The organism is Pedobacter sp. CFBP9032 (genome assembly GCF_034045265.1).
In the GTDB taxonomy this organism is placed as follows: Bacteria; Bacteroidota; Bacteroidia; order Sphingobacteriales; family Sphingobacteriaceae; genus Pedobacter.
This window is the reverse complement of record NZ_JAXCWE010000019.1, coordinates 1-48807: the sequence shown is the minus strand read 5'-3', so window position 1 is coordinate 48807 and position 48807 is coordinate 1. Positions and strand designations below refer to the sequence as shown.

At 38.9% G+C, this 48807-nt stretch carries 32 protein-coding genes and 1 pseudogene; 21 read left to right on the top strand and 12 right to left on the bottom strand.

All coding sequences use genetic code 11. From position 1 onward, the window contains the following. The first annotated feature begins 253 nt into the window (after window positions 1-253). From SOM16_RS22285 to SOM16_RS22275, 3 genes are all read left to right on the top strand, one after another. A complete protein-coding gene (locus tag SOM16_RS22285; protein ID WP_320466207.1) occupies window positions 254-475 on the top strand; it encodes a hypothetical protein in 222 nt (73 codons plus the stop codon). A gap of 130 nt (window positions 476-605) precedes the next feature. Further along, window positions 606-1952, top strand: coding sequence for an adenylosuccinate lyase (purB, locus tag SOM16_RS22280; RefSeq protein WP_320466206.1), 1347 nt, complete (start codon window positions 606-608; stop codon window positions 1950-1952). An 86-nt stretch (window positions 1953-2038) separates the two neighbouring features. Beyond that, entirely contained in the window at window positions 2039-2590 is a 552-nt protein-coding gene (locus SOM16_RS22275) for a NifU family protein (protein ID WP_320466205.1), read from the top strand. A gap of 179 nt (window positions 2591-2769) precedes the next feature. On the opposite strand, the gene SOM16_RS22270 is transcribed toward SOM16_RS22275, so the two are convergent. The 8 genes from SOM16_RS22270 to SOM16_RS22235 form a co-directional block, all read right to left on the bottom strand. After that, a complete protein-coding gene (locus SOM16_RS22270; protein WP_320466204.1) occupies window positions 2770-3558 on the bottom strand; it encodes an inositol monophosphatase family protein in 789 nt (262 codons plus the stop codon). Window positions 3559-3610: 52 nt separating this feature from the next. Then, a complete protein-coding gene (locus SOM16_RS22265; protein ID WP_320466203.1) occupies window positions 3611-4759 on the bottom strand; it encodes a prolipoprotein diacylglyceryl transferase in 1149 nt (382 codons plus the stop codon). 346 nt (window positions 4760-5105) lie between these two features. After that, window positions 5106-6428: a tRNA (N(6)-L-threonylcarbamoyladenosine(37)-C(2))-methylthiotransferase MtaB gene (mtaB, locus tag SOM16_RS22260; RefSeq protein WP_320466202.1), complete on the bottom strand. Its 1323-nt coding sequence runs from the start codon at window positions 6426-6428 to the stop codon at window positions 5106-5108. Between the two features lie 163 nt (window positions 6429-6591). Then, window positions 6592-7161: a UbiX family flavin prenyltransferase gene (locus SOM16_RS22255; RefSeq protein ID WP_320466201.1), complete on the bottom strand. Its 570-nt coding sequence runs from the start codon at window positions 7159-7161 to the stop codon at window positions 6592-6594. A 523-nt stretch (window positions 7162-7684) separates the two neighbouring features. Further along, complete coding sequence (locus tag SOM16_RS22250; protein ID WP_320466200.1) at window positions 7685-7882, bottom strand: hypothetical protein; 198 nt, start codon at window positions 7880-7882, stop codon at window positions 7685-7687. 232 nt (window positions 7883-8114) lie between these two features. Further along, window positions 8115-12170, bottom strand: a complete 4056-nt coding sequence (gene treY, locus SOM16_RS22245; protein WP_320466199.1) for a malto-oligosyltrehalose synthase — start codon at window positions 12168-12170, stop codon at window positions 8115-8117. Further along, complete coding sequence (gene treZ, locus SOM16_RS22240; protein WP_320466198.1) at window positions 12163-14031, bottom strand: malto-oligosyltrehalose trehalohydrolase; 1869 nt, start codon at window positions 14029-14031, stop codon at window positions 12163-12165. Before treZ ends, treY begins: the two co-directional genes overlap by 8 nt. Before the next feature lie 56 nt (window positions 14032-14087). Beyond that, window positions 14088-14321: a hypothetical protein gene (locus tag SOM16_RS22235; RefSeq protein WP_320466197.1), complete on the bottom strand. Its 234-nt coding sequence runs from the start codon at window positions 14319-14321 to the stop codon at window positions 14088-14090. Between the two features lie 295 nt (window positions 14322-14616). Between SOM16_RS22235 and SOM16_RS22230 the strand changes: the two genes are divergently transcribed. After that, window positions 14617-15138 carry an RNA polymerase sigma factor gene (locus SOM16_RS22230; RefSeq protein ID WP_320466196.1) on the top strand — a complete coding sequence of 174 codons (522 nt, stop codon included), beginning with the start codon at window positions 14617-14619 and terminating at the stop codon, window positions 15136-15138. A 456-nt stretch (window positions 15139-15594) separates the two neighbouring features. Here the strand turns inward: SOM16_RS22230 and SOM16_RS22225 are convergent, their stop codons facing one another. Next, window positions 15595-16458 carry an OmpA/MotB family protein gene (locus SOM16_RS22225; RefSeq protein ID WP_320466195.1) on the bottom strand — a complete coding sequence of 288 codons (864 nt, stop codon included), beginning with the start codon at window positions 16456-16458 and terminating at the stop codon, window positions 15595-15597. 448 nt (window positions 16459-16906) lie between these two features. Between SOM16_RS22225 and SOM16_RS22220 the strand changes: the two genes are divergently transcribed. Further along, on the top strand, window positions 16907-17224 hold the full coding sequence (locus SOM16_RS22220) for an RNA recognition motif domain-containing protein (RefSeq protein WP_320466194.1): 318 nt from the start codon (window positions 16907-16909) through the stop codon (window positions 17222-17224). Between the two features lie 371 nt (window positions 17225-17595). Here SOM16_RS22220 and SOM16_RS22215 read toward each other — a convergent pair whose 3' ends face one another. From SOM16_RS22215 to SOM16_RS22205, 3 genes are read right to left on the bottom strand one after another with little or no spacing between them, the layout of a single operon-like run. Continuing rightward, window positions 17596-19272 (bottom strand): sodium/sugar symporter, encoded by a 1677-nt coding sequence (locus SOM16_RS22215; protein ID WP_320466193.1) that lies wholly within the window; start codon window positions 19270-19272, stop codon window positions 17596-17598. A 59-nt stretch (window positions 19273-19331) separates the two neighbouring features. Beyond that, window positions 19332-20483, bottom strand: a complete 1152-nt coding sequence (locus SOM16_RS22210; RefSeq protein WP_320466192.1) for a galactokinase — start codon at window positions 20481-20483, stop codon at window positions 19332-19334. Window positions 20484-20509: 26 nt separating this feature from the next. Further along, complete coding sequence (locus SOM16_RS22205) at window positions 20510-21565, bottom strand: UDP-glucose--hexose-1-phosphate uridylyltransferase (protein ID WP_320466191.1); 1056 nt, start codon at window positions 21563-21565, stop codon at window positions 20510-20512. Between the two features lie 161 nt (window positions 21566-21726). On the opposite strand from SOM16_RS22205, the gene SOM16_RS22200 reads away from it, so the two are divergent. From SOM16_RS22200 to SOM16_RS22125, 16 genes and pseudogenes are all read left to right on the top strand, one after another. Further along, entirely contained in the window at window positions 21727-22425 is a 699-nt protein-coding gene (locus tag SOM16_RS22200) for an NUDIX hydrolase (protein WP_320466190.1), read from the top strand. A gap of 120 nt (window positions 22426-22545) precedes the next feature. Then, window positions 22546-23136: an RNA polymerase sigma factor gene (locus tag SOM16_RS22195; RefSeq protein ID WP_320466189.1), complete on the top strand. Its 591-nt coding sequence runs from the start codon at window positions 22546-22548 to the stop codon at window positions 23134-23136. A 93-nt stretch (window positions 23137-23229) separates the two neighbouring features. Beyond that, the gene (locus SOM16_RS22190) at window positions 23230-24258 is read left to right on the top strand and encodes a FecR family protein (RefSeq protein ID WP_320466188.1); all 1029 of its coding nucleotides are present in this window, start codon (window positions 23230-23232) and stop codon (window positions 24256-24258) included. Window positions 24259-24423: 165 nt separating this feature from the next. Continuing rightward, the gene (locus SOM16_RS22185; RefSeq protein ID WP_320466187.1) at window positions 24424-27813 is read left to right on the top strand and encodes a TonB-dependent receptor; all 3390 of its coding nucleotides are present in this window, start codon (window positions 24424-24426) and stop codon (window positions 27811-27813) included. A gap of 10 nt (window positions 27814-27823) precedes the next feature. After that, window positions 27824-29203 carry a RagB/SusD family nutrient uptake outer membrane protein gene (locus SOM16_RS22180; RefSeq protein ID WP_320466186.1) on the top strand — a complete coding sequence of 460 codons (1380 nt, stop codon included), beginning with the start codon at window positions 27824-27826 and terminating at the stop codon, window positions 29201-29203. Between the two features lie 100 nt (window positions 29204-29303). Next, window positions 29304-30419, top strand: coding sequence for a TlpA disulfide reductase family protein (locus SOM16_RS22175; protein ID WP_320466185.1), 1116 nt, complete (start codon window positions 29304-29306; stop codon window positions 30417-30419). A 3-nt stretch (window positions 30420-30422) separates the two neighbouring features. After that, complete coding sequence (locus SOM16_RS22170) at window positions 30423-31901, top strand: redoxin domain-containing protein (protein WP_320466184.1); 1479 nt, start codon at window positions 30423-30425, stop codon at window positions 31899-31901. A gap of 2600 nt (window positions 31902-34501) precedes the next feature. Continuing rightward, on the top strand, window positions 34502-35179 hold the full coding sequence (locus tag SOM16_RS22165; protein ID WP_320466183.1) for a response regulator transcription factor: 678 nt from the start codon (window positions 34502-34504) through the stop codon (window positions 35177-35179). After that, complete coding sequence (locus SOM16_RS22160) at window positions 35179-36531, top strand: ATP-binding protein (RefSeq protein WP_320466182.1); 1353 nt, start codon at window positions 35179-35181, stop codon at window positions 36529-36531. Before SOM16_RS22165 ends, SOM16_RS22160 begins: the two co-directional genes overlap by 1 nt. A 107-nt stretch (window positions 36532-36638) precedes the next feature. After that, window positions 36639-37907: a TolC family protein gene (locus SOM16_RS22155; protein ID WP_320466181.1), complete on the top strand. Its 1269-nt coding sequence runs from the start codon at window positions 36639-36641 to the stop codon at window positions 37905-37907. Window positions 37908-37911: 4 nt separating this feature from the next. Further along, window positions 37912-39009 (top strand): efflux RND transporter periplasmic adaptor subunit, encoded by a 1098-nt coding sequence (locus SOM16_RS22150; protein ID WP_320466180.1) that lies wholly within the window; start codon window positions 37912-37914, stop codon window positions 39007-39009. Between the two features lie 30 nt (window positions 39010-39039). Beyond that, a complete protein-coding gene (locus SOM16_RS22145) occupies window positions 39040-42168 on the top strand; it encodes a CusA/CzcA family heavy metal efflux RND transporter (RefSeq protein ID WP_320466179.1) in 3129 nt (1042 codons plus the stop codon). Window positions 42169-42183: 15 nt separating this feature from the next. Beyond that, window positions 42184-42421, top strand: a pseudogene (locus SOM16_RS22140) (TSUP family transporter); the annotation flags it as partial. A 96-nt stretch (window positions 42422-42517) separates the two neighbouring features. Further along, on the top strand, window positions 42518-43090 hold the full coding sequence (locus SOM16_RS22135; RefSeq protein WP_320466178.1) for an outer membrane beta-barrel protein: 573 nt from the start codon (window positions 42518-42520) through the stop codon (window positions 43088-43090). A 3-nt stretch (window positions 43091-43093) separates the two neighbouring features. Continuing rightward, window positions 43094-43810 (top strand): AcvB/VirJ family lysyl-phosphatidylglycerol hydrolase, encoded by a 717-nt coding sequence (locus SOM16_RS22130; protein WP_320466177.1) that lies wholly within the window; start codon window positions 43094-43096, stop codon window positions 43808-43810. 1 nt (window position 43811) lies between these two features. Continuing rightward, on the top strand, window positions 43812-44486 hold the full coding sequence (locus SOM16_RS22125) for an AcvB/VirJ family lysyl-phosphatidylglycerol hydrolase (RefSeq protein WP_320466176.1): 675 nt from the start codon (window positions 43812-43814) through the stop codon (window positions 44484-44486). The last annotated feature ends 4321 nt before the right edge of the window (window positions 44487-48807 follow it).

Below are 48807 nucleotides of genomic sequence, written 5' to 3'. Positions count from 1 at the left end.
ACTGATTCTTCTACTATCGTTACTGACACTACTGGTGTTGATACTGTTGTTAAAGATTCTACAGTAAAAGATACTACTGTAAAAGCTACTACAACTACAGAAGAAGTTAAACACTAGTCTAACTTTACTTATAATAAAAAAGGTCTTTAAGATTAATTTCTTAAAGACCTTTTTTATTATATCCAATTTTGAGGGTTACCTTTTCAATCTGCAGGTATTAATAGTACTTATTAACCCTAAAACAAATATTATTATGAAAAATGCATTCAAATTAGGTTTCTTAGCTATCGCTTTATCTTTAACAGTTGCTGCTTGTGGCGGTTCAGATAAAACAGCAGATGGTACTGATACAACTGTTACTGATTCATCAACTATCGTTACTGATACAGCTGGCGTTGATACTGTTGTTAAAGATTCTACAGTTAAAGACACTACTGTAAAAGCAACTACCACTACTACAGAAGTTAAACACTAGTTTAATCTTTCTCTTAAATAAAAAAAGGTATTGATTTTGAAATCAATACCTTTTTTTATTTACAAGGAATAAAACAATTCTAATATCCGGGCAATTGTAGTAAATTTGCGGCAAAAATATAATCCGCATAATGAATTTAACATCACTACAAGCTATTTCTCCAGTTGATGGCCGATATAGAAAGACAACTGAAAGTTTAGCTGCCTACTTTTCTGAAGAAGCATTAATAAAATATCGTGTTTTTGTAGAAATTGAATATTTTATCTCTTTATGCGAAGCCAACCTTCCAGGACTAGAAAAATTTGATAAAAATCTTTATGCTGATCTTCGTAGGATACATGAAAACTTTTCAGAAACGGATGCGCTGGAAATTAAGGAAACTGAGAAGGTGACCAATCATGATGTAAAAGCTGTGGAATATTTTATTAAAAATAAATTCGATGCTTTATCTCTTCAGGATTTTAAGGAGTTTATCCATTTCGGATTAACATCACAAGATATTAATAATACAGCTATTCCCTATTCTATTAAATTAGCCCTTAATGATAGTTACTATCCTGCCATTTCTACGTTAATTACTAAAATTGAAGGCTTAGCAACGGAATGGAAAGATATCCCAATGCTTGCTCATACACATGGTCAGCCTGCTTCTCCTACTAAATTAGGTAAGGAGTTCCTCGTTTTTTCAGATCGTTTAAGCATCCAGCTTGAAAATTTAAAATCTATTCCAAACAGTGCGAAGTTTGGTGGTGCAACCGGCAATTTTAATGCACACCATATCGCTTACCCTCAAGTAAATTGGGTAGATTTTTCTAATCAGTTTGTGAATGAAACCTTAGGTTTAACCCGTGCACAGCATACTACGCAGATTGAACATTATGATCAGTTTGCTGCGCAGTGTGATGCATTGAAGCGGATCAATAACATCATCATTGATTTAGATCGTGACATTTGGACGTACATCTCTAAAAACTATTTCAAGCAGAAAATTAAAGCAGGAGAAATTGGCTCATCGGCGATGCCACATAAGGTGAATCCAATTGATTTTGAAAATGCAGAAGGTAATGCAGGTATTGCCAATGCATTATTTGAGTTTTTTGCAGCTAAACTTCCAATTTCCCGTTTACAGAGAGATCTAACAGATTCAACAGTGCTTAGAAATGTTGGTGTACCTTTCGGACATACTTTAATTGCCATTCATTCAACTTTAAGGGGTTTAAATAAAATCTTATTAAATGAAGCGGCTTTACATGCGGATTTAGACGATAACTGGGCGGTAGTGGCTGAAGCAATTCAAACCGTTTTGCGAAGAGAAAATTTTCCTAATCCATATGAGGCATTAAAAGAACTAACCAGAACCAATTCAAAAATAAACGCAGCCAGCATTGCTGAATTTATAGAAGGATTAGCGGTTACAGAGGAAGTTAAAGTACAATTAAGAACCATTACACCATTTAATTATACTGGTATTTTCTAGTAAATTAAATTGACGCTAAACAGACAGCCTGCGAAAGCTTTATTAATCAGTAATTGTTAATTTTGTTTATTCAAATTGATTAAGACATGACGATTAACGTATATACAGAACAGACTCCTAACCCGGCTACCATGAAATTCATGGTGAATAAGTTATTAATTAACGGCAGTGAGGATTTTGCAACAAAAGAGAGTGCAGAACATTCACCTTTTGCAAAGGAATTATTTAAGTTCAGCTTTGTTTCGGGTGTGTTTTTCGCCAGTAACTTCGTAACTGTTACTAAAACTGACGATGCTGATTGGGCTGATATCGAAGCGATTTTAAAGGAATTTGTTAAAGGTGCTGTAGAATCTGAGTTGAAGATAAAAGAAGATACATCTGAAGAGGCTCCGTCTTTTGAAGGAACTGAAACCGAAATTAAAATCCAACAGATCTTACATGATTACGTTCGTCCGGCAGTTGAGCAGGATGGCGGCGCAATTACCTACAAATCTTTTGATGAAGGTGTAGTAACGGTAGAATTACGCGGATCATGCAGCGGTTGTCCTTCATCTACCATCACACTTAAATCAGGTATCCAGAATTTATTGCAAAGAATGGTCCCTGAGGTTACTGAAGTAGTTTCAGAAGCTTTATAAAATTAATTTTTCATAGTAATAGTAACAGCAATGGCTCACATTTAGTGAGCCATTGCTGTTACTACTCATTTTTACAAACTTTATTACAGGCTCTAACAACCCCATGTAAAGTCTGCAAATCAACTTAGACAAGCCTATAGGGCTTCTTCCTCAAATTATCTGTTTATTTAAAAACCGAATTAAAAGTATCTTTTGATGGCTTCCAGCATTTCTGCAGTTAGTTTCCCATTGGTGGCTAAGATTTCTCTTTTGTTAAAGTAATCGTTACCGCCAGAAAAATCAAACACTTCTCCCCCAGCCTGTTGAACAATAAAACAACCTGCTGCAAAATCCCACTGTTGCAAATTATATTCAAAGAAAGCATCAAAACGTCCGCACGCGGTATAAACCAAATCAACTGCCGCAGCACCAATCCGACGAACACCGTGACTCTTTTGCATCATTTCCTCTAACAGTTTTAAGTATTGTGCCTGCTTTTCAAACTGATAATATGGAAAACCTGTAGCCAATAAACTAGATGGTAAATCAGGATTGGTAGACACTTTAATTTGTTTTTTATTCATGAAAGCATCTCCGCCTTTGAATGAATAAAACATCTCTCCTCTATTTAGTTCGTAAACGACACCTATAATTGGCAACCCATCTTCATATAAGGCAACACTAATGCCGTAGGCTGGAATTCCGTGAATGAAGTTCGTGGTACCATCTAAAGGATCAATAATCCAGGTATAAGTTTTGCCTTCTCTGCTGATTGTTTTTTCTTCAGTGATAAACCCAGCATCTGGAATCAGTTTTTCCAGGTTACGAACCAGCTTCTGCTCTGCAGTTTTATCTACATAGGAAACCATATCATTTAAACCTTTATACTCAATTTTACTGGCATCAAACTGTAAAGATTCTTTTCGGATAAAATTTCCGGTAAGTTTAACAATAGAGATGACCTTGTTGCATAATAATTCGTAATCCATAGTTTTTTAACAAAGAGTTTATTGTTATGTGTTGAGATTTCTGAAATAAAGATTAACTCAATGTATTTTTATTTCTGAGCGCATAAGCACTCAAAGCAATACCGCCGATAACCAGAAATGTAGAAATCATTTCAGCTTGTGTAAAAGACAGGCCAAATACATGGTATTTTGAATTTACACGGATTAACTCAATACAGAAACGCTCAATTCCATTCAGGATCATATAAATACCAAACATTAATCCTGGTGCTTTAATTTTATCCCGGATGCTCCACAAAAAAGCGAAAAGGATTAAACAAACGATCACCTCGTAGATCGGTGTTGGATAGACACCCTGAGCCAACTGATTGCAAAACTTACCTGGACAGCCAGAAATTGGAATCCCTTCGCCAACTACGTTATTTGGATAAGTGTATGACCATAACCAATCTGGTAACCAATTAAAAGGTTTTGGATTTGGATTTACAATTCCCCAGTCACCATCGCCAGATAAATGGCAACCAATTCTTCCTACCGCATAGGCTAACATCATTCCTGGCCCGCCAACATCTAACATGTGTAAAGGTTTTATACCGTTTCGTTTAGCAATAATCAATACAGCTGCACCACCACAGATTAATCCCCCATAAAAGGTTAAACCACTAAAAGATAGTAAACGTTCAATTGGATGTTGTACAAAATCATCCCAATATTCTAAGTTATCGAAAAATTTAGCTCCTAAAAAGCCCCATACTGCTGCCCATACAATGAGGTTACTCATTAGCTGGTAAGGATGAATGGTTACTTTTGTTTCCTTAGGTTTATCTAATTTATATTTGTCTTTTTCTTTAAAATCCCAGTATGCAAATAGGGCTGCAAATAATAAACCTCCAATTACGTTTCCCTTAGCCGACATTAAAATGGATTGTGCATCACTTACGAACAATGAATAATTTAATAATGCATAAACCAGTTTATAGCCAATTAAAAAACCGAATAAACCATTCATTATTAATTCGGATGTAGTTGCCGGCTTTCCAACAATAACGGTTTTAGTAATTGGATGAAGGATTCCCAGTGCTTCTTTTCTTTGTAATTCTTTAGTAAAAGCCCAATAACCTGCCACAAAAGCAAGTGCCACAAAAACGCCAAAAGTATTAAAAGGCAATGGCAGATTGATGCCAAATAGGTATTCTAAAAAATGCGAGACAGTAGGAAACATACAAATAATTTGTTGCGAAGATAGGAAAGAAAGGGGAAAGACGAAAGGTCAAAGATGAAAGAGCAAGGAGTAAAGATGAAAGAGCAAAGAGCAAAGATGAAATAGCAAAGAGTAAGGATGAAAGAGTAAAGATGAAAGAGCAAAGAGTAAAGATGAAAGAGCAAGGAGTAAAGAGTAAAGAGTAAAGAGTAAAGATCAAAGACAAGAGTAAAGAGCAAGGACTAAAATGAAAAAAGGATCAATTTAGAGCATAGCATAATAACAATGTTCGTCATATACTCAGGCTTGTGCAACAACGATAAACGATCTTAAATTAATTCACTACTGGAAATCCTCAACTACAAGACTAATGATGTGCGTAAGCGGTTTCCAATTCAGCCACTTCCACTTCGCCTTCGGCGGTAATTTCCAAAAGTTTGACCGCTTTTAGTTCATTTACCATAATGGGATCATATTTCGCACGAACTTTAACGTAGTTTTTAGTAAAACCATGCATGTAGCCCATTTTTTGATCGGCTTCGAAAAGCACTTCAGCATCAGTTCCAATTTGCGATTCGTAGAAAGCCCTGCGTTTTTTATCCGATAAGATATGTAACATCTTACTTCGTTCATTACGCTCGCTGCCTGCAACCACACCTTTCATTTCTGCAGCAGCGGTCAATTCACGCTCAGAATAGGTAAATACATGCAGATATGAAATATCCAATTGATTTAAAAACTGGTAAGTATCTAAGAAATCTTCTTTAGTTTCACCGGGAAAACCTACAATAACATCTACACCAATACAACAGTGCGGCATTACGGCTTTAATTTTTGCCACCCGCTCTACATATAGATCTGTGCGGTAACGACGGCGCATTAATCCTAAAATCTTGTCAGATCCAGATTGTAAAGGAATGTGGAAATGAGGAACAAAACGTTTAGATGTTGCCACGAACTCAATGATCTCATTGCTTAAAAGATTTGGTTCTATAGATGAAATGCGGATTCTTTCAATTCCCTCTACTTCATCCAAAGCTTTTACCAAATCGAAAAATTTATCTTCACGCGCTCCATTACGAATGCCGAAATCGCCCAGGTTAACCCCGGTTAATACGATTTCTTTTACCCCACCTTCAGCGATCATCCTGGCACGGTTCACCACATTTTCTATGGTATCGCTCCGGCTGGCGCCACGAGCCAACGGTATAGTGCAATAAGTGCAGGGATAATCACATCCATCCTGAACTTTCAGGAAAGTACGTGTTCTATCGCCTATGGAATAAGATGCAATAAAATTATGATTTACTTTTTCTATGCTTTGCTGATGAATTACTGCTTTTGGTTGCTTCGTTAAATCAGTAATATATTCTACAATTCTGAACTTCTCCGCAGCACCAAGAACCATATCTACACCTTCAATTTCGGCGATTTCTTGTGGCTTTAATTGAGCATAGCACCCAACAATAGTAACAAAGGCATTTGGAGAATATTTTAAAGCTTCCTTAACAACCTTGCGGCATTTCTTATCTGCATGCTCCGTAACCGAACAGGTGTTAATCACATATACATCAGCCTGATCTTGAAATTCTACCACAGTATAACCTGCATCGGTGAATAAACGACCAATAGTAGAGGTTTCTGAGAAATTTAATTTACAACCTAATGTATAAAATGCTACCTTTTTCATTGAGCCTGCAAAGATAAGAAATAAGTTCGGAGTTGCCAGATTGGAGTTTCGAGAACTGACAAATTACAGTGAGATAACATTTCAGTTTGCAATTTTCAGTTTTCAGTTTTCAGTTAGCAGTTTAAAATTTGAGATACATACCACAGGAAATTAAAACTGCAAATTATTTTTCTTGCCATCGGTAACTTTGCTGTTCAAATCCAGCTAAATCCAACATCCTGCTGATCACCGTTCCCGCCACTTCTTCAATCGTCTTAGGCAGACTATAAAATGATGGATTTGCCGGACAGATGATCCCTCCTGCTTCGGTAACGGTTTTCATATTGTTAATGTGAATTAAACTAAATGGTGTATCTCTAACTACGGCAATCAGTTTTCTGCGTTCTTTCAAAATCACGTCTGCAGCTCTTGAGATCAGATCGTTTGAAATGCCATGCGCTATCCTACCGAGTGTACCCATGGAACATGGTACAATAATCATGGTATCGTATTTGGCAGAACCAGAAGCAAAGGGTGCATTAAAGTCATTTTTGCCAAAAAAAGTAAAATCGCTGAAGTCGGCATAGTGCTGATTTCCTAATTCGAATTTCCAAACTTCTTTTGCATTATCGCTCATTACTACGCCAACCGCCTCAATCTGATCTTGAAGTTCGATTAGTTTATCAAACAGAACTTTAGCATAAATTGACCCACTGGCACCTGTAACGGCTACAACAACTTTCTTTTTTATCATATTCCAAAAATACGTTATTAAAACAACTGAAAACAAAAAAGGGCCGAATACAAGTATTCGACCCTACATCTACCTATGAAAAACATACCCTCGAAAGGGTAAGAACAAATATATATATTTTTTCAAGAAAAGATAATGGTGAACTGTTAAATTGTGTAAAAGATCAAAATAACTGACAAACACAAATCAACTGACTGATTTTCAGATAAATAATTTTCAATATTATAAATTCAAAGCTTTAAAAACGAACAAAACATCACTACTTTTAATTAAATGGTAATATAAATACGACAAAAATTCAGATACTATTGATACTTCTGATACTATTATTTCATCGCTTTAAACGTAAAGCAGTGTATCAAACCATACACCTACATTAATTTCGTGTTTTAAAATCATTATCTTTTTATTAATAAAAACTACATTCTAACTGGTTTAGTTATCTGAATAAATATTGCAGATGTTCACAAAAGATCCCCTAATGGCATCATATTCGAAAGATGATGGAGGCTGAAATGATTGGTCAGATCAAACTTACCTTTGTTGCGATTAGGCCATCTTCACCTAAATCAATTTCAAAAGAAACCTGATCGTTTACTTTGATGCTCTCAGTTAAGTTAATCAAAATGAAATGAATGTCCTGACAATTATTGTCCAGGATTACCCCATATTTTTCACTATTGTCCATTCGAACGATTTTGCCAAATCTTAATTCATCCATTATTTAATCTTAAATCTTAAAAATTTTGCAAAAATACTGATTTTAGTAAGATAAAACTTACAAATCAGGAATAAAACAATAAGTATTAATGGTGTTAAATACCCTTCTCGAAATTCATCACTACCGTAATATATGGATGCTCATTATTAGCATATTCTGATAATAAAGGTGCTTAACAGGTTCCAATTTCTGCTGCTCCCTCCTATTATCAAATAATATAAAAACATGACCGTTATCTATGACTAATTTCTGTTTCTTTTTTAAGCCAATCCATTAGATCTGCATTTAACATTTGCTTTGTTAAACGCCATTTCCAATTACCAGAAACATCACCTGGCTTATTCATTCTGGCATCTTCATCCAGGTTTAGTATATCCTGAACAGGTACAATAGCGATTTTAGCACTGGATGTGTATGTGGCTCTTAAAACAGTTTGATTAATATTTTTTTCATCCACTTTAACTCCATAGTAAAGATCGAGTCTTTTCCTGGTGTCATCGTCTGCTTCATTTTTGAACCAACCCAGCAACGTATTGTTATCGTGTGTACCCGTGTAAACAATGCAATTTGGAGTGGTGAAATTATGTGGAATATGTATGGTTGTAGTCAACTCTCCGCCAAAAGCAAATTGGAGAACCTTCATGCCAGGCAAATCAAACTTATCCCGAAGCAACTCAACATCTGCGGTAATTTCTCCAAGATCTTCGGCAATAAATGGTAATTCACCGAGTTCTTTTTTAATTACTTCGAAGAACTCCTCTCCGGGTCCATCAATCCATTTTCCATTAACTGCGTTTTCTGCACCGGCATCTACTTCCCAAAAAGACGAAAATGCCCTGAAATGATCCAATCGCAACAAATCGAACAATTCCATATCTTTCTTCAGTCGGTTAACCCACCATGCATAGTGATCAGCTTTCATTGCTTCCCAATTGAAGATCGGCATTCCCCAAAGCTGGCCATTTTCATTAAAATAATCTGGTGGAACTCCAGCAATTTTAAGTGGTTTTAAGGATTCATTGAGTTTAAATAGATGGGGTTGAGACCATACTTCTACAGAATCAAGATCTAAATAGAAAGGCAGGTCGCCTACCATTTCAATTTCGAATTGATTGGCATAATTTTTTAAAGCGTGCCATTGTCTATAGAAAATAAACTGCTGCCATTTTATTTCTTCAATTTCTTCCTTAAATTCATCAATAAAATCTGCGAGTGCTTTTTTATTGCCTGTTCTAAACTGCTCTGGCCAATTGTACCATTCTAAATGCTGGTGATGCGCTTTGATAGCAATAAATAAAGCAAAATTATCCAGCCAGTTTTTTTCCTCTGCACAAAATATTTCGAAAGCATTTTTCATGGCCGTATTTTCAGCCTGTTTAAAATTTTTAAACGCTGTACGAAGTAACTTATACTTATTAATTTCAACCAGCTCGTAATCAACTTGCTCCGTTGCCTCTACTTTTGTTATTTCCAGATCGGCGGAAGTTAGTAAACCATCTTCCAAGAGAAAATCCGGACTGACCAGCAAAATATTTCCGGCCATAGCTGAGTTACTTGAATAGGGTGAGTGGCCGTTTTCACCTTTGGTTGGATTTACAGGTAAAATCTGCCAATATTTTTGTCCTGCGTTAGCCAGGAAATCTATAAACTTCCTACTTTCAGGTCCAATATCTCCAATCCCATATGCAGATGGTAGGGAACTGATATGCATCAAAATCCCTGCTGAACGATGGTTGTTGCTGGTTTTCAGCTTAATTACACCAATTGGAATTTCACTTAAAATCTGGCTAACCAAAAGGCCATTATATAATATATCCTTTACACCAGATGTTTTTGAAATTAAATTATCCCACTCCATTGGCGCAGTTGAGGGCAAGATAATTTGGGTGTCTTCCCAGTCGAATTTATTCGGTTTACCTACATCATCTTTAATTAGCGCCGCTAATCCTATTGGAATTACGACAATAATCCACTCATTGCTTAACTGCCTGGCAAAGGACATAATATGCTGCTTGAAAGTACCCTCTACACGAAGCGGAATATATTTTCCATCTTCAAAAACCTGATGATTATCTTTTCTGAGGGTTGCTAACTTTTCTGTTAACCATAATTTTATCTTCCCCGAATAGCGCTTTTCCCAAAGCGCATTTAAACTTTGATCCTCTTGCTCGTTCTGAAAATTTATTCGCTTTACATAATCCACTGGTCTGCGATTATCCGGATCTACTAAACTCAGATCCCATAATTCAGTGCCCTGGTAAACATCTGGAATACCTGGACAGGTGAATTTAAGCACCAGTTGTGCAAGACTATTAATTATACCAAAATCTGCAATTTTGCCTATAAATTTTTGAATAGTCTGGTTACCGGGATTATTGGCTTCAAGTAATGCGTTTGCAAAAGCCTTCACTTTTTTCTCATAATCTTCATCAGGCGATGCCCAGTCTGAACGCTTTTTAGCTTCTCTTAATGCCTTTTGTATATATTGTTCTAAACGATCGCTGATGTCATCGGAATCTTCGCCAGGCATGGCTGAAGCACCTAAAATAGTTTGAATAACCAGGTACATATCGTTTTTATGCAGGTTACTCAGCGCTTCTTCCTCTTGCACGAGTTGGTTGGTGATTTTCAACAAATCTTCCACCACATTACTCCATTGCTCTGGAACATCAGTCAACACATTTAATCTTGCCCTCACATCTTCGCCTTTTTTGGTATCATGTGTAGCGCTTCCGTTTAAAGCATTTGGCCAAAGCTTTTGCCTTTCTTCCATTTTTGAATGGAAATCTTCTGTTGTAATTCCAAATGAATGTGGAGCATCTCCAACTTCAGTATGGCCAACAAACAGATTATAGGTAAACATTACGGTGTCTTCCACTCCTTTTGCCATTAACGGTCCTGTAAATTGCATACATCGCTGGTAAAACTTCCCTACGTTCTCCAAATAAATCGGAGCTCCGGTTAATGGCTTTTCTATCAACATTTTAGCCAGGAATGTACCAGCTGGTCTTAATTCTTCTGTTTCATTTACGCCTGAAATCAGGCTTGTGAGTTGATGCAAAGACTCATTTTTTAAAGGAAATTGGTAATTATAATAACGATAAACAGGCATCTGGATCATCATTTCTCCAATCCCCTTTTTGATAACATCTGCCCCGATTTCATTTTCATCAGCATTAGAAATCAAATCAAGATCTTTGGCAAGTTGATACAAATTGTCTAGTTCACCATGCATGTGCTCGTATAAAATGGTCTCTTTTTTTTCATGGATCAGCACTTCCAGGTCCTGAGATTTGCCTGTTACTTTCTCATATAGTTTATCGAAAGATTTTTGGGCTGCATTATTGGTAAAAAGGTTATTGGTGATGGCGAGAAAATCATATCCGGTGCTGCCTTGGGTATTCCAATCTACAGGCAACTGTTCTTTGGTTTCTAAAATCTTTTCTATTACAATGTAAACCTCATTGCCTACTGCCGCCCTAAGCCTGTCAAGATACATCTTTGGATCATAAAGCCCATCTATATGATCGATTCTTAATCCCTGGAAGATACCGTCACTTACCAATTTAAAAATATATTCGTGATAGGTATCAAACACCGCTTTATCCTGGATATTCAAACAGATTAAACTATTTACAGTAAAGAACCTCCTGTAATTAATTTTGGAAAATGTTTCCTGCCAATTGCAAAGGCGATAGTTCTGCTGTTCTACTATCTTGAGCAATTCAGATTTATTACCATTAAAATCCGCTACATTTTTACCTTGAAGATTTTGATAAGTAGCATCACTTACCGGCCACAGTGTTCCACTATAGTCCAGGTAAAACTGATTATGATCTGCCGCTAACTTAAGAGAACCACTTTCAATGGCATCAGTTAAATCTTCTCCTAGAAATGGGACCATAAGTTTTTGTTCACGCTTCAGATCAATATCAAAGAAGGTTGCAAAAGTTGATTTTTCTCCATTCTTTAATACATCCATGAGCCAGGCATTGTTGGTATGAAAGGCCATGTGATTAGGCACAATATCCTGCAACCAACCAATCCCTGCATCCTTCAGCTTAGCTGAAAGTTGATACAATTCTTCCGCTGTACCTATCTCTGGATTAATCAAATGTGGATTGGTGGTATCATAGCCATGGGTACTGCCTGGCGAAGCTTCAAATATTGGCGATGCATAAATGGTATCTATTCCCAGATTTTTTAAATAGGGAATTATTTTATCGAGTGATTTAAATGGAAAATCTTTATTGAATTGAATTCGGTAGGTTGTGCTGGGCTTATACATTTTCGCAAAGGAATATTAAAATAGATTCGGATAAAATAGTTACTTTATTTTGGACAGGAACGACACCAACTTCAGTTGATCCACCCCATGTTGTTGATGATGAGTTAAAAATATTTCGATATTGATAACCGTTTTCGAGTGCTAAGGTTTGCTCCTGACCGGAAAAATTCATTAAACAAATTAAGCGTTCTTCATCATGCCAGCGCTCCAGCACTAAACAATTCTGATCCACCAATGAAGTTGCTTTTACATTTTTTCTGTTGAGCATAAAAAGTGATTGATGTTCTTTTCTCAGACTGATCAGGGCCTTGTAATACCGCAACATGTAGCTGTGGGGCTGCTCATTGAGTTTGTTCCAATCTAGTTTTGATGTTAAAAAGGTTTCATCACTTTGTGGATCTGGAGTTTCTGTTCCACTGTGGAAGGCAGCAAATTCTGCCTTTCTACCTTCTCTAACTGCTTTAATTAATTCTTTATCACTATGACTGGTAAAAAACTGGAATCGATTGGTTTCTCCATATTCTTCCCCCATAAAAACCAAAGGCAAAAAGGGACTACAAAATACGGCCGCGGCTAATAATTTACACATTTCGAAACTTACCAGCTCACTGGTTCGTTCGCCGAGCATGCGGTTGCCTACCTGATCGTGATTTTGGGAAAATACCACAAATTGCTTCCCTTCATTCTTTACTGCTTTTGCACCAAATTTCTTTTCGCGATGAGGCGAGTATTGACCATCATAAACATAGGCATCTTCATAAGATTTTGCCAGCTGTTTGATGCCATTGAAATCAGCGTAATAACCGTTTTGCTCTTGTCCGGCGGTAACCCGAAGAGCATGGTGAAATTCATCAACCCACTGCGCATCCATCCCATATCCGCCATAATGTTGTTCATTAATATATTTCGGATCATTAAGATCCAGTTCAACAATCAGCTGATGAGACCTACCGGTGTGGTCACAAAGCTGACTCACATAGGTTTTAATTTCCTGCAAAATGGGTACAGCGCTAAAATCTTTAATGGCATGTACAGCGTCCATCCTTAAGGCATCTACATGAAAATCGCGGAACCACATCAATACGTTTTCAATAAAATAATCCCGAACAGGATCGCAGTTTGCATCATCAAAGTTTATCGCCTGGCCCCAGGGGGTTTGGTATTTATTGGTAAAGTATGGGCCGAAATCGTTAAAGTAGTTTCCTTCAGGCCCCATGTGGTTGTAAACAACATCCAGAATTACGGCTAAACCCTCTGCATGACAGGCATTAATTAAGTGTTTTAAAGCTTCGGGGCCACCGTAGGAGTTTTGTGTAGCAAAGGGAAATACGCCATCGTAACCCCAGTTTCTATCACCAGAAAATTGTGCAACTGGCATTAACTCTATTGCCGTAACACCAAGATCTTTTAAATACTGTAGTTTAGTTTCGATAGCTTTGAAATCACCGTTATCAGTAAATGTTCCGGCATGTAATTCATAGATAATAAACTCCTCCAGGGGCAAACCATGCCAGTTCTGATCAGTCCACATGAAAGCGTTTAAATCAACAGCGGTAGAATTTCCGGCTACACCAGCTTTTTGCCACAGCGAAGCTGGATCTGCCCGGTATAGATGTTTGCCATCAGAGGTTTGATGAACCGCATCTTCCAATTGATATAATTTGAAACGATATTCATCGCCATCTTTTAAGGCTTTTGTTTCCAGATACCAGTAGCCCAGATCTCTTTCTAAGAGATCAAGTGATAAACCATTGGTTATCAAATCAACTTTTGATGCATAAGGTGCCCAAAGATAAATTTCTGCTACCCCTGCTTCATTAAAATTTAAACCTATTTTTCTTTTGCGGATATCTATTTCCATATTTATTATAATTGTCCTTTGGCTTTTTAAGTTGTGTAGATTCTTAATTCAAAAAATTATTGATTTAAGGAAAAGCTATCCGTAATCTCGCCAGATTGATCGACAAAGCTTATTTTAGCGATAGCATCTTCACTTACTAAAGCGATGATATGTTCTTTTAGGTGTGCTGAAAGTTGTTGTGCATTTTCCCCTTTATTAACCACCACCTCTATCTCCGCTGGTCCTTTTTTGAAAATATTTTTAGCACGGTCGCCTAAAAATGCTTTTATCTGATTCATCAATTCTTCCATCTGTAATTTTTAACATAAGAAGTGTCGAAATGCATAAAATGTTTTGAACAAGTGATGTATTCAAAATTATTCAGTTCGAAAAGGGAGCTGATTTTATAGTTGCTCAAGCTTCCGTATAAACCCTCGTATTTCTACGTTTTCTAATAGGAGTAGGTTGTGAGGCTTAACAGAGAATCATCTTTGAGGCGCCCCTAAGCCATTTTTTGATCCAATTGAATAATCAGACCAAGGTAGTAATGCGTTCTTTTGGTATAACATTTGTTCGTTGATAGGTACATCCTTAACCTAAAACATCATGACACAGTTTGAATTTAACAACATGGTTAATAGCCATTCCCTATCGTTAAAAATGCATGCTTTAAATTTCACTAAAGATATTGAAGATGCAAATGATTTGGTACAAGACACGATGTTGAAAGCCATTAGATTTTACCAAAATTTTCAGGAAGGTACAAACTTCAAAGGCTGGCTTTTTGTGATAATGAAAAATACATTCATCAACAACTACCGCAAATCTGCAAAAGCAAAAACGTTAATTACACAAGATGACGAAATTTCATCGGCAAACCTGATGTATAGTGCAGAGCGAAATGCAAGTGTTGGAAAAATGATTGTTGATGATATTCAAAAGGCATTAAATCATTTACCCGAAGTATACAGCACTCCATTTATTAAATACTTTGAGGGCTTTAAGTACCATGAAATTGCAGATGAGTTGCAGATTCCTCTTGGTACCGTGAAAACGAGAATTCACGTAGCTAGAGAAATGCTTAAAAAATATTTAAAGACCTACGCAAAGGAAGCCTATAGTGCTTAAAACATGGAAACCTCAGCTTAGAAAGCTGAGGTTTTTTTATATCTGGCTATTTGTATTCTCCTAAAGTGAAATATCTCACCAGCCAGCATAAGTTTATCATTTATATAAAGATGATATAAAATCAAATTTATTGGCATTTTTCTATTGGTAAACGTAGACGTCTACTGATGTACCTTACTACTCATATGCCTGAGAGACACTCCATCAATCTTGTCGATTCTATTTGTCAACCAAACTAAGTTTAATACTTTAAATTCGTAGTTCGGTACTTGAAGCGCCCAAAGTTCTGAACTTTCAGGAAGCTATACAAACTTTGCAGAAGGAAGAATAAAGATTGCTGCCTTGAGCTGTGGAATAATCGGCTTAGCTACCGGATGATTATATAATCGGGCGGTGTATCACCGCCCGAAATTAATACATTATTCTAAAAGGATACATCCCTTTAAATTTATGTTTTTATTTTTTTGATTGCTCTGGCGCTTTACCAATCAAATCCATAAACTGATCCAGTTTAGGTGTAATGATAATTTGGGTCCTCCTGTTTTGCGCTTTTCCTGCCGGGGTCGCATTATCTGCAATAGGATTGAACTGTCCACGACCACCCGCCGTTAATCGTTTAGGGTCTACTCCATATTTCGTTTGCAATACCTGCACTACTGAAGACGCCCTCAAAGTACTTAAATCCCAATTGTTTCTAATATTAGGCTGAGAGATTGGCACATCATCCGTATTACCCTCAATTAACACATCATAAGTACTATAATCTGTAATGATTTTCGCAATCTTACTTAAGGTTTCACCAGATTTGTCTGAAACTTCATAACTACCAGATTTATAAAGCATATTGTCTGCTAAGGAGATGTATACCACGCCTTTCAGCACTTGTACATCAACATCACTTAACTCTTCTCTACTTAACGAACGGGTTAAGTTGTTTGTTAACACCATATTAAGTGAGTCGCTTTTGTTTTTAGTGTTAACCAGTTGCTTGATATATTGATTAGAACTATTAATTTCATCTACTAACTTGGAAATATTCACATTTCCCTGGCTACTAGAGCTCAAACACTTATTTAATGCTTCCTGCAAAGCGGCAACATTAGATTTTTCTGACGCGATTTGTTCTTCCAGGCTTTTTACTCTACTGCTGGAACCTGAAAGTTCCCGTTGACTATCTTGATACTTATTACTCAACTCTTGATTTCTTTCTCGCAACTTAGCGTAAGTGTCTTGCAGTTCCGTATATTTCTTATTGCTAACACAGCCAGAAATCATTACTCCTGCTAAAAGCATTATCGGGATTGATTTGTAAAATTTCATAATCTTATCTTTTTTTTTAGCTGAGTATTTAACAAATTCCTTGCCGTAAAATTTAAAACTGCCTCTGTGCACTGTTAAAGAGTGTTAAGGTTAAATGATTTGCCATAACAACTATATTAAGTAAGAAAAATGATGAAATATTTCTAGCCTGGATATTAGAAACACTTTTTTCGCTGTTCGAAGGTTGATACATGAATCATCTGATTACAAATCGTTTTAGTAAATTATAATAACCAATATTAAGTTTATTAAGCGGAGAAAAAGAGAGAAATTTATGATGAAAATCTTGGTAAAGTCATACTATTTACGCAAATCATACGTCTTTAGGGTAAAAATTGATTTGTTTTCACAATTTTAAAGTTTTATTTTGCAACATAATTTAAAACAAAACTTTACGCTGGCGAAAATGTTATCAAAAGCGATATAAACATCATAATAACATTTTAAAATGAACAAGCTTTTCGTTGGTGGCCTGGCAGATAATATTCAGGAAATGGATTTAGCAATTTTTGTTAGCTTACATGGTAAAATAGACACTATAAAAGTTGTTCGTGATCGGGCTACCGGAAAATGTAAGGGTTACGCCTTTATCGAAGTTGCCAGCCTTGATGATGCAAAAAACATTATTTCTATGCTAAATGGCGAAACATTTAAAGGTAATGTCATTACGGTTAAGCTTTCAGAAGAAGTGGCTCCAAAAAAGCCAGCTCCAAAACCAAGACCAACTGAAGCGTTTAAATCTAAACGGCCACGTTTGCAACGCTAGAGCTTTTTAACATCTTTTCAATTATCTATCTCTGTTGTTCTCTTAATTTTAGCCTCTAAATAGGCTTTCATAATGATTCTATATAAAACATTTGCGAAGACACAAAAGTTTATCATATTAACGTGTCAGTAAATGAAATCATTAAATATATCCCATTTAATAAATTATCGGTTTCAGTCGGTGTCCTACCGACCGTTAGGTAAAAAAGAGCGTTAGCAATACTGACGTATTAGTATTTAAAATCGTTTAAACCTATCCTGTCTAATCAAGTTTATCAGTTTCTGCTGGTGTGGCACGGACCGATAGCTAAAAAAAAGGGATAACAACCAAAGCCGCTATCCCTAAACTCATAAAAAATATTTGGCAAATACCTACCAGTAAACACTGTAAAGTGCAACTAACATACCGATGATAATTAGTGTTCCAACCGCAAAACTTGTGGAGGTCTTAAACATTTTAACATCAATATCCAATCCTTTTGGATTCACACCTTTTCTATTTTCAAATAAACTGATGATGACCATACCAACGATACAGAAAACAAACACAAAACCCATTCGATCAAGGAAAGGAATTTCATAAACCCCAGCAGCGTTTCTCACTGCGAAACCTACTCCTGATAGCCAGGAAAGATCTGTTAAGTTGGGCAATGCCTTTAATAATAACGACATTCCAAAACCGCCAATTGTAGCAAACAACGCTGCATTTGAAGTTGTTCTTTTCCAGAAGAAGCCTAAAATAAACATGGCGAAAATACCTGGGGAAACAAAACCAGTATACTCCTGAATGTATTGGAAGCCACCTTTTTTATCGATACCCAGGTGAGGTGCGATTAAAACACCCAAAATCATGGCTACAATGATGGAAATTTTTCCGGTTAAAACCAGGTTCTTTTCGGTAGCGTCTGGATTAATGACTTTTTTGTAGATATCCAGTGTAAAAATAGTTGCGATACTATTTGCTTTACCAGCTAACGAAGCCACTACAGCTGCTGTTAATGCTGCAAATGATAAACCCTTTAAACCTGCCGGAAGCAAATTTAATAACACCGGATAAGCACGATCTGGATTCACAGAACCATCTTGTAGCATCTCCGTTTGGAAGGCACCATCTTTGTAAAGTACGTAAGCCGCGATCCCTGGAAGTACCACAATGATTGGCATTAATAATTTCAGGAATGCAGCAAAAAGTAAACCGCCTCTTGCCGTATTTAAATCTGCCCCTAAAGCACGTTGGGTAATGTATTGATTACAACCCCAATAATTTAAATTCACAATCCACATCCCTCCAATAAGTACACTTAAACCTGGTAAATCGATATAATTTTCGTTATCCGGTTTTAAAATCATTTGGAAATGTTCTGAAGCTTTACTCGTCATTAAGCTATAGCCTTCGAAAATACCTGTTGTACCATAGTGACTGGAAACTAAATTTAAAGCCAGGTAAGTGGTTGCTAAACCGCCTAAAATCAGGAAGAAAACCTGAATTACATCGGTATAACCAATTACTTTCATCCCGCCAAGGGTAATAATAATGGCAAATGCAGCAATGGCATACATACAAATTTCTAAGTTAAAACCAGAAATACTGCTTACCGCCAACGCGCCTAAATAAAGAATAGAAGTTAAGTTAACCACCACGTAAAGCAATAACCAGAATACGGCCATAATCATGGCAACAGTACCATTGTAGCGCTGGTGGAGAAACTGCGGCATGGTTGCAATCTTATTCTTCAGGTAAACCGGAATAAAGAATACCGCAACCACAATCAGGGTTAAACTTCCCATCCATTCGTAAGTGGCAATGGCAAGACCCATTTTAAATCCAGATCCACTCATGCCAATAAATTGCTCTGCCGAAATGTTGGATGCAATTAAAGAAGCACCAATTGCCCACCAGGTTAGCGATCCTTCGGCCAAAAAGTAATCTTTTGAGCCTGTTGATACTGATTTTTTCTTATTGTAAATGTAGAGGCCGTAAGCCGCAACGATTACAAAGTACACCGCAAATACGATGTAATCTTTTGTATCGAGAATATTATTTTTCATTCATTTATATGTTTAAGTTTATGTGATGCCCTTATAACATCAGATTCGAGTGTATTTTATTAAGCAATGAGTTCTGATCCGTTTGCTGTTTCTACGATATAGGCATCGAGAGACAGGCCAAATTCATTTGAATACAGGGTGCTGATGTCTGAGATTAACGTGTAGATTTCTTCATCTTTAACAATATTAATGGTACAGCCACCGAAACCACCACCCATCATCCGTGCACCGAGAACGTAATCGAGATTTTTAACATAATCAACCAAAAAATCGAGTTCCTTGCAACTTACCTCATATTCTTTACTCAGGCCTTCGTGTGTTTCGAGCATTAGTTTGCCTAATGCAACTAAATCACCTTGTTTAAGTGTTTCTGCAGCTTGTTGAATCCTTGCAATTTCCTCTACAACGTATTTACATTTCTGATAAACGTCTGAATCTTTTGGCTCAACATAAGTTTTAAGCATCATTAAATCAGCATCTCGTAAGCTGTTAACTTCAGCATGATGCGATTTAATCCAGGCCACACCCTGCTCACATTGTGATCTCCTTTTATTATAAGCAGAATCAGCCAGCGAGTGTTTCACATTCGTATTAAACAAGACCAGTTTGTAGCCATCCAATTTTAAAGGGATGTACTCATATTCCATAGATCTGCAATCGAGTAAAACGGCGTGATCTTTTTTACCGAATACCGAAGCAAACTGATCCATAATACCGCAGTTTACACCGGCAAATACATGTTCGGCTTTCTGCGAAATTAAGGCCAGATCCATTTGCGAAATCTGGAGATTATTCAGGTGATCGATGGCGAATGCCGTAGCACATTCCAGCGCAGCCGATGAAGAAAGACCAGCACCCAGCGGAACATTTCCATCTAAATAAACGTTAAAACCTGCAATTTTATGCCCTCTTTTTACTAACTGATCGGCCACACCCAGCACATAATTTGCCCAGCTCAGTTCCGATTTTTCAATCGCAGCAACTGATGACTGATAAGCTGCCTGGTAGCTCTCGGAGTAAAGGTGAATCTCATCATCATCTCTCTTGGAAACAGCCACATAAATTGCCTTATTAATCGCAGCAGGCATTACAAAGCCATCATTATAATCGGTATGCTCACCAATAATGTTAATTCTTCCGGGAGATTTAACCAAAATTGGCTCAGTTTGAAAAACATCTTTAAATGCTTTCTTTAAACGTTCAATATCCATTCGCTCTAATTATTGTTATTTTTTGGTTAGGGTTTTATTGTCTTATAATGTTCCGTAGCTAAGTCCTTCAGGCGATTTGCGGCAAACTCCGGTGTGATATCCCTTTGCGGATTTGCCAGCATTTCATACCCTACCATAAATTTCTTAACTGTAGCCGAACGAAGCAGTGGCGGATAAAAATGCATATGCCAGTGCCATTCCGGGTGATCGCCATCATTTACTGGTGCCTGATGCATACCAGCAGAATAAGGAAAGGAAGTTTCGAAAAGGTTATCGTATTTAGTAGTAAGTGCCTTTATAGCTTTTGCGAGCGCTTGCTTCTCTGCAATAGTAAAAAATTTAATGCTACTTACATGCCTTTTACTGATAATAATTGTTTCATAAGGCCAAACCGCCCAGAATGGAACCAAAACAGCAAAATGTTCATTTTCGAAAACAACTCTTTCATTTTTTTTTAATTCCAGTTTCAGGTAGGCAGATAACATGCTTTCCCGATGAATTGCATAGTAATTTTTCTGGCGTTCGGTTTCTTTAACAATTTCCATTGGTACTTCGCTCTGCGACCAGATTTGCCCATGAGGGTGTGGGTTACTACAACCCATAATTTCGCCCTTGTTTTCGAAAATCTGGATATATTTAATCCATTCATTTTCCGAAAGGCTATTGTATTCTTTTTGCCAGAGGTTAATAACAGCAGTAATTTCGTTTATGCTGAGCTCTGGCAAGGTTAAATTGTGTTTCGGACTAAAGCTAATCACCTTACAAATACCACGTTCATTTTTAGCTACCAGTAAGCCCTCGTCATTAAGGCTACTTGCAGGAGTGTCTTCCAGCAGGGCTGAAAAATCATTTTTAAAAACGAAACTCTCTTTATAATCAGGATTAACATCGCCATCTGCCCGATCATTGCCCGGACACAGGTAACATTTCGGGTCATACTCCGGACGATTGTCGGCTGGCAGGTCTTCAACTTTTCCTTGCCATGGCCTCTTGGTGCGGTGCGGAGATACCAGTACCCATTCGCCAGTTAAGATGTTTAATCTCCTGTGAGGATTTGAATCGAGATCAAATGTATTACTCATGTTATATTATTGATTAGAATGTAGGTATGCAAAATGGACTTTGAATTCGGCTAAATTATAAATAAATTATTATTTGTCAAAATGACATTTAATAATTTATTTATAATTTCTATTTTCGCAAAATTTTGAAGATATTCAGGCACATTTAATTTTGTTTCAGCATGATAGAATATTCAGGCCAACCGCATTACCTGGTAGCTGTAGATTGTATAGTTTTCGGTTTTGATGGAGAACGCCTAAAGTTATTACTGGTTAAAAGGGGTTTGGAACCAGAAATTAACAAATGGAGTTTAATTGGTGGTTTTGTGGGTTCGAATGAAAGTCCGGATGATGCTGCCAACAGGGTGCTGAAGAAAAATACTGGCCTGGAAGGTATTTATCTGGAGCAGTTGCAAATTTATGGGGCACCCGATCGCGATCCAATTGAGCGTACATTATCTGTAGGTTATTTTGCCCTGATCGATATTAATAAATACCAGGCACAATTAAGTGATGAATATCAGGCCGAATGGTTTCTGATTAATGAACGACCGAAACTTATCTTCGACCATGCACAAATGGTTGCCGATGCTCGGAAAAAGCTGCGTTACAAGGCTGCCCTCCACCCTATTCTTTTTGAAATGTTACCAAAAAAGTTTACGCTTCCGCAATTACAAATGCTTTTTGAGGAAGTGAACGATACCAAAATAGATACCCGGAATTTTAGCAGAAAAATTAGTTCTACTGGTTTACTAATCAAACTGGAGGAAAAGGACAAATCCGGCTCAAAGAAAGGTGCCTTTTATTTTAAATTGGATAAGAAAAAATATAAAGCAAATTTCCAGGCATTTTTAAACCTGATACCCAATTTGAAAGTGTAAAGAAATAATTTCGATAGAAATTCACATAAAATCACGAAATAGTCATTAGAAAACTACAAAAATAGATTCAAATTACAGTTATCAAACTTAAAGATTTAGTTTAATTGATATATTAGCCCTATGCAAAAGGAACTGGCGGATGAAAAGTTGATCCTGGCAAAAATTGCCAAGGGAGATCAGCAGGCTTTCGGCATTCTTTTTAACTTTTACCGGAATAAGGTTTACGGTTATGCTTTGAGCATTCTCCAGGAAGATACCGCAGCCGAAGAAATTGTGCAGGATGTTTTTATCAAACTTTGGATCAAAAGAAAAACTTTATTAACAATAGAAAATTTTGGTGGCTTTTTAAGAACTACTACCCGGAATGAAACCTTGAATGCATTAAAAAAGATAGCCAGCGAACAAAAAAACTATCAAATCGCCAATCAAAACAATTCAGATATCGATTCTGGTACTGAAAATGAAATTCAATTTAGAGAAACCAAGAAGTTATTGGATTCTGCTATCGAAAAACTTCCGCCTCAACAGAAATTAGTTTATAACCTCTGCCATATTGAAGGCTTAAAACAAAAAGATGTGGCCGAAAAATTAAACTTATCTCCACTAACGGTAAAAACACACCTTAGAGATGCGGTTAAATCAATCAAAAACTACCTAATGTTACATGATGAAATAAAGGCGGTGCCCCTTTTATTATTTTTTATTCGATAATTTAGTATTTCACTACCTCCTTTTGTTTTTAAGATTGTCATTATCTTAATAGCTATAGAAAATAAACCCTTCTTCAGCCTAAAACCAAACAAGATGGAACAGGAAAGGTCTTCCTATTTATTTAATAAGTACGTAAGTAGAACATGTTCTCCTGCAGAATTGAAGGAGTTTATGGCGATCGTTAAAAACGCAGATGACGCTACCGTTATTGATTTGGTGATGGATAATTTCTGGAATCAAAGCCCGGAGGTAGAACTTAATCCAGTTAAGGCAGATTCAATATTAACAAAAGTGCTATCATCAGATGCTAAAAAAGATGCAAAGACACCCAATCTATCCGTCCAGTGGCTGGGTTGGGCAGCAGCTCTTTTTATCATTTGCCTGGCTACCTTATATTTCAACAATAAAACTAAAACCACACCTCCCGCAGCCAATCAAACTGCTAAGAAAGTAGTGCAATCTGACAAACCTGTAGAGTTATTAACGGTTAAAACCGGAAATGAACATCAAAAGGTAAACTTGCCAGATGGAAGTACGGTAATTTTAAATAACAACAGCTCCATCAGCTATCCTAAAGTATTCGGGGTAAAAAGAGCGGTTACGCTAACGGGAGAAGGCTACTTCGACATCAGGCATGACCTTAAAAAAAGTTTCACCGTACACACAGGCAACCTAAGCACGGTTGTTTTAGGAACTGCATTTAACATCAAAGCTTATGACCGCGATCATGAAATTTCAGTTACCGTAACGAGGGGGAAAGTAAGTGTATTGGATAGTAACGCTGTTTTAGCCATTCTAACTCCAAACCAACAAATTACCTTTAACAAGAAAGACAAACTGTCTAATCTAAACAAAGTGATCGCTAAAAACACTGTACAATGGCAGGAAAGTGATATTTTCTTTGATGACATATCCCTGGAAGAAGCCGCGCAGGCATTATCCAAGCGATTCAACACCACTATTACCGTAGAAAATGATTCTTCTAAAAAATGCAGGTTTACGGCTACTTTTTTAAAGGGGGAATCATTGGATGAGATACTGAAGATTATCTGCTCTTATAACCACGCACAATACCAAACTACCGCTGGCGGCATAACCATCAAAGGCGACGGATGTGAATAATAAACAATCAACTAAACTAAACAACATGAAAAAAACTTACCAGCTGCGAATTTAAATGAATAAAAAAACTCCTTGTCGCTAAACAAGGAGCCGTTGCAGATACAGCGCTAACTGTATCTACGCGTTTAAACAATTTTCTAGGATTCATTTTAAACATTTAAAATTATGTATTTTTCTGCACAATCGGCAGAGGGCAGGAAGAAATATGCTTTCTTCACTGCATCACCCCAAACACGATATTTAATTCGTCAGCTTATGCGCATCAGCTCCATCATTGCTATCGTATTTATTACCTCTCTCCCATGCCTGTTTGCTACAGAAGTTATTGCCCAATCTACTCAGCAAGTACAAGTTACGATCGAGATGAATCAGGAGCCAATCACTTCGGCAATCAAAAAAATTGAACAAAATAGTCAGTTTCGTTTTCTGTACCGCAATAACGAACTTAAAAACCTCAAACCCGTAAGTATTCCTTTAGGCGCCAGAACGGTTAAAGAAACATTAGACCTGATTTTAAATGGCACGGGTTTAACTTATAATCAGCTAGGTGATAAAATTCTCATTTCCAAGCTTCCTGTGGCGAACACTATAACAAGTGTTAACGATACCCGTTTAACCGGAATGGTGACTGATGAGGAGGGAATTCCACTCCCTGGTGTATCTATTCGCATTAAAGGAGATAAAGAGTTTAGTACCGCATCAGATCAGTACGGACATTATAGTGTTAACATCCCTGCTGGCAAAACCATTACCATCATATTCAGTTATGTGGGTTACGTAACCAAAGAAATAGCCGTTGATGAGAAAACAAACTCATTAAAAACAGCCTTGATTCCGGAAGCAGGAAGTTTGAACGAGGTTCAGGTGATTGGTTATGGCACCACAACAAGAAAGTTGAATACGGGCGCTGTTGCTTCCATATCTGCTGATGAGATTCAGAAACAACCTGTTGGAAACCCATTAGCAGCACTTTCTGGCAGAATGCCGGGTGTGTTGATTGCTCAAAACAACGGTATTCCTGGAAGTGCGGTGCAGATACAAATCCGTGGTCAGAATTCTTTATCGCAAGGCGGTATCCCATTATATGTAATTGACGGCGTACCCTTTACCAATTTTAATGGAGGTTCTCCTCCATCAGACAACCTAAATGCTTTTGGAACATCTGGTGCAAGTGGCGGTATCAGTCCTTTTGGGATGATTAACCCATCTGACATTGAGCGGATAGACATTTTGAAGGATGCAGACGCTACAGCTATTTACGGATCGAGAGGTGCAAACGGTGTAGTATTGATCACTACAAAAAAAGGACAATCTGGAAAGGTAAGAGTAAGTGCAAATTTGAGTACAGGTTTTACAGAAGTTGGCCGCTTTATTCCAATGTTAAATCTTCAGGATTATTTGGCTATGAGAAAAGAAGCATTCCAGAATGACAATGCTACGCCAAATGCTACGAATGCTCCGGATTTGACGCTTTGGGATCAAAACAGTTCAACTGATTTTCAAAAATTATTGATTGGAAACCGCGGTCATGTAAATGAAGTACAGGCATCATTATCTGGTGGCAATGAACAAACGCGATTCTTCTTCAACTCTGGCTATCGTAAAGAAACGGGTGTATTTTTAGGTGATAATGGCAATAAGCGATTTACTTCAAGATTAAATCTTGATCATACTTCACAAAACAAAAAGTTTGGTGCATCATTCTCTGTTAGTTATAGCAACGATAATACTAAACTGCCCGCATCAGATGTATCTTCAGCATATAATTTACCTCCTAATTTGCCTTTATATGATGCTAATAACAGATTATATTGGTTTGGTAGCTTTACAAATCCAATGGCCTCCTTACTGAAAGAATATACTGGCGTAACCAATAATTTAATCGCCAATGCTAATCTTAAATACAGCATTTTACCTGGATTAACGGCCAAAACTAATTTTGGGTACACCAATACCAGGTTAGAACAAATTAACAAAGACCCATTTTCTTCTCAAAATCCAACAAGCAATCCGGTTAGTAGTGCAACATTTACAAATTTAAATGCCCAAAACTGGATTGTAGAGCCAACATTGGATTATACCAGGAATTTAGGCGGAGGCAAGTTTACAGCTCTAATTGGTAGCAGTTTCCAACAAAACACTTCAAATGGATCATCTATTTTCGGAAACAACTACAGTTCTGAAGACCTTTTGGGTACCCTTAGCGCTGCCGGAACAATAACTATACGCTATAATAACATCGTAAAATATAAATACAACGCGGTATTTGCTAAATTAAATTACGATTGGCAAGACAAATACTTGGTCAATGCAACTTTCAGAAGAGATGGTTCATCAAGATTTGGCCCAGAGAACCGTTTTGGTAATTTTGGCGCAGTTGGTGCTGCCTGGATATTTTCTAATGAAGATTTTATTAAAAATAATCTCTCCTTCCTAAGCTTTGGTAAATTGAGAGCTGGTTTCGGTACTACGGGTAATGATCAGATTCCAAATTATCTTTATTTGCCTTTGTATAATCCAACAACACCTTACCTAGGTAATGCATCTATAATACCAAACGGTCTTCCTAATCAAACTATTAAATGGGAAACAACCAAAAAACTAGATCTGGCAATTGACTTAGGCTTTTTAAAAGATCGCATTACATTTACAGCCAATTATTACAGAAACCGTTCTTCTGATCAAATTACCTCCAATGCCGTGGCTTTCCAGAGCGGTTATAATTCATACACACAAAATCTTCCTGCTGTTATTCAAAATCAGGGTCTAGAATTAGAATTGAATACTACAAACATTGCTTCTAAAGATTTTTCATGGAAATCATCCCTTAACTTAACCTTTACCAATAATAAGTTGGTAGAATTCCCTAATCTTGATAAATCATTTGTTTCTTTCAGTTATGTGGTTGGGGAATCCATTAACTTATTCCGTCCTTATCACTTTCTTGGTGTAAACCCTGCAAATGGAGCAGCAATGTATGAAGACAGAGATGGAAATGGAATAATTAATACTAACGACCGTTATGTGGTAGACCTTGGAACACCTTTCTTTGGAGGATTTAACAATACCTTTTCCTACAAAGGCTTTGATTTAGGGATATTTTTCCAGTTCAATCACCGTTTTGGGGTTACTCAAATTTTAAATACACGCCCTGGCGCATTAACAAATCAAAATGATTATTGGTTAGACCGATGGACACCATCAAATACTTCATCTAATATCCCTGGATCTTCTGCTACTGCCGGCACAGCCATCGCAGCTTCCTACAATTTTTACACACAATCAGACGCAGTTTACGGCGATGCTTCTTATCTAAAATTAAGATCGGTAAACTTATCTTATACCCTACCACAAGAATGGCTTAAACATGTAAAGATTTCAAATGCAAGCATTTTTGTTCAAGGGCAAAACCTATATACCTGGGCTAAGAATAAATATGTACTGGATACCGAAACTACTGTAGGCGGAGGTCCTCCAGGTTTAGGTACAGGAACAATCGGCCAGGTTGTACCGCCACTAAGAACGATTGTATTTGGTGTTAACTGTTCATTTTAATCAAAAAATCATGAAAAAAAATTATAAAAATTTCATTTATACCATATTGATTATTGGAGCAGTGTTTACTGTTTCATCTTGTAAAAAATTTGTAGAATTAGGTGCGCCCCCTACCCAGATTGGTTTTGATGACGCGTTCAAAACGGATGCATCAGCACAGAGCGTGGTGATGGGCATATATTCGCAATCTTCTGCGGCGGTAAATGGCTTCCTCACTTATGTTACATTTTATCCTGGAATTTCTAGCGATGATGTACAATATAATGGCACAGATGCGGGCATTCAGGAATTTTCTAAAAATGCACTGCTAAGTACCAATAGCTTTGTGAATAATACCTGGGGCAATATTTATCAGCCAATAAAAAATACTAATAATGCCATTAGTGGCATTACGGCTTCTACAACTTTAACGGCTTCTACAAAAGCACAGTTATTAGGCGAAGTTAAATTCCTAAGGGCTTATTTTTATTTCTACGCCGTTAATTTATTTGGAGATATTCCTCTCCCATTAAAAGACGATTATTCCGCATTTGAAAATGCTGCTTTACCACGTACTCCATCAGCACAGGTTTATGAACAAATTATAAAAGATTTGACTGAAGCTCAAGCTGTATTACCAACTACTTATGCCGGAACATTTAGAGGCCGTGCTAACAAGCATGCAGCTACTGCGCTTTTGGCCCGCGTGTACCTCTATCAAAAAGACTATGCAAACGCTGAAGCGCAGGCTGCACAAGTAATAAGCACTGGCACTTATAGCTTACCGGCTCCGGAATTAGCGTTTATCAATAACAGTAATGAGATTATCTGGCAGATAGGCAACACAACAGGCGTATCTGTACCAGGTAATGGATACGTATCAGCTGCAGCATCAATCCCAGTTTACTCTTTAGCCGATGGCACCTACCAGAGCTTTGAAAGTACAAGCGATTTACGCAGGGCAAACTGGACATCGGCAAAAACTTTAGGAGGCAAAATTTATTATTCGATTACTAAATATAAGATAGGTTCTGGCACCGGAAATGAATATAACGTTGCTTTAAGATTGGCTGAACAATATTTAATCAGGGCAGAAGCCAGGGCGCAACAAAACAATTTGAGCGGCGCCAAAACAGATTTAGATGCAGTGAGATTAAGAGCTGGTTTAGCGGGTGTTAGCCCCACATTAACCCAGGCTCAAATGCTTTCTGCGGTTGAACAAGAAAGAAAGATGGAACTTTTTGGCGAATGGGGGCACCGCTGGTTTGATTTAAAAAGAACAAATAGAGCCAATGCGGTAATTGGTTCCTTAAAGCCAACCACATGGAAAGCGACTTCGGTTCTATATCCGATACCAGATGCACAACGTTTAATCAATACTGCATTAACTCAGAATTTGGGTTATAATTAGTAAAATATAAAAATCCAGTTTGAGCTTGTTGATTTACCCTGGGTATTTCAACAAGCTTCAACTGGTAATTTTACAGCGGCAATTATCATCAACCTACAAAATGAAAACAAAACATATCGCTTTAGCAGCGGCACTTTTAATAGGTGCAACTGCTTTTAAGCCTCAACCTGGCTATAAAATTTCTGGAAATATCAGGGGTATAGAGAACGGTATAATCTATCTTACTCATCAGATTGGTGATCAGGAAATTAAAGATTCGACCAAAATTACTAATGGAAAATTTACATTTTCCGGAACAACACCAGAGGTGATGATGTATAGCATTCAAATGCCAAAAATTAGGGAGCAAAAATATTTTCTTCTTGAAAATAAAGCAATGACGTTTGAAGGGCATAAAGATTCTTTATTTAATGCTAAAATTATTGGATCACCAGAAACCGATGTCTATCTTGCTTTTTATAATGGCCCCTGGAAAACCATTACTTCAAAAGCGGGAATGATTTATGCTGCATTAGATAGTGCAACTCAAAAAGGCAAAGTAACGCTTACTCCAGAGCAGCGCAAGCCCTTCGATGATGAATTTAAAAATCTGGATGTACTTAATCAAAAAGCAATTAAGGATTACGTACTGGCGCATCCAGGTTCGGTAGCTGTTGCAGCCATTGTTGAAGAACGTTTAATTAATTACAACTATCCACAACAGGCGGCAGAAATGTATACACTTTTTAAGCCCGAGGTTAAAAATTCATACATCGGCAAAGCCATTAAGGCGAGTTTAGATTTACTAAATAAAACTGCCCCAGGAAAAGTTGCTCCCGATTTTACCATGAATGATGTGAACGGTAAGCCTTTAAAATTATCACAATTAAGGGGGAAATATGTATTGATTGATTTCTGGGCAAGCTGGTGTGTGCCTTGCAGGAAAGAAAACCCAAATGTTGTTGCCGCCTATCAAAAATACCATGATCAAGGATTCGAGATTTTAGGTGTTTCCCTTGACAGCAAAAAAGAAGCTTGGTTAAAAGCCATAAAAGACGATGGGCTAGGCTGGAAACATGTTTCAGAATTAAAGGGCTGGACGAATACAGCCGCAACAGCTTACGGTGTAAAATCTGTACCAGCAAGCTTTTTGATCGATAAAGAAGGCAAAGTTATTGCCAAAGATTTAAGAGGCGAAGAATTAACCAAAAAGTTATCAGAAATTTTTAAAGATTAAAATATGAAAACATTAAGCCTTTTTATTGGCACACTTGGATTGATGGCTGCATCAATTCAACTTAACGCGCAAACAAAACCACTTGATACCACAAAAATTTATCTGGACAAATTGGTCGCTTCAAAAAATCCTGCAGACCATGTGCTGCTTAATGGCCAACTTAAGCGCCTGGCTGCAGCCAATGATGAAAAGGAAATGAACATGGCCATCAATTATTATTTCCAGTTGAAAAATCAAAAGGCGACGGATTCTTTGCTGGAAGTGCAGTTAACTAAATTTCCGAATGGAATGCGTGCCAGAAACAAAGTGGCTTCAGACGAAATTTTTCCACTGAAAACGCCTGCAGAAAAGGAAATCGCTTATAAAGCATGGATTAAGAAATTTCCACCCTCCAACTTTAGTGGCGATGATTTAATTACTTACGACTACGTAACCAGCAGCATTGCAAGTGGTTATGCAGAACAAAAAAATACTGCGAAAGCAATGGAATATGCGGATAAGTTTTTAGTAGACTTTTGGAAAGGCAATGCTTATAGTAGTCTTGGTCAAGCTTTTTATAGAACCGGAGATTTAAAAAATTCAGCCCTCTTTTATAAAAAGGCAACAGAAAGTGCAAAAGCTTATTATGATGGGAAATTACCTAATGAGAACTCATCGAAATTTGCTGCATCGGGTTATCCCTATTTAACCATGAGTTATGCCAATGTACTCTATGAACAAAAAAAATACAACGAGGCACTTCAGTATGCGAAATTAGCAACGACCAATCCAAAGACTGCTTCTCCGAAAACAAATTTCCAGTACGCTAAAATTTTAATGGCATTGAACAGAAACCAGGAAGCGTATACCAAGCTGGAAGAAGCTGTAAAATCTGGTAAGGCGGATGATGAAATGAGTGCTACTTTCAAAAAGCTTTATACTAAAGTAAAAGGTAGCGAAGCCGGTTTTGACCAATATGCTGCAGAGATCAGGAAAGGCATTATCGCCAATCTACAGCAAAAATTAAGTAAAGAAATAATTAAAAAACCCGCGGCAGATTTTACGCTAACCGATCTGGACGGCAAATCAGTTACCTTAAGCAGTTTGAAAGGTAAGACTGTGATTTTAGATTTCTGGGCAACCTGGTGCGGACCGTGCAAGGCATCGTTTCCTGCAATGCAAATGGCTGTAAATAAATATAAAAACGACCCTACTGTACAGTTCTTGTTTATTCACACCTGGGAGAAAACCCCTAACCCAACTAAAGATGCTGCAGACTACATTAAATCGCAAAACTATAATTTTGAAGTATTGATGGATAATAAAGACCCTGAAACTAAAATTAACAAAGTAGTAAGTGATTATAAAGTAAATGGAATTCCATCAAAATTTGTGATTGATCCTCAAGGAAATATCAGGTTTAACCTGATGGGTTTTGATGGTGGTAACGAAGCTGCTGTAGATGAAATTTCCATGATGATCGACATGGCCAGAAAGGGATAAATACAAGTTGTTCAGTAATAAATCGCGTTTTCAACTCCACCTATGGAAGTTGAGACGCGATTTTTCTTATGGTAGAAGATCAAAGTTAAGCCAGCGCAGCGGGAAAAGTTTACGGTAAGTGATGACACCAGCCGATAGATGAATGGTACAAAAAAATGTCTTTTACACTTTGATTTAAAAGGATTCTATTTTGTCCTGGCCGGACAGGCCTTTTTTCTTTTGACAGCAAAAGAAACAAAACTGCCGGCTCGCAATTTTTTTATCCAAGTCAGTAGATAGGCTAGGTCAGTGCCATCCTAAAAAATTGACCATGCCGGTCTAAGAGCAGAACGAAGAAGCGGTGGTCTGGCCTTGTTGGGTAGTGATAGCGATCGCCATTCTTGTTATAAATCTAAGTCTGCATCCTAATTCTCATCATGCTATCGCCACCCTGCTATCCGGCCTAGGAAATGGTGGAAGGAGAAAACGTTAAAAGCTTCACCACAATCTTTCAACCTACCACAACCCAAGGCAGCGCGTCCTCTCCCGATTCTTCATCGGGTGCTTGTTCTGCCGAAGCAAAGCTTTAACGAGTTTATCCGACATCAGGTCCAAGCCTTGATTGTTTGGTTCTTTATTATCAAGAATAAAGAACAAGCCCTTCGGCGGCTAGCCGAGGCAAGCCAGCGCAGCGGGGAAAAGTTTTCAGCAGGTGATGACACCAGCCGATAGATGAATGCTACAAAAAAATGTCTTTTAGTCTTCGAGTTAAAAGGATATTATCGTGTCCTGTCCGGACGGGCTTTCTTCTTTGGGCAACCAAAGAAGAAAAGTTGCCGGCTCGCAATTTTTCTGTTAAAGTTAGTGAGTAGGCTTGGACATTGCCATCCCGAAAAATTGACCATGCCGGGTATAAGAGCAGAACGAAGAAACGGTGGTTTGGCCCTGCTGGGTAGTGATAGCGATCGCCATTCTTTATAAATCTAAGTTTGCATCCTAATTCTCATCATGTTATCGCCACCCTGCTCCTCCGGCCTAGGAAATGATGGAAGGAGAAAACGTTAAAGCTTCAACCACAATCTTTCAACCCACTACAACCCAAGGCAGCGCGTCCTCTCCCGATCCTTCATCGGGTGCTTGTGCTGCCGCCCTCAAAGCTTTAACGAATTTATCCGACATCAGGTCCAAGCCTTGATTTTTTTGTTACTTTTTTGATCAAGCAAAAAAGTAAAAGCCCTTCGGCGGCCAGCCGGGGCAAGCCAGCGCAGCGGAAAAAGTTTACTGCAAGTGATGATACCAGCCGATAGATGAATGCTACAAAAAAAACTCTTTTACGCTTCGGTTTAAAAGATTCTATCTTGTCCTGGCCGGACGGGCCTTTTTTCTTTTGACAGCAAAAGAAACAAAACTGCCGGCTCGCAATTTTTCTGTTAAAGTTAGTGGGTAGGCTTGGACATTGCCATCCCGAAAAATTGACCATGCCGGTCTAAGAGCAGAACGAAGAAACAGTACTTTGGCCTTGCTGGGTAGTGATAGCGATCGATTTTTTTAGTTATAAATCTAAGTCTGCATCCTATTTTCTCGTTTATGCTATTGCCACCCTGCTATCCGGCCTAGGAAATGATGGAAGGAGAAAACGTTAAAGCTTTAACCACTTATAAATCTAAGTCTGCATCCAATTTTCTCATCATGCTATTGCCACCCTGCTATCCGGCCTAGGAAATGATGGAAGGAGAAAACGTTAAAGCTTCAACCACAATCTTTCAACCCACCACAACATAAGGCAGCGCGTTCTCTCCCGATCCTTCATCGGGTGCTTGTGCTGCCGAAACAAAGCTTTAACGAGTTTATCCGACATCAGTTCCAAGCCTTGATTTTTTTGTTACTTTTTTGATCAAGCAAAAAAGTAAATGCCCTTCGGCGGCTAGCCGAGGCAAGGCTGTGCAGCGGGAAAAGTTTTCGGCAGGTGTTGACCATGCCGGTCTAAGAGCAGAACGAAGAAACGGTGGTTTGGCCTTGTTAGGTAGTGATAGCGATCGCCATTCTTGTTATAAATCTAAGTCCGCATCCGACTTTCTCGTCATGCTATTGCCACCCTGCTATCCGGCATAGGAAATGATGGAAGGAGAAAACGTTAAAGCTTCAACCACAATCTTTCATACCCCACAACCCAAGGCAGCGCGTCCTCTCCCGATCCTTCATCGGGTGCTTGTGCTGCCGAAATAAAGCTTTAACGAATTTATCCGACATCAGGTCCAAGCCTTGATTTTTTTGTTACTTTTTTGATCAAGCAAAAAAGTAAGAGCCCTTCGGCGGCTAGCCGAGGCAAGCCAAGCGCAGTGGGAAAAAACACCCCCATGTCCGCCTATTTGTACCTTCCCCAGGAGGAAAAGGGCGTATAATAAAGATTTTTCGCAGCCAGCGGGCTAGAAAGTTTCTGTAATAAATCGAAAAAAATTGCTTCGTACTTCGCAATTGCGAGACCTTGATGTAGCAATCGCTATAGCCAGCCTGGCGGCCACTCTCCTCAGGTAGTTACAGCACAGTATAAAGAAAACCAGTCAGCCATCAACCTCACTAATTTTAATCTCCTTTTAAGGTGAGATTACTACTTTTGCATCATGGTCAAGATAGGAATTGCAGAAGATGATGTTAAAATTGCCGCCCTCCTTAAAACAGCTTTAGAAGAAAACGGCTACGACGTAGCTAACGTTTATAACGGAACAGATGCGCTTCAAACCTTCTTAAGCCAAAAATTTGACCTCTTTATTGTTGACATCATGATGCCGGGATTAAACGGAATTCAGCTTTGCAAACACCTCCGGAATGATCATATCAGCACGCCGATTCTCATGCTCACTGCAATGGGAACTATCGACGATAAGGTAACAGGCTTAGATGCAGGTGCGGACGACTACCTGGTTAAGCCATTCCATTTGAAAGAATTACTTGCCCGGGTAAATGCTTTATTAAGGAGACAAACTGGCATTGAAAACACTAAAAACCATCAACTTTGTTTCGCCGATCTCTGTTTAGACACCTATAGTAAGGAAGTAATCCGGGCCGACATCAAAATTGAATTGAGTGCAAAGGAGTTTGATTTGCTCGAGCTATTCCTCCGGAACCCTAACCGTTTACTATCCCGCCAATTTATTGCAGAACAGGTTTGGGACATTAACTTTGAAACCGGAACCAATGTGATAGACGTTTACATCAACTTCCTTCGGAAGAAGATAGAAAAGAATTTCGACCGCAAACTCATCCATACAAAAATAAACATGGGTTATATTTTGAAGTAATGAAAATTAAAGACCGCATCGCATTATATTTCACGCTGATCAGCACCTCTATGCTGCTTGCCGTGCTATGCGTAGTCTATTTTACTTTCATGAAGTTCTTACAAGCCGATTTCTTTGAACGCTTAACCGATCGAACCATGGTTACTGCGAAGCTCTATCTGGAAGCCGATGAAATAAGTCGGGATGCCTTAAGTGATGTTCGCCATAAATACTTGCAAAAACTTAATGGTGAGGTCATTAGAATTTACGATAATCAAAACAGAGCCACATTTATTGGAGATTCTGCCCAATACTGGACTAAAGCCACCATTAACGCGGTTCGGAAGAAGAAACACCTGCAATACAAAGATGGCGAAAGGCAGGTGGTGGGGATTTATTATAAAGATAACCAGGGCGATTTTGTTATCCTAGCCGCTGCCACCGATCAGGGCACGCATAACCGTTTGGATAAGTTGCTAAAAATTATGCTTTTCACCTTTATCTCCATCTCAATAATTGTTTTATTACTGAGTAGATGGGTGGCAAAGAAAATGCTGAAGCCTTTAAAAAAGTTCATGGAAGAAGTGAAAAAGGTTGGCGCTAAAAATTTGGAATTCCGGGTGGAAGAAAGTCAGACTAAAGATGAAATCGACTTGATTGCACAAAGCTTTAACCACCTGATGGAAGATTTGGAACAAGCCTTTATATTACAGAAAACCTTTGTTGCCAATGCTTCGCATGAGTTGAGAACACCGCTTACCAGAATGATGATCACGGCAGAACTTGCCTTATCAAAAGCAAGAGATACGAAGGCTTATCAAACAGTAATTCAATCCATTGTAGATGATATTGAAAATATAGAACATATGATTACTGGCTTACTTGCCCTGGCTAAAATGGATCTCGAATTAATAGAATCGCAACTTTCGCCCATTCGTTTGGATGAACTACTTATTAAGATCCAGAAGGAATGGAAACAGCATAAAAACCTCGATCTGGAAATCATTAATCACCTCACGGATAATGTTGCAATCATCGTTTCTGCCAATTTAGTTTTGCTGCAAATTGCGCTCGATAACATCATTGCGAATGCCTTTAAATTTTCTGACAACAAAAATGTAAGTTGCCATTTAGTAGAGGAGACTGATCTGTTGCTCATCAAAATTATTGATCAGGGTCCAGGCATACGGGCTTCAGAACGAGACGATGTATTTAAACCATTCTACACCAAAGCAGCGGATGCAGGGCAAAAAGGCGAAGGTATGGGACTATATATTGCCAACAAAATACTTCATTTGTTTAACGGAAATATTAAAATTTCTGCTGAACAAAAAAGTGCTTTTATAATTAGTTTGCCAATTTTAAAGCAATAAAATCAAAAAAACCTGCTCAAGGCAATGCATCTCCCCTTCCTCTAACTTTAATCTGCTTTTAATTTCGATTTAATTTGCGTTTAATTCGGCTGGGATAGATTTGCCGCATGACAAAAATAGGCACCCTACTTTTTCTCTTCCTGAGCCTTTTATACCAAATAGCTTTTGCGCAAAATGATACAGTCAAATTAAGTTTGCCTCAGGCAGAAGCATTGTTTTTAAAACACAATTTCGAATTACTGGCCGCCAATTATCAAATCGATCAGGCAAAAGCAGAGATCATTACGGCCAAACTTTTCGATAATCCGGAGCTGGAATATGAGAATTTATTCTACAACCATGAAACCGGAAAGTTTTTCCAAACCTCACTTGCCTACGGTCAGTTTGCAGGATCGATTTCCCAACTGGTTAAACTGGCTGGCAAACGAAATAAGAACATCAAACTGGCCAAATCTGGCGCAAAAATGGCAGAGATAGAATATTTTGATTTACTGCGTACGCTAAAATTTGAGCTTCGCACTACATTTTACAAGGCATATTTCAATGCTCAATCTTTACAGGTTTACCAGGAACAACTTAAATCGACACAAAGCCTGATCTCCGCTTATGAAACACAGTTGAAAATGGGCAATGTGGCTTCGAAAGATGTGATCAGGATAAAATCACTGTTAATCGGACTCCGGACAGAACAGACCAACTTGCTCAACGAGCTAGAAGATGACTACCGGGATTTGCGCCTGCTTTGTGGTTTGCAACCAGAAGCTAACTTCCGCTTAGTACGCCCTGAATCAAATGAAACCGTCGCGTTAGATAAAATTCCTTATGCCAGTTTATTAGATTCTGCCAAAACCAACAGAAGCGACTTAAAACTGGCGAAGGTGGCTTTAGAATACAACGAACTGAATCTTAAACTGCAGAAGGCTATGGCTATTCCTGATGTGGAAATCGCTTTAACCTATGATTTGAAAGGAAATTACCCGGAAAAATATACAGGTTTAGGATTAAAAATTCCGATTCCACTCTTCAACAGAAATCAGGGGGAAATTAAAAAGGCAAAAATTGCAATCGACGCAGCAACTACAAACGTCAGCAAACAAGAACTGCTTTTAAATAACGAGGTTTTTAACAGTTACCGCACCGCGCTTCGAAATGAAAAACTGTATTCCGAAATCAATCCGGAATTCAATGCGGGTTTTGCTCAACTCATTGCAGGTCTGATTAAAAATTTCAGAGAACGAAACATCAGTTTGATGGAGTTTCTAGACCTCTACGAATCCTATAAAGAAACTGTTTTACAAATCAATAATATTCAGCGGGAAAGATGGAGCGCCAGAGAAGAATTAAATTATGTAACGGGATCAAACCTTTTCAAATAATCATATGCAAATTATCTATAAAAACATTATAAAAGCAGTTTTACTTACTTCCATTAGCTTAAGTTTAGGCTGTAGCGATCATAAAACTGAAGCCGCACCAGAGAAATTTTCCATAACAGATTCCCTGATCAATCGATTATTAATAGATACGGTGCAGCAAGCAAGTAATCAGTCAGATCTGATGTTCTCTGCAAAGATCAGCGCGAATGAAGACCGGAAATCAGAACTTTTCCCGATGGTAAGCGGCTTAGTTAACCGGGTGAATGTACGTTTAGGCGATCAGGTAACTGCCGGACAAACCCTCGCCTCCGTTACCAGCGCTGAAATGGCGGGCTTTGACAAGGAGGTAATCTCGGCAAATGCTGAACTTAAAAACGCTGAGCGTAGCCTGAAACAAGCCGACCAACTCTTTGAAAGTGGCCTATCCTCAGCGAAAGAACTCGAAGAAGCTAAAAATGATTTTCTCATTAAAAAAGCAGAGTTAAAACGTGCAAATGCAGTTTTAAAGCTTAATGGTGGAAGCAACACTGGTTTATATTCGATTAAATCGCCCATTAGTGGCTTTGTCATCGAAAAAAACGTAACTGATGATATGCAGTTGCGAAGCGATAATGATAAAAGTTTGTTTACCATCGCCGATCTTTCTCATGTTTGGGCAATGATTAATATTTATGAATCCGATATTTCGCGCATCAGAGTTGGCGATGAAGTAAATCTCTCTACCCTATCCTACCCAGAACAGGTTTTTAAAGGTAAAATAGACAAAATTTATAACCTGATCGATCAGGATAGTAAGGTAATGAACGCACGCGTGGTGATTGCCAATACCAATACTTTATTAAAACCGGGTATGCTCGGCACGGTGAAAGTTTCTGCCCATTCTGGCGTTGACCTTCCCGCGGTAAATTCACGTGCCATTATTTTCGATGATAATAAAAATTATGTACTGATCCTGAACAATGAAAATAAAGTGCGCATTCAGGAAGTTCAACTCGGCAGAAAAACAGCCAGTAAAACCTATATCAATAAGGGATTAAATGCCGGCGACCGTGTGATCGCTTCTAAACAAGTTTTCCTTTTTGAAAACCTGAAAACCCAGTAATACTCTTTTTATCCTTAAGATTTTCCCCGTATGAATACATTCATCAAAAGCATTATAGGCTTTGCGCTGAAGAACAAATATTTTATTTTCTTTGCTACGTTCATCCTCATCCTCGCTGGTTATTTAAGCTTCAAAAACACCACTATTGATGCATTTCCTGATGTAACGAATACCAACATCACCATCATTACGCAGTGGCCTGGCAGAAGTGCTGAAGAAGTGGAGAAATTTGTGAGCCGCCCGCTGGAAATTGCGATGAATCCAACTGAAAAACGAACCAGCATCCGTTCTTCTTCATTATTTGGTTTATCAATTGTGAAAGTAAGTTTTGAGGATGATGTTGATTATGCGGAGGCCCGCGTGCAAGTCAATAATCACCTGGATGAAGCTGATCTTCCGGAAGGTATCCAGCCGGAAGTGCAACCACCTTACGGACCTACCGGAGAAATTTTTCGCTATACTTTAACCAGTGATACCAAGACCGTTCGGGAACTGAAAACCCTGCAGGATTGGGTAATTCAGCGGGAACTGCTTTCCGTTTCAGGCATTGCAGATGTGGTGAGCTTCGGCGGAGAGGTTAAAACTTATCAAATTACCGTTGATCCACAAAAGTCTATACAGTACGGCGTAACCGCAACTGAACTTTTCGAAGCGGTTTCCAAAAGTAATATCAATGTTGGTGGCGATGTAATAGTGCAAAGTGGCCAGGCTTACGTAGTGCGGGGAATTGGGGTATTAAACAACATCGACGAAATCAGGAATGTGGTGGTGGATAACATCAACGGAACTCCGATCTACATCAAAACCATTGCTGATGTTGCCGAATCGGCTTTACCGAGGCTCGGTCAGGTGGGCAGAGATCAAGACCCTGATGTGGTGGAAGGAATTGTAGTGATGCGTAAAGGTGGAAATCCAAGCGAGGTCATTAGCCGATTGAAAGAAAAAATCGATGTTATTAACAGCAATATTCTGCCGGATGATGTGAAGATTAAAGCCTTTTACGATCGGGAAGATCTGGTTAATTATTCGGTTCATACCGTAATGGGTAACATGCTCGAAGGAATTTTATTCGTTACCCTTATTGTGTTCGTGTTTATGGCCGATTGGCGTACCACGCTCATTGTTTCCATCATTATTCCCTTAGCACTGCTCTTTGCATTTATCTGCCTAAAGTTGAAAGGAATGCCTGCAAACCTGCTCTCAATGGGCGCAATCGACTTCGGGATTATTATTGATGGTGCCGTAGTTATGGTAGAAGGAATTTTTGTAACGCTGGATATGAAAGCGAAAAAATTAGGCATGGAACGCTTCAATAAAATGAGCAAACTCGGCTTCATCAAAAAAGCCAGTCTGGAAAATGGTAAAGGAATTCTCTTTGCAAAGCTCATTATCATTACCGGCCTGCTACCGATTTTCACCTTCGAAAAAGTAGAAGGAAAAATGTTCTCGCCCCTCGCCTGGACATTAAGTTTTGCTTTGCTTGGTGCGTTAATTTTAACCTTCACGCTGGTACCCGCCATGGCCAGCGTGTTGCTCAAAAAGAATGTAAAGGAGAAACACAATGTTTTCCTGGAATGGATTACCAAAGCCACGCTCAAGTTCTACAACAAGTGTTTTAAACGTAAAAAATTAGTGTTTACCATATCCATGATGGTGCTTGTTGCAGGTGCCATCAGCTTCAAATTCCTGGGAACAGAGTTTTTACCAAGTTTGGATGAAGGTTCTATTTACGTCAGGGCAACAGGACCACTCAGCATTTCTCTGGATGAAACAAAGAAGCTTTCAAACGATATGAGGAAGATCTTTTTGAGTTTTGAGGAAGTAAAACAGGTAATGTCTCAAACAGGCCGTCCGAACGATGGAACAGATGCCACCGGTTTTTACAACATGGAATTTCATGTGGATATTTATCCTAGAAAAGAATGGAAACGAAAGCAAAGTAAAGAGCAACTGATTGAACGGATGCAGGAAAAACTAAATGGTTTCCCGGGCATTAGCCTGAACTTTTCTCAACCTATTTCTGATAACGTGGAAGAAGCTGTTTCCGGAGTAAAAGGTTCTATTGTGGTTAAAATGTTCGGCGAAAACTTCGAGTTTATCGAACGGGAAGAAGAAAAGATAGAAAAGATTTTAAAAACTGTAGAAGGAATTGAGGATTTGGGAATCTTGCGCAATTTAGGTCAGCCGGAATTACAGATCAACCTCGATCAAAAGAAAATGGCGCTCTATGGGGTAAGCACAGCCGATGCAAACGCGGTAATAGAAATGGCGATTGGCGGAAAGGCAGCTACCCAGATCTATGAAGGGGAACGAAAATTTGATTTGATTATCCGCTACCCGGAAGATTTCAGAAATGATGAAAGCTCGATAGGCAAACTGCGAATTCCAACATTAGCGGGCTCAAACGTTCAACTGGCAGAAATTTCCAGCATCAAAAAAATAACCGGGCCAAGCATGATTTACCGCGATAAACACAAGCGTTATGGTGCCATTAAATTCTCCATCAGGGGAAGAGATATGGGAAGTGTAATTGCAGAAGCGCAACAAAAAGTGAATGCCACGATCAAACTTCCTAAAGAATACAAATTAGAGTGGGCCGGAGATTTTGAGAATCAACAAAGAGCTATTTCACGTCTTTCGCAAGCTGTTCCGGTGAGTCTGCTCCTAATCTTTTTAATCTTGTTTGTGCTATTTGGCAATATCCGCGATGCGTTATTGGTATTGAATAATGTACCTTTTGCCATGATCGGAGGAATATTAGCCCTTTTAGCAGCCGGCGTAAACTTCAATATTTCTGCCGGGATCGGTTTCATTGCTCTTTTCGGAATCTGTGTGCAAAACGGTGTGATTTTGATTACCAAATTTAAGTCGAATATCGCAGAGCTGAAACATCATGAAAGCTGGACCTTTACCGATGCGATGCGGGATGGAATCGCCAGCAGATTCAGGCCTGTATTAATGACGGCTTTAATGGCGGCAATTGGATTAATGCCTGCCGCTCTATCTACCGGAATTGGCTCGGAAGCATCAAAACCTCTCGCGATTGTGGTAATAGGAGGTTTGATCACAAACACCTTATTTAACCTTTTCGTTTATCCGATTGTATTTTATTGGTCGTATAAGAAAAAAGTTCAGAAAATTAATCCGGCGCAGGCGTAAATTCACCACGTAAACATGACTATTCTCTTATTTAGTATTATCTTATTCATCGGGGCTTATTTCGCAGGGTTACTGGGTTCATTAACCGGACTTGGGGGAGGCGTTATTGTTCCCATTATTAACATTGGTATTACATGTTGATATACGCTATGCTATCGGGGCCGCATTGCTGGCCTTGATAGCAACCTCCTCCGGTGCCGCAAGCGCCTTAATTATACGCAGCATTATCATTTTTAACATTAAATATGGTTTAACAAGTTAGGTTTTAGTAAAAAGATGTTAAAGTTGCCAAGGCTTTTAACACATGACTGGCTTTTTTAGTAGTTTTACTCTTAGTTAATCTAAAACGATGATCGCTAAAAGAACATTTCTCTATTTTTTTTTCAGTATCCTTCCTTTTTACAGCTTCTCACAGCAAGCAGGAAATATAGCAGGTGGCTTTTCTGTTTCGCCAGCGTTTGAACTTCTAAGATCTACACATACCAATTATTTCTATGCACCATCACTAAAATTTAATTATCGTTTTGCCAACGGTTTAGAACCCGGCGTAGGCTTAGAATATGCGACAACACCTGTTCATCATGATAATGGCTTCATCCTTCATCGACTCAGATTTATCCCGGTTTACGGGAATTTAAAATACAATTTTAATACTTCAAAAAAGATTAAACCATATGCGGAAACATCGTTAGGCGTATCGTTTAACCATTATAATATCGCTGAAGATGCTACACCACATCTTAAAAGAAAGGTTAGAGAGCCAGGGTTTTATACTTACGCTGGCCTGGGCGCCAGATATTCGCTTACCGAACACTTAGATACCTTTCTTGCGGTTGGCTTGAAGGGATATAAGATGAGTACCAACGATCTCGACATTAACCCTCATGGTTTATCATTTACACTCGGTTTTTCAATTCTTTAGACGATGAAAAAACTCGGATTTTTGCTCGCAATTTGCGCCATATCATTAAGTAGTTGTGCCCTTTTTAAGAGAGACCGAGTCCGGAATAATACCGGGATTAAATTAAAGGAGTTCAATTTACCAGTTTTCTTTTATCCTTCAAAAGACCCGCTTTCTAAAAAACTGGTGATCTTATTTTCCGGAGATGGCGGCTGGGTGAAATTTGAAGATAATTTAGCGATTAAGTTTGCCGAAAGTGGATTTTATACGGTCGGAATAAACTCAAGAGATTATTTTTGGGATCAAAGGAATCCGGAAGAGACCGGCATCGCTATCGCAATGCTGATGCGAAAATATGCCATTCAGTACCACACTCACCAAATTTATTTATGCGGGTATTCATTTGGTGCTGATGTAGTTCCTTTCATTTACAACAATTTACCACACCGGGCTAAAAGACATGTTATGGCACTGGAAATGCTCTCTCCTTATGCCACCACTGCATTTAAAGTTCGTTTTGCTGACCTTACTAACCTTTCTGGCGACAACTACTCATACAAAGTTGACCTGGAAGTAAAGAAATTAAACGTTCCCATTTTTTGCTTTTATGGTGTTAATGAAAACGAAAAACCGCTTGGAGCCATTACTCAAACTAATTTTCGTTTAGGTAGTTTAGTAGGCGATCACCATTATGAAGAAAGTGAATATGATAAAATCGTTGCAGTACTGAAAAGCAAATAACATGAAATTTAAATTATCCTTATTTCTCTTTCTCATATTCAGCCTTCACTTTGCACAGGCGCAGGATTTATCTCGGTATCCACTTACGGTAAAGCCCAAAGCAACAGCAAAACGAATTATATTTTACCTGAGTGGAGATGGTGGAATGAATAGTTTCTCTCAAAACCTGATGGAATCACTTTCCGAAAAAAACTATGCAATAGTAAGTCTGGACAGTAAAAAATATTTTTGGGATCAAAAAACGCCAGATAAAATGGCACAAGACCTCACTATCATCATCGAGCATTATTTAAAAACCTGGAATAACGCTGAATTTTCTATTGTTGGCTATTCTTTTGGGGCAGATGCGGCACTGTTTTTAACGCCAAGGTTATCAAAAGAACTGCAAGCGAAATTAAAATCTACGATACTGCTATCCCCTTCTTCTTCAACCGATTTTGTAATTAAATTAACCGATATGATGGGCTTCGGCAACAAGGAAGCAAAGTATAAAACCTTGCCGGAAGTGAATAAAATTAATAGTCAGTTATGTTTTATTTTTGGCGCCGATGAAGATCTGGCCATGTACAATGCAATTCCGGCGAAGAAAAACATCAGCAAAATCAAAATCCCTGGGTCGCATAAATTTGATAATGATATTCAAAAAGTTGCGCTAACCATTCAAACAGGCTTGTGATAGTAGTCGTTGTTTCTCGAGTTTTAACCGACCGTTCATACAAATGCAAAAACCTATCAAAAAAAAGTCCCATTAAAAACCACCACATGCTATTGCCATTCTGCTATTTCAACCTCGCTATCCGGCATAGGAGATGATGGAAGGAGAAGCCGTTGAAATTTTGCACCAACGTTCAAATCCCCACAACCCAAGGTAGCGCGAACGGCTCCTTAAAATAAATCTCTATTACAATTCAAATCGAGCCCTTGCGCTACCGCCATTTAAATTTCGACGTGCTAATCCGACATCAGATCCGAGCCTTGATTGTTTGGTTCTTTATCATCAAGAATAAAGAACAAGCCCTTCGGCGGCTAGCCGAGGCAAGCCAAGCGCAGCGGAAAAAGTTTACGGCAAGTGATGACACCAGCCGATAGATGAATGCTACAAAAAATGTCTTTTACACTTCGGGTTTAAAGGATATTATCGTGTCCTAGCCGGACAGGCCTTTTTTCTTTTGACAGCAAAAGAAACAAAACTGCCGGCTCGCAATTTTTTTATCCAAGTCAGTAGCTGGGCTTGGGCAGTGCCATCCCAAAAAATTGACCATGCCGGTCTAAGCAGAACGAAGAAACGGTGGTTTGGCCTTGCCAGGTGGCCATAGCGATCGTATTTCTCCTTCCTTTTTCAAAAAAAAATGATTCACTCGCTATTGCCACTATGCTATCCGGCCTAGGAGATGATGGCAGGAGAAGCTGTTGAAATTTTTGCACCAACGTTCAATTCCCCACAACCCAAGGTAGCTCGAACGGCTCCTTAAAATGAATCTCTATTACAATTCAAATCGAGCCCTTGCGCTACCGCGATCTAAATTTCGACGCGCTAATCCGACATCAGATCCAAGCCTTGATTGTTTGGTTCTTTATTATCAAGAATAAAGAACAAGCCCTTCGGCGGCTAGCCGAGGCAAGCCAAGCGCAGCGGAAAAAATTTACGGCAAGTAATCACACCAGCCGATAGAGGAATGCTACAAAAAAATGTCTTTTACGCTTCGGTTTAAAAGGATTTTATCGTGTCCTGGCCGGACGGACCTTTTTTCTTTTGACAGCAAAAGAAACAAAACTGCCGGCTCGCATTTTTTTTATTCAAGTCAGTAGCTGGGCTAGGTCAGTGCCATCCCAAAAAATTGACCATGCCGGTCTAAGAGCAGAACGAAGAAACAGTGGTTTGGCCTTGTTGGGTAGTGATAGCGATCGCCATTCTTATTATAAATCTAAGTCTGCATCCTGATTCTCATCTTGCTATTTCCATCCTGCTATCCGGCCTAGGAGATGATGGCAGGAGAAGCCGTTGAAATTTTTGCACCAACGTTCAAGTACCTCAAAACCAAGGTAGCGCGAACGGCTCCTAAAACAAATCTTCATTACGAAGCAGATCGAGCCCTTGCGCTACCGCCATTTAAATTTCGACGCGCTAATCCGACATCAGATCCAAGCCTTGGGTTTTGCTTCTTTTTGCCAAGAAAAAGAAGAGAGCCCTTCGGCGGCCAGCCGAGGCAAGCCAAGCGTAGCCCCCCCCTATCCGCCTAGCGGCACCTTTCACCGAAGGGCGTGTAATAAGAACTTTTCGCACCTAGCGAAAAAAATCATCATACCATAGGTCCTGAATCAAGTTCAGGATGACGAACGCTTTAACCCACCGTCCGTGGAATGACTTATAAAAAAGGTTCGGTGTTCATTGATAGCATTAGAGAAAAAAATAGAAATCTTTCGTACCTCATGATAACAACATCGCTATGGCCACTTTGCTGTCCGGCCTAGGAGATGATGGAAGGAGAAGCCGTTGAAATTTTTGCACCAACGTTCAATTCGCACCAAACCAAGGTAGCGCGAACGGCTCCTGAAACAAATCTTTATTACAAAACAAATCGAGCCCTTGCGCTACCGCCATTTAAATTTCGACGCGCTAATCCAACATCAGATCCAAGCCTTGATTGTTTGGTTCTTTATTATCAAGAATAAAGAACAAGCCCTTCGGCGGCCAGCCGAGGCAAGCCAAGCGCAGCGGAAAAAGTTTACGGCAAGTGATGACACCAACCGATAGATGAATGCTACAAAAAAATGTCTTTTACGCTTCGGGTTTAAAGAATATTATCGTGTCCTGGCCGGACGGGCCTTTTTTCTTTTGACAGCAAAAGAAACAAAACTGCCGGCTCGCAATTTTTTTATCCAAGTCAGTAGCTGGGCTAGGTCAGTGCCATCCCAAAAAATTGACCATGCCGGTCTAAGAGCAGAACGAAGAAACGGTGGTTTGGCCTTTCTAGGGTAGTGATAGCGATCGCCATTATTGTTATAAGTCTATGTCTGCATCCTAATTCTCATCGTGCTATTGCCACCCTGCTATCCGGCCTAGGAGATGATGGAAGGAGAAGCCGTTGAAATTTTTGCACTCACGTTCAAATACCCCAACTCAAGGTAGCGCGAACGGCTCCTAAAACAAATCTTTATTACAAAACAAATCGAGCCCTTGCGCTACCGCCATTTAAATTTCGACGCGCTAATCCAACATCAGATCCAAGCCTTGGGTTTTGCTTCTTTTTGCCAAGAAAAAGAAGAGAGCCCTTCGGCGGCCAGCCGAGGCAAGCCAAGCGTAGCGGAAAAAGTTTACCGCAAGTGATGACACCAGCCGATAGAGGAATGGTACAAAAAAATGTCTTTTACACTTCGGGTTTAAAAGTATCTATCGTGTCCTGGCCGGACGGGCCTTTTTTCTTTTGACAGCAAAAGAAACAAAACTGCCGGCTCGCAATTTTTTTATCCAAGTCAGTCGCTGGGCTAGGTCAGTGCCATCCCAAAAAATTGACCATGCCGGTCTAAGAGCAGAACGAAGAAACGGTGGTTTGGCCTTGCTGGGGTAGTGATAGCGATCGCCATTCTTGTTATAAATCTAAGTCTGCATCCTAATTCTCATCATGCTATTTCCATCTCGCTATCCGGCCTAGGAAATGATGGAAGGAGAAGCCGTTGAAATTTTTGCACGAACGTTCAATTCCCCACAACCCAAGGTAGCGCGAACGGCTCCTAAAACAAATCTTCATTACAAATCAAATCGAGCCCTTGCGCTACCGCCATTTAAATTTCGACGCGCTAATCCGACATCAGATCCAAGCCTTGGGTTTTGCTTCTTTTTGCCAAGAAAAAGAAGAGAGCCCTTCGGCGGCTAGCCGAGGCAAGTCAAGCGCAGCGGAAAAAGTTTACGGCAAGTGATGACACCTGCCGATAGATGAATAGTACAAAAAAAACTCTTTTACGCTTCGTATTTTAAAGATTCTATTTTGTCCTGACCGGACGGGCCTTTTTTCTTTTGACAGCAAAAGAAACAAAACTGCCGGCTCGCATTTTTTTTATCCAAGTCAGTCGCTGGACTAGGTCAGTGCCATCCCAAAAAAATGACCATGCCGGTCTAAGAGCAGAACGAAGAAACGGTGGTTTGGCCTTGTTGGATAGTGATAGCGATAGCCATTCTTGTTATAAATCTAAGTCTGCATCCTAATTCTCATCCTGCTATGGCCACCCTGCTATCCGGCCTAGGAAATGATGGAAGGAGAAGCCGTTGAAATTTTTGCACCGACGTTCAAATTTCCCCACAACCCAAGGTAGCGCGAACGGCTCCTAAAACAAATCCTTATTACAAAGCAAATCGAGCCCTTGCGCTACCGCCATTTAAATTTCGACGCGCTAATCCGACATCAGATCCAAGCCTTGATTTTTTTGTTACTTTTTTGATCAAGCAAAAAAGTAAGAGCCCTTCGGCGGCTAGCCGAGGCAGGCCAAGCGCAGCGGAAAACAGCCAGTTCAAAAACCACCCCGCCCTGTGGGCACCCCTCCAATGGAGGGGAGTTGCAATCGCTGTTTAGTCTATCGCCACCCTGCTCGCTTAAATTGTTTTCCCGCAGATTAAGAAGATTTACGCAGAATCATGAGGGTAAAAATCTGCGGTAATCATTTAGATTTGCGGGACCAAATTTTGCATTATGCCGTAGGACGGTTAACATGCCAGCGATTGATACCCTGCTATGACCACATGCTATTGCCATCCTGCTCTCCGGCTTAGGAGATGATGGAAGGAGAAGCCGTTGAAATTTTTGCACCAACGTTCAAATCTCCCTCCAACCCAAGGTAGTGCGAACGGCTCCTTAAAACAAATCTTTAATACAAAGCAAATCGAGCCCTTGCGCTACCGCCATTTAAATTTCGACGCGCTAATCCGACATCAGATCCAAGCCTTGATTTTTTTGTTACTTTTTTGATCAAGCAAAAAAGTAAGAGCCCTTCGGCGGCCAGCC

What these genes read in the sequence shown, in the direction of transcription:
- SOM16_RS22170 (WP_320466184.1), top strand. Translation starts at nt 30,423, where the DNA reads ATGAAAACATTAAGCCTTTTTATTGGCACACTTGGATTGATGGCTGCA.
- SOM16_RS22220 (WP_320466194.1), top strand. Translation starts at nt 16,907, where the DNA reads ATGAACAAGCTTTTCGTTGGTGGCCTGGCAGATAATATTCAGGAAATG.
- SOM16_RS22250 (WP_320466200.1), bottom strand. Translation starts at nt 7,882, where the DNA reads ATGGATGAATTAAGATTTGGCAAAATCGTTCGAATGGACAATAGTGAA.
- SOM16_RS22125 (WP_320466176.1), top strand. Translation starts at nt 43,812, where the DNA reads ATGAAATTTAAATTATCCTTATTTCTCTTTCTCATATTCAGCCTTCAC.
- SOM16_RS22150 (WP_320466180.1), top strand. Translation starts at nt 37,912, where the DNA reads ATGCAAATTATCTATAAAAACATTATAAAAGCAGTTTTACTTACTTCC.
- SOM16_RS22180 (WP_320466186.1), top strand. Translation starts at nt 27,824, where the DNA reads ATGAAAAAAAATTATAAAAATTTCATTTATACCATATTGATTATTGGA.
- SOM16_RS22235 (WP_320466197.1), bottom strand. Translation starts at nt 14,321, where the DNA reads ATGGAAGAATTGATGAATCAGATAAAAGCATTTTTAGGCGACCGTGCT.
- SOM16_RS22195 (WP_320466189.1), top strand. Translation starts at nt 22,546, where the DNA reads ATGCAAAAGGAACTGGCGGATGAAAAGTTGATCCTGGCAAAAATTGCC.
- SOM16_RS22285 (WP_320466207.1), top strand. Translation starts at nt 254, where the DNA reads ATGAAAAATGCATTCAAATTAGGTTTCTTAGCTATCGCTTTATCTTTA.
- treZ (WP_320466198.1), bottom strand. Translation starts at nt 14,031, where the DNA reads ATGGAAATAGATATCCGCAAAAGAAAAATAGGTTTAAATTTTAATGAA.
- SOM16_RS22215 (WP_320466193.1), bottom strand. Translation starts at nt 19,272, where the DNA reads ATGAAAAATAATATTCTCGATACAAAAGATTACATCGTATTTGCGGTG.
- SOM16_RS22205 (WP_320466191.1), bottom strand. Translation starts at nt 21,565, where the DNA reads ATGAGTAATACATTTGATCTCGATTCAAATCCTCACAGGAGATTAAAC.
- SOM16_RS22255 (WP_320466201.1), bottom strand. Translation starts at nt 7,161, where the DNA reads ATGATAAAAAAGAAAGTTGTTGTAGCCGTTACAGGTGCCAGTGGGTCA.
- SOM16_RS22175 (WP_320466185.1), top strand. Translation starts at nt 29,304, where the DNA reads ATGAAAACAAAACATATCGCTTTAGCAGCGGCACTTTTAATAGGTGCA.
- SOM16_RS22165 (WP_320466183.1), top strand. Translation starts at nt 34,502, where the DNA reads ATGGTCAAGATAGGAATTGCAGAAGATGATGTTAAAATTGCCGCCCTC.
- mtaB (WP_320466202.1), bottom strand. Translation starts at nt 6,428, where the DNA reads ATGAAAAAGGTAGCATTTTATACATTAGGTTGTAAATTAAATTTCTCA.
- SOM16_RS22130 (WP_320466177.1), top strand. Translation starts at nt 43,094, where the DNA reads ATGAAAAAACTCGGATTTTTGCTCGCAATTTGCGCCATATCATTAAGT.
- SOM16_RS22230 (WP_320466196.1), top strand. Translation starts at nt 14,617, where the DNA reads ATGACACAGTTTGAATTTAACAACATGGTTAATAGCCATTCCCTATCG.
- purB (WP_320466206.1), top strand. Translation starts at nt 606, where the DNA reads ATGAATTTAACATCACTACAAGCTATTTCTCCAGTTGATGGCCGATAT.
- SOM16_RS22200 (WP_320466190.1), top strand. Translation starts at nt 21,727, where the DNA reads ATGATAGAATATTCAGGCCAACCGCATTACCTGGTAGCTGTAGATTGT.
- SOM16_RS22265 (WP_320466203.1), bottom strand. Translation starts at nt 4,759, where the DNA reads ATGTTTCCTACTGTCTCGCATTTTTTAGAATACCTATTTGGCATCAAT.
- SOM16_RS22210 (WP_320466192.1), bottom strand. Translation starts at nt 20,483, where the DNA reads ATGGATATTGAACGTTTAAAGAAAGCATTTAAAGATGTTTTTCAAACT.
- SOM16_RS22225 (WP_320466195.1), bottom strand. Translation starts at nt 16,458, where the DNA reads ATGAAATTTTACAAATCAATCCCGATAATGCTTTTAGCAGGAGTAATG.
- SOM16_RS22275 (WP_320466205.1), top strand. Translation starts at nt 2,039, where the DNA reads ATGACGATTAACGTATATACAGAACAGACTCCTAACCCGGCTACCATG.
- SOM16_RS22155 (WP_320466181.1), top strand. Translation starts at nt 36,639, where the DNA reads ATGACAAAAATAGGCACCCTACTTTTTCTCTTCCTGAGCCTTTTATAC.
- SOM16_RS22145 (WP_320466179.1), top strand. Translation starts at nt 39,040, where the DNA reads ATGAATACATTCATCAAAAGCATTATAGGCTTTGCGCTGAAGAACAAA.
- SOM16_RS22190 (WP_320466188.1), top strand. Translation starts at nt 23,230, where the DNA reads ATGGAACAGGAAAGGTCTTCCTATTTATTTAATAAGTACGTAAGTAGA.
- SOM16_RS22160 (WP_320466182.1), top strand. Translation starts at nt 35,179, where the DNA reads ATGAAAATTAAAGACCGCATCGCATTATATTTCACGCTGATCAGCACC.
- treY (WP_320466199.1), bottom strand. Translation starts at nt 12,170, where the DNA reads ATGTATAAGCCCAGCACAACCTACCGAATTCAATTCAATAAAGATTTT.
- SOM16_RS22185 (WP_320466187.1), top strand. Translation starts at nt 24,424, where the DNA reads ATGTATTTTTCTGCACAATCGGCAGAGGGCAGGAAGAAATATGCTTTC.
- SOM16_RS22135 (WP_320466178.1), top strand. Translation starts at nt 42,518, where the DNA reads ATGATCGCTAAAAGAACATTTCTCTATTTTTTTTTCAGTATCCTTCCT.
- SOM16_RS22270 (WP_320466204.1), bottom strand. Translation starts at nt 3,558, where the DNA reads ATGGATTACGAATTATTATGCAACAAGGTCATCTCTATTGTTAAACTT.